The organism is Crystallibacter permensis (assembly GCF_025960875.1).
GTDB lineage: Bacteria > Actinomycetota > Actinomycetes > Actinomycetales > Micrococcaceae > Crystallibacter > Crystallibacter permensis.
In genome coordinates, this window is sequence record NZ_JAODLR010000028.1 from 1 (window position 1) to 54,917 (window position 54,917).

50 protein-coding genes and 3 riboswitches are annotated in these 54,917 nt (G+C 64.9%); of the genes, 31 read left to right on the forward strand and 19 right to left on the reverse strand.

The genetic code is table 11. The annotated features are described in order from the left end of the window. Positions 1-135: 135 nt before the first annotated feature. The 3 genes from B0G38_RS20930 to B0G38_RS20940 all read right to left on the reverse strand — a co-directional run bounded on the left by B0G38_RS20930 (position 136) and on the right by B0G38_RS20940 (position 3,878). Positions 136-1,470 carry an MFS transporter gene (locus tag B0G38_RS20930; RefSeq protein ID WP_264671240.1) on the reverse strand — a complete coding sequence of 445 codons (1,335 nt, stop codon included), beginning with the start codon at positions 1,468-1,470 and terminating at the stop codon, positions 136-138. Between the two features lie 229 nt (positions 1,471-1,699). Beyond that, the gene (locus tag B0G38_RS20935) at positions 1,700-2,173 is read right to left on the reverse strand and encodes a nucleoside deaminase (protein ID WP_264671241.1); all 474 of its coding nucleotides are present in this window, start codon (positions 2,171-2,173) and stop codon (positions 1,700-1,702) included. 157 nt (positions 2,174-2,330) lie between these two features. Beyond that, complete coding sequence (locus B0G38_RS20940) at positions 2,331-3,878, reverse strand: purine-cytosine permease family protein (protein ID WP_264671242.1); 1,548 nt, start codon at positions 3,876-3,878, stop codon at positions 2,331-2,333. 108 nt (positions 3,879-3,986) lie between these two features. Here B0G38_RS20940 and B0G38_RS20945 point away from each other — a divergent pair, with 108 nt between their 5' ends. After that, entirely contained in the window at positions 3,987-5,495 is a 1,509-nt protein-coding gene (locus tag B0G38_RS20945; protein ID WP_264671243.1) for a PucR family transcriptional regulator, read from the forward strand. Positions 5,496-5,536: 41 nt separating this feature from the next. Here the strand turns inward: B0G38_RS20945 and B0G38_RS20950 are convergent, their stop codons facing one another. Beyond that, entirely contained in the window at positions 5,537-6,208 is a 672-nt protein-coding gene (locus B0G38_RS20950) for a GntR family transcriptional regulator (protein ID WP_264671244.1), read from the reverse strand. A 136-nt stretch (positions 6,209-6,344) separates the two neighbouring features. Between B0G38_RS20950 and glyA the strand changes: the two genes are divergently transcribed. The 10 genes from glyA (at position 6,345) to B0G38_RS21000 (ending at position 18,621) form a co-directional block, all read left to right on the forward strand. Next, positions 6,345-7,643, forward strand: a complete 1,299-nt coding sequence (glyA, locus tag B0G38_RS20955) for a serine hydroxymethyltransferase (RefSeq protein WP_264671245.1) — start codon at positions 6,345-6,347, stop codon at positions 7,641-7,643. Then, a complete protein-coding gene (locus B0G38_RS20960) occupies positions 7,643-8,860 on the forward strand; it encodes a sarcosine oxidase subunit beta family protein (protein WP_169997161.1) in 1,218 nt (405 codons plus the stop codon). The genes glyA and B0G38_RS20960 overlap by 1 nt, the downstream gene beginning before the upstream one ends. Positions 8,861-8,874: 14 nt before the next feature. After that, entirely contained in the window at positions 8,875-9,204 is a 330-nt protein-coding gene (locus B0G38_RS20965) for a sarcosine oxidase subunit delta (RefSeq protein ID WP_264671246.1), read from the forward strand. Next, the gene (locus B0G38_RS20970; RefSeq protein WP_264671247.1) at positions 9,201-12,128 is read left to right on the forward strand and encodes a sarcosine oxidase subunit alpha family protein; all 2,928 of its coding nucleotides are present in this window, start codon (positions 9,201-9,203) and stop codon (positions 12,126-12,128) included. Before B0G38_RS20965 ends, B0G38_RS20970 begins: the two co-directional genes overlap by 4 nt. Further along, complete coding sequence (locus B0G38_RS20975; RefSeq protein ID WP_264671288.1) at positions 12,121-12,750, forward strand: sarcosine oxidase subunit gamma; 630 nt, start codon at positions 12,121-12,123, stop codon at positions 12,748-12,750. Before B0G38_RS20970 ends, B0G38_RS20975 begins: the two co-directional genes overlap by 8 nt. Continuing rightward, positions 12,750-14,150: an L-serine ammonia-lyase gene (locus B0G38_RS20980; protein WP_264671248.1), complete on the forward strand. Its 1,401-nt coding sequence runs from the start codon at positions 12,750-12,752 to the stop codon at positions 14,148-14,150. The genes B0G38_RS20975 and B0G38_RS20980 overlap by 1 nt, the downstream gene beginning before the upstream one ends. A 25-nt stretch (positions 14,151-14,175) precedes the next feature. Further along, on the forward strand, positions 14,176-15,033 hold the full coding sequence (purU, locus tag B0G38_RS20985) for a formyltetrahydrofolate deformylase (protein WP_264671249.1): 858 nt from the start codon (positions 14,176-14,178) through the stop codon (positions 15,031-15,033). Positions 15,034-15,194: 161 nt separating this feature from the next. Next, on the forward strand, positions 15,195-15,821 hold the full coding sequence (locus B0G38_RS20990; RefSeq protein ID WP_264671250.1) for a TetR/AcrR family transcriptional regulator: 627 nt from the start codon (positions 15,195-15,197) through the stop codon (positions 15,819-15,821). Then, positions 15,818-17,428: an MDR family MFS transporter gene (locus tag B0G38_RS20995; RefSeq protein WP_264671251.1), complete on the forward strand. Its 1,611-nt coding sequence runs from the start codon at positions 15,818-15,820 to the stop codon at positions 17,426-17,428. Before B0G38_RS20990 ends, B0G38_RS20995 begins: the two co-directional genes overlap by 4 nt. A 35-nt stretch (positions 17,429-17,463) precedes the next feature. Further along, entirely contained in the window at positions 17,464-18,621 is a 1,158-nt protein-coding gene (locus B0G38_RS21000; protein WP_264671252.1) for an LOG family protein, read from the forward strand. Positions 18,622-18,678: 57 nt separating this feature from the next. Here B0G38_RS21000 and B0G38_RS21005 read toward each other — a convergent pair whose 3' ends face one another. Next, positions 18,679-19,794: a VIT1/CCC1 transporter family protein gene (locus tag B0G38_RS21005; RefSeq protein WP_264671253.1), complete on the reverse strand. Its 1,116-nt coding sequence runs from the start codon at positions 19,792-19,794 to the stop codon at positions 18,679-18,681. A gap of 378 nt (positions 19,795-20,172) precedes the next feature. Here B0G38_RS21005 and B0G38_RS21010 point away from each other — a divergent pair, with 378 nt between their 5' ends. Beyond that, positions 20,173-20,580, forward strand: coding sequence for a YidH family protein (locus B0G38_RS21010; protein WP_264671254.1), 408 nt, complete (start codon positions 20,173-20,175; stop codon positions 20,578-20,580). A 2-nt stretch (positions 20,581-20,582) separates the two neighbouring features. After that, the gene (locus B0G38_RS21015) at positions 20,583-20,933 is read left to right on the forward strand and encodes a DUF202 domain-containing protein (RefSeq protein ID WP_264671255.1); all 351 of its coding nucleotides are present in this window, start codon (positions 20,583-20,585) and stop codon (positions 20,931-20,933) included. Between the two features lie 41 nt (positions 20,934-20,974). On the opposite strand, the gene B0G38_RS21020 is transcribed toward B0G38_RS21015, so the two are convergent. Then, a complete protein-coding gene (locus B0G38_RS21020; RefSeq protein ID WP_264671256.1) occupies positions 20,975-22,498 on the reverse strand; it encodes a sodium:solute symporter family protein in 1,524 nt (507 codons plus the stop codon). A gap of 152 nt (positions 22,499-22,650) precedes the next feature. On the opposite strand from B0G38_RS21020, the gene B0G38_RS21025 reads away from it, so the two are divergent. The 4 genes from B0G38_RS21025 (at position 22,651) to B0G38_RS21040 (ending at position 26,999) form a co-directional block, all read left to right on the forward strand. Then, positions 22,651-23,226: a helix-turn-helix domain-containing protein gene (locus B0G38_RS21025; RefSeq protein WP_264671257.1), complete on the forward strand. Its 576-nt coding sequence runs from the start codon at positions 22,651-22,653 to the stop codon at positions 23,224-23,226. 141 nt (positions 23,227-23,367) lie between these two features. Then, complete coding sequence (gene speB / locus B0G38_RS21030) at positions 23,368-24,489, forward strand: agmatinase (RefSeq protein ID WP_264671258.1); 1,122 nt, start codon at positions 23,368-23,370, stop codon at positions 24,487-24,489. A gap of 2 nt (positions 24,490-24,491) precedes the next feature. Then, the gene (locus B0G38_RS21035; protein ID WP_264671259.1) at positions 24,492-26,207 is read left to right on the forward strand and encodes a thiamine pyrophosphate-binding protein; all 1,716 of its coding nucleotides are present in this window, start codon (positions 24,492-24,494) and stop codon (positions 26,205-26,207) included. A 114-nt stretch (positions 26,208-26,321) separates the two neighbouring features. Next, complete coding sequence (locus B0G38_RS21040; RefSeq protein ID WP_264671260.1) at positions 26,322-26,999, forward strand: DUF4190 domain-containing protein; 678 nt, start codon at positions 26,322-26,324, stop codon at positions 26,997-26,999. Positions 27,000-27,100: 101 nt separating this feature from the next. Here B0G38_RS21040 and B0G38_RS21045 read toward each other — a convergent pair whose 3' ends face one another. Then, complete coding sequence (locus B0G38_RS21045; RefSeq protein WP_264671261.1) at positions 27,101-27,916, reverse strand: FadR/GntR family transcriptional regulator; 816 nt, start codon at positions 27,914-27,916, stop codon at positions 27,101-27,103. A gap of 160 nt (positions 27,917-28,076) precedes the next feature. Here B0G38_RS21045 and B0G38_RS21050 point away from each other — a divergent pair, with 160 nt between their 5' ends. The 6 genes from B0G38_RS21050 (at position 28,077) to B0G38_RS21075 (ending at position 34,095) form a co-directional block, all read left to right on the forward strand. Continuing rightward, entirely contained in the window at positions 28,077-29,366 is a 1,290-nt protein-coding gene (locus B0G38_RS21050; protein WP_264671262.1) for an ABC transporter substrate-binding protein, read from the forward strand. 78 nt (positions 29,367-29,444) lie between these two features. After that, the gene (locus B0G38_RS21055; protein ID WP_264671263.1) at positions 29,445-30,398 is read left to right on the forward strand and encodes a carbohydrate ABC transporter permease; all 954 of its coding nucleotides are present in this window, start codon (positions 29,445-29,447) and stop codon (positions 30,396-30,398) included. Next, complete coding sequence (locus tag B0G38_RS21060; protein WP_264671264.1) at positions 30,398-31,312, forward strand: carbohydrate ABC transporter permease; 915 nt, start codon at positions 30,398-30,400, stop codon at positions 31,310-31,312. The genes B0G38_RS21055 and B0G38_RS21060 overlap by 1 nt, the downstream gene beginning before the upstream one ends. Before the next feature lie 22 nt (positions 31,313-31,334). After that, on the forward strand, positions 31,335-32,480 hold the full coding sequence (gene dgoD / locus B0G38_RS21065) for a galactonate dehydratase (RefSeq protein ID WP_264671265.1): 1,146 nt from the start codon (positions 31,335-31,337) through the stop codon (positions 32,478-32,480). Between the two features lie 5 nt (positions 32,481-32,485). Beyond that, a complete protein-coding gene (locus B0G38_RS21070; RefSeq protein WP_264671266.1) occupies positions 32,486-33,139 on the forward strand; it encodes a bifunctional 4-hydroxy-2-oxoglutarate aldolase/2-dehydro-3-deoxy-phosphogluconate aldolase in 654 nt (217 codons plus the stop codon). Between the two features lie 2 nt (positions 33,140-33,141). After that, positions 33,142-34,095 carry a sugar kinase gene (locus tag B0G38_RS21075; RefSeq protein ID WP_264671267.1) on the forward strand — a complete coding sequence of 318 codons (954 nt, stop codon included), beginning with the start codon at positions 33,142-33,144 and terminating at the stop codon, positions 34,093-34,095. A gap of 33 nt (positions 34,096-34,128) precedes the next feature. On the opposite strand, the gene B0G38_RS21080 is transcribed toward B0G38_RS21075, so the two are convergent. Further along, complete coding sequence (locus tag B0G38_RS21080) at positions 34,129-34,557, reverse strand: very short patch repair endonuclease (RefSeq protein WP_264671268.1); 429 nt, start codon at positions 34,555-34,557, stop codon at positions 34,129-34,131. A gap of 139 nt (positions 34,558-34,696) precedes the next feature. Between B0G38_RS21080 and B0G38_RS21085 the strand changes: the two genes are divergently transcribed. Further along, positions 34,697-35,563, forward strand: coding sequence for a methylenetetrahydrofolate reductase (locus B0G38_RS21085; protein WP_264671269.1), 867 nt, complete (start codon positions 34,697-34,699; stop codon positions 35,561-35,563). A gap of 106 nt (positions 35,564-35,669) precedes the next feature. On the opposite strand, the gene ligM is transcribed toward B0G38_RS21085, so the two are convergent. From ligM to B0G38_RS21110, 5 genes are all read right to left on the reverse strand, one after another. Next, positions 35,670-37,076: a vanillate/3-O-methylgallate O-demethylase gene (gene ligM, locus B0G38_RS21090; protein WP_264671270.1), complete on the reverse strand. Its 1,407-nt coding sequence runs from the start codon at positions 37,074-37,076 to the stop codon at positions 35,670-35,672. A 21-nt stretch (positions 37,077-37,097) separates the two neighbouring features. Continuing rightward, positions 37,098-38,315, reverse strand: a complete 1,218-nt coding sequence (fdhA, locus tag B0G38_RS21095; protein WP_264671271.1) for a formaldehyde dehydrogenase, glutathione-independent — start codon at positions 38,313-38,315, stop codon at positions 37,098-37,100. 94 nt (positions 38,316-38,409) lie between these two features. Next, the gene (locus B0G38_RS21100; RefSeq protein WP_264671272.1) at positions 38,410-38,811 is read right to left on the reverse strand and encodes a GlcG/HbpS family heme-binding protein; all 402 of its coding nucleotides are present in this window, start codon (positions 38,809-38,811) and stop codon (positions 38,410-38,412) included. A gap of 227 nt (positions 38,812-39,038) precedes the next feature. Next, positions 39,039-39,845 (reverse strand): M23 family metallopeptidase, encoded by an 807-nt coding sequence (locus B0G38_RS21105; RefSeq protein WP_264671273.1) that lies wholly within the window; start codon positions 39,843-39,845, stop codon positions 39,039-39,041. Between the two features lie 5 nt (positions 39,846-39,850). After that, positions 39,851-40,029: riboswitch (cyclic di-AMP (ydaO/yuaA leader) on the reverse strand. Between the two features lie 179 nt (positions 40,030-40,208). Then, on the reverse strand, positions 40,209-41,585 hold the full coding sequence (locus B0G38_RS21110) for an MBL fold metallo-hydrolase (protein WP_264671274.1): 1,377 nt from the start codon (positions 41,583-41,585) through the stop codon (positions 40,209-40,211). A 182-nt stretch (positions 41,586-41,767) separates the two neighbouring features. Between B0G38_RS21110 and B0G38_RS21115 the strand changes: the two genes are divergently transcribed. After that, entirely contained in the window at positions 41,768-42,391 is a 624-nt protein-coding gene (locus tag B0G38_RS21115; RefSeq protein WP_264671275.1) for an FMN reductase, read from the forward strand. 84 nt (positions 42,392-42,475) lie between these two features. Here the strand turns inward: B0G38_RS21115 and B0G38_RS21120 are convergent, their stop codons facing one another. The 3 genes from B0G38_RS21120 to B0G38_RS21130 all read right to left on the reverse strand — a co-directional run bounded on the left by B0G38_RS21120 (position 42,476) and on the right by B0G38_RS21130 (position 47,018). Further along, positions 42,476-42,901: a pyridoxamine 5'-phosphate oxidase family protein gene (locus B0G38_RS21120; protein ID WP_264671276.1), complete on the reverse strand. Its 426-nt coding sequence runs from the start codon at positions 42,899-42,901 to the stop codon at positions 42,476-42,478. 69 nt (positions 42,902-42,970) lie between these two features. Further along, positions 42,971-46,546 carry a TM0106 family RecB-like putative nuclease gene (locus B0G38_RS21125; RefSeq protein ID WP_264671277.1) on the reverse strand — a complete coding sequence of 1,192 codons (3,576 nt, stop codon included), beginning with the start codon at positions 46,544-46,546 and terminating at the stop codon, positions 42,971-42,973. A gap of 145 nt (positions 46,547-46,691) precedes the next feature. Next, complete coding sequence (locus tag B0G38_RS21130; protein ID WP_264671278.1) at positions 46,692-47,018, reverse strand: hypothetical protein; 327 nt, start codon at positions 47,016-47,018, stop codon at positions 46,692-46,694. A 13-nt stretch (positions 47,019-47,031) separates the two neighbouring features. Beyond that, positions 47,032-47,198, reverse strand: a riboswitch (SAM riboswitch). 164 nt (positions 47,199-47,362) lie between these two features. Then, positions 47,363-47,485: riboswitch (SAM riboswitch) on the forward strand. A 67-nt stretch (positions 47,486-47,552) separates the two neighbouring features. Between B0G38_RS21130 and B0G38_RS21135 the strand changes: the two genes are divergently transcribed. From B0G38_RS21135 to B0G38_RS21145, 3 genes are read left to right on the forward strand one after another with little or no spacing between them, the layout of a single operon-like run. Further along, positions 47,553-47,678: a hypothetical protein gene (locus B0G38_RS21135; protein ID WP_264671279.1), complete on the forward strand. Its 126-nt coding sequence runs from the start codon at positions 47,553-47,555 to the stop codon at positions 47,676-47,678. Further along, positions 47,675-48,136 (forward strand): PIN domain-containing protein, encoded by a 462-nt coding sequence (locus tag B0G38_RS21140; RefSeq protein WP_264671280.1) that lies wholly within the window; start codon positions 47,675-47,677, stop codon positions 48,134-48,136. The genes B0G38_RS21135 and B0G38_RS21140 overlap by 4 nt, the downstream gene beginning before the upstream one ends. A gap of 52 nt (positions 48,137-48,188) precedes the next feature. Then, on the forward strand, positions 48,189-49,112 hold the full coding sequence (locus tag B0G38_RS21145) for a LysR substrate-binding domain-containing protein (RefSeq protein WP_264671281.1): 924 nt from the start codon (positions 48,189-48,191) through the stop codon (positions 49,110-49,112). 92 nt (positions 49,113-49,204) lie between these two features. Here B0G38_RS21145 and B0G38_RS21150 read toward each other — a convergent pair whose 3' ends face one another. From B0G38_RS21150 to B0G38_RS21160, 3 genes are all read right to left on the reverse strand, one after another. Then, the gene (locus B0G38_RS21150) at positions 49,205-50,545 is read right to left on the reverse strand and encodes an MFS transporter (protein ID WP_264671282.1); all 1,341 of its coding nucleotides are present in this window, start codon (positions 50,543-50,545) and stop codon (positions 49,205-49,207) included. Further along, positions 50,535-51,599, reverse strand: coding sequence for an MBL fold metallo-hydrolase (locus B0G38_RS21155; protein WP_264671283.1), 1,065 nt, complete (start codon positions 51,597-51,599; stop codon positions 50,535-50,537). Before B0G38_RS21155 ends, B0G38_RS21150 begins: the two co-directional genes overlap by 11 nt. A 155-nt stretch (positions 51,600-51,754) precedes the next feature. Then, positions 51,755-52,594 carry a DMT family transporter gene (locus tag B0G38_RS21160; protein WP_264671284.1) on the reverse strand — a complete coding sequence of 280 codons (840 nt, stop codon included), beginning with the start codon at positions 52,592-52,594 and terminating at the stop codon, positions 51,755-51,757. Between the two features lie 70 nt (positions 52,595-52,664). Between B0G38_RS21160 and B0G38_RS21165 the strand changes: the two genes are divergently transcribed. The 3 genes from B0G38_RS21165 to B0G38_RS21175 all read left to right on the forward strand — a co-directional run. Further along, complete coding sequence (locus tag B0G38_RS21165; RefSeq protein WP_264671285.1) at positions 52,665-52,793, forward strand: LPXTG cell wall anchor domain-containing protein; 129 nt, start codon at positions 52,665-52,667, stop codon at positions 52,791-52,793. Positions 52,794-52,862: 69 nt separating this feature from the next. Then, positions 52,863-54,074, forward strand: coding sequence for an amidohydrolase (locus tag B0G38_RS21170; RefSeq protein WP_264671286.1), 1,212 nt, complete (start codon positions 52,863-52,865; stop codon positions 54,072-54,074). Positions 54,075-54,189: 115 nt separating this feature from the next. Then, positions 54,190-54,917 (forward strand): hypothetical protein (locus B0G38_RS21175; protein WP_264671287.1); only part of this gene is annotated, 728 nt, incomplete at its 3' end.

The following is a 54,917-nucleotide window of genomic DNA, read 5'->3' on the forward strand; positions in this document are numbered from 1 at the left end:
CAGCTTCTGCTTGGTGCCGTTGTGCAGGACCTTCAGGCGCTCGAGCTCGGCGACGGAGTTGGCGGGAGCAGCTGCGATGGACATTGAATCTCCTAAAGAATCAGTTATTGATGTAGCGATGGGTGGGGGAAGCATTTATTCGTGCCGCAGCGGTTCGTTGCTGGTTTCGCGGGAGAGCGAGACAGCGACCAGGGAGATGATCGCGGCGGCCACGAGGTAGAACGCCGGCGCCAGGTTGCTCGCGGTCGCGGCGATCAGCAGTGTTGCCATCATCGGCGCGGTGCCGCCGAAGAGGGCGTTGGAGAGGTTGAAGCTCACCGCGAAGCCGCTGTAGCGTACGCGGGTCGGGAACATTTCGGCCAGGAAGCTGGGCAGCGTGCCGTCGTTGAGGGTCAGCATCGCGCCGAGCAGGATCTGGACCAGGACGATGACCAGGAAGTTGCCGGTGCCCAGCAGGCTGAACGCAGGAACGGTCAGCACGATGAACAGCACGGAGGCGGTGATGAGGACCTTCTTGCGGCCGAACCGGTCCGAGAGCATGCCGGTCAGGAAGATGAAGCCGATGTACGTCAGCAGGGCGATTGTCGTCGCGATGTAGGACTCGGTGGCGCCCAGGCCAAGTTCCTGTGACAGGTAGGTGGGCATGTAGCTGAGGATGACGTAGAAACCGACGGCGTTGAGCAGCACCGCGCCGACGGCCTGCAGCAGCTGGCGCCAATGGGTGCGGAACATGTCCTTGACCGGCGCCTTCACGGCGTGGTCTTCGGCGGCCAGCGCCCGGAAGGCCGGGGTGTCTTCCAGCCGGGTCCGGATGTAGCGGCCGATCAGGCCCATCGGGGCGGCCAGCAGGAACGGCAGCCGCCATCCCCAGTCCTGCATCTGGCTGTCATCGAGCAGCCCGGTCAGCAGCGCCGCGAGCAGCGAGCCGAGCAGCAGGCCGGTGGCGGTGCTGGCCGGCACGACGGCGGCATATAGACCGCGCCGGTTCGGCGGGGCGTACTCGACGAGGAAGGCCGACGCGCCGGCGTATTCACCCGAGGCGGAAAAGCCCTGCACGACCCGGATGATCAGCAACAGGATCGGGGCCCAGATGCCGATCGTCGCGTAGCCGGGGATCAGCGCGATGCAGAACGTGGCCGCGGACATGATCAGGATTGACCAGGACAGGGCGGTCCGCCGGCCGATCCGGTCGCCGATATGCCCCCAGACAAAGCCGCCCAGAGGCCGCACCAGGAAGGAGATGGCGAAGAGCGCGAAGGTCAGCAGGAGCCCGGTCTGCGGATCGGACTCCGGGAAGAACACGGCCGTGATGGTGACGGCGAGATAGCCGTAGACCGCGTAGTCGAACCACTCGACGAAGTTACCGATAAAGCTCGCGGCGATGACCTTGCGCCGGGTGTCCCGGCCAACGTTCGGCTCAAGCCGGCGCTGGCCGCTGAGGGAGGGATCACCGTCATTGGAAAAGGCCACAGCGGGTACATCTTTCGTTCCTGGAACGGGGGCGCCATTGCCTGCCCGAGTTTTGCTTAGTTTCATGGGGGAAAACCATCCAGATTTTGGTGGAGTTGCATTCACTGCAACAGTGTTGCGTCAACCATAAGATGTGCCCTGTGTCACTGTCAATCCTTTTGGGCAAAAGAAAGCGCCCTTCCCGGAGTTTCCGGGAAGGGGCGCGCAACAGCGTTGTTCTTACGGCAATTTACTTGAGCTGGTTCAACTGGTTCTCGGTGAGTTCGCCAATGTCTTCCGCCCACAGCTCCGGCTGGGCCTGCTGGAAGTCCTGCATGAGCTGTGTGCACCGCTCATCGTTGAGGACGATGACCTCAACACCCCGTGACCGCAGAAGGTCCAGTTCACCTGGAAAAGTGGTGGATTCGCCAACGACGACGGTCGGGATTTTGAACTGGATGATCGTTCCGGCGCACATCGCGCAGGGCGCCAGGGTGGTGTAGAGAACGGTGTCCGTATAGGTGTTCTGGCGGCCGGCTGCCCGAATGCAATCAATTTCTCCGTGGGCAGTAGGGTCCCCTTGCTGAAACCGTTGATTGTGTCCCGTGGCGATCAACTGGCCGTTTCGCTCGAGGGCGGCGCCTATGGGAACACCACCCGTTGACATGCTCTTTCGTGCAGCTTCCACGGCGGCTTCGAAACTGGGTCGTGACAAGGTAGGCATGCTGCTCCGGTTCGGTTGGTTGTGTCTTTAACTGGGAAACGTCTGTACGGCCGGAGCTGAGTGCCAGCTCCGGCCGTACAGGGGAGAGTGTCAAGTAACTGCAGGCATAAGGCTGCACTCCCAAGGATTACTCATTGACTTGCTGATGGGAAGGCCGTCAGGACACGCCGCCGTGGGTTGCATCCAGATGGCGGCCGCGCTCCTTCTCTTTAGGCACAGCTGCGGGCTCCGGCATGGAAAGGTTGGAGATGCTGGCGGCATAGCGGCGGTGGATGCGCGGGCCGAGAATTGCGTACACCGTGGCGCTGGTCAGTCCGCCGGCGAGCCAGGACAGGTCCAGTCCGCCCATGGCGACGGCGATGGGGCCCTGCGTGGCCGGGAGAATGCCATACATGAACAGCCACGTGGCGAAGATGCCGGCAAACAGGGCGGTCACTCCTGCCCAGTTCACGACGGGCAGCCTGTGGGTGCCGATGGGGTCGAAGAGGCGGGTCGGGTCCTGGGGCTGGCGGCGCTCAATGCCGTAGTAGTGGACCAGCATAATGCCTCCCCAGGATGCAACCCAGGCGACGAGCCCAATGAGCCACGAGTCGAGTATGGCCGCGAAGTTGGTTTGGTAGATGAAGAAGATGACTGCGATCAGGGCGAAGACGCCGACAATCAGGTTCAGGACGCGTCGCTTGACGCGTACATCGAGGGCCTGTGCTGCCACCGAGAACGTGTAAATGTTCAGGATGTTCGTGGCGATGGGGCCGTGCAGAACCATCAGCAGGACGGGGATGGCCAGAGCTCCGTAGTTTTCCACGATGAGCTGCCCGGGATCAATGCTTCCGCTCTTCGTTGCGAGACTGGCGCCGAGTACGCCGAGCCATACGACCGGGATGAACTGGCCCAGCACCGAAGCCAGGTACAGACGTTTCTTCGAGGTCTTGGTGCTCACGAAGCGTGAGTAGTCCGCCGCGTAAGTGAACCAGGTGATTCCCCAGCCGATTCCGATGGCGGTCATGACGGCGCTCATGGCTGCGATACGTTCGGTGCCCGTGAGGATTTCTCCTACCGGACCGGCATAGCTCCAGTCGATATCCATGCCGAACCACGCGACAGCGGACATGGCGATGAGGACCAGGATCGTGGGCGGAACGGTCCAGCGTTCGAAGGCAGCGATGGCTTTGTAGCCGAAGAAGGCGATCAGGACCTGCAGCCCCATGATGAGTGCGGCAACGCCGATCTTCCAGGCGTAATTTTCCTGGGTCGGGTCTACCCAGCCGATGCTCCCGAACAGGGCCATGACCAGGTCGAGGATGATCCAGGTGTTGACTGCGCACCAACCGATGCCCAGTGTTGCCTGGATGGTAGCCGGTATGTAGTTGCCTCGGCGGCCGAATGCTGCACGTGCAAGGACCATTCCGGTGGCGCCGGTTTTCTGGCCGAGCAGGACGAAGAAGCCGAACAGCACCATGCCGATCAAGTTGCCGAGGACGAGGACCGTTACGGTGTCGGCGAAACCGAGGCCGAGGTTGATGCCGAGAGCTCCGAGAACCCAGTTGATAGGCGCGAGGTTCGCGCCTGCCCAGATCCAGAATTGGCCTGACACTTTGCGCGTCCGGGAGGACTCGGGAATGCACTGCAGGTCTTGCTCCACGTCGTCGTGCGACGTAGAACCTGTGGTGGGGGAAGAAGGGGTGCCCTGTTGGTTCTGAATCATTAGATTCCTCCGGTGAGTTTTGGGACTGCGTCAATGCTATGTGGGATGAGTCACATGATCTATATTCGATATGTCGCATAGGCACTAAATGAACTGGACAAAACGTCAATGAACATTGAGCTCGATGAGGTACTCAACCACGAGGCGTTCCGAAGGGCTGGTCCTATTGTCCGTGCGGGCGCCGCGTTTGTGCCCGGACGCCAGGTGCGGTGGGTTCATTCAAGCGAAGTCATGGATATCGCTCCGCTGCTCAGCGGCGGAGAGCTGCTCCTGACCGGCGGTGTAGAACTCGCAGCTGCATCCGCGGAACAGCGGCAGCAGTACATCCGCGACCTCGCTGCCCGCAGTATTGCCGCCCTCGGCATCGAATCCGGCGGACCATTGAAGACAATTCCCGCTGATCTCATCCAGACAGCCGAGGCACATGAGTTGCCCCTGATTGAACTGCGGAAGGTTGCACCCTTTGTGCAGATAGCCCAGTCCATCAACAGTCTCCTGGTCACCCGATCGGTCGACCTTCTGCGCCAAGCGGATGTTCTGTCCCAAAATCTGGCAGCCGAGCTGGCGAACGGTGGAGGCTTGAAGGAGCTCCTGCAGCTCCTTGCCAGAGAGATCCCGGCCGATGTGACGGTCCTGGACGGGGCAGGAACGGTCATCGAGCAGGCAATGGCGCCGGCGGCTGCCGAAACCCAGTCCGAAGGCGATCTCCCTCCACTCGAATTCGATATCTCCCAGCGGGGTACGGTGACAGCTTCCTTGCGCCTCTGCCCCAAAACGGATGGCGACAGCTCATGGGCGCAGGTTGTCGGTGACCGGGCAGCGAGCATCCTGGCGCTGGCGTTGCATGGACGGCACACGCCGGATCTTGTGGACGTTGCGGGCAAGGAGTTGGTGCGATCTATTTTGGGCGGAGTCCAAGGCCAGCGGCTGAGGCAGCTTTGCCGAACAGCCGGAATGGATCCCGACGACCAGTTTGTGGTCGTTCTCGGTAGGCCGCTGGGAGCCGGCTGTCGTTGGGCCGGCGTCGAGCGGCTGGTCCGCAAATACCAGACAAAGGCCATTGTTTATGTCCAGCAGCAAGAAATGGTCGCTGTGGCAGCCCTTCCCGCAAAGAGGTCGCGTGCCCGCCGGGCAACGTTATTGTCTGAATTAAAAGCGGGTGTGGTCGACCAACCCCAGGTATTGGTGGTCGGTCCCGTGTCGGCGGGGATTGCCGATGCCGCGCGCTCCCTTGCGGAGACGAGGCTGACTTTCGATCTGGCCCCCGCGGGGACTGGGCCTGGTTCCGTTATCGACGCAGATGCTTTCGTGATAGAACGTTTGGCGTCCCAAGCTTCCGGCGACGAAGCAATACATCACGTGGTGGATGAGCTCCTCGGCGGGCTCATTGCACACGATGACGCCCGACGTTCGCGCTTGCTCGAAACGCTTGACGAATGGTTGGCCTCCGGCTGCAACACGGCGGAAACTGCGCGGGCGATGCACCTTGAGCGCCAGTCTTTGTACAACCGGTTGGAGAAGATTTTCGAGCTCATCGGCGGGGACCCCCGCGGTACCGACAGACTAGCGGGGCTTCATCTGGCCGCACGGCTTGGGCGCTATTTCCGTTCGTCCTGAGCCGGATTGGCGCCACCGGATGCCCGGTCTTCCGTCGAAAACTAGAGAACCTTCCGGATGGTCTCTTCGAAACTCGTGACGTGTTCCAACGCTAAAGTGCCGGCTTTGTCTGTATCGCCGGCAACAATCGCGTCCAGCAGTTCCACGTGTTCGGTGATGTGGCCGGCGATCGATGGTACGCGGTCCAGCACCAGGCACCAGATGCGCGTGGCGAGATTGTCCAGCCGGATGAGGGTTTCTTCCAGATGCTGGTTGCCCGCGGCTTTGTAGATTAGCCGGTGCACGCTCAGGTCGTAGCGCATCAGCGCATGCTTCTGGGGCTTCTGGCCGTCGAGGCGTTCAATGTCGCGGGCCAGATTGTGCAACTCTTCCTTGACCTCGGAACTGGCCATCCGGGCGGCCCGCCGGGCAGCCAGGGGCTCAAGCGCCTGCCTCAGTTCCGAAACATCGGCCAGGGCGGTGATGTCAACGATGGTGGCAAAGGTTCCTCTGCGCGGATAGGAGGTGACCATGTGGTCGATCTCCAAACGCTTGAGCGCCTCGCGGACAGGCGTACGGCCGATGCCCATCTCGGCGGCCAGTTGCCCGTCATTGATCGGTTCCCCGGGGCGGATGTCCAGCATGATGAGTTTGTCCCTGAGTTCACGGTAGGCGCGCTCGGCCAGCGAGAGGGACAGATCGGCACTGTGGGCCGATTCAGCAATGATGCTCATGGGCTCGCTCCTTGGCTGGGCGGGATTCTTGCCGACAAATTTTACGGCTGTTGACAGGCTGTGATCACCATCATACTATTACAACCAGTTCTGATATATCAGATACACATTAGTTGTTTTTCAAAGGAGAGAACGAATGGTGTCTACCCTGACCACCCCGCTGGCAAGCGCCGATCCAGAGGTCGCCGCAGCCATTGGCCAGGAGTTGGATCGCCAGCAGTCGACGCTGGAAATGATCGCTTCCGAGAACTTCGCCCCGACCGCAGTGATGGAAGCCCAGGGCTCTGTCCTGACCAACAAGTACGCCGAGGGCTACCCCGGACGGCGCTATTACGGCGGCTGCGAGCACGTCGACGTAATCGAGCAGTTGGCTATCGACCGGGTCAAGGAACTCTTCGGCGCTGAGGCCGCCAACGTCCAGCCGCACTCCGGTGCGCAGGCCAACGCCGCCGCTATGTTCGCGCTGCTGAACCCGGGCGACACGATCCTCGGCCTGGACCTGGCCCACGGTGGCCACCTGACGCACGGAATGAAGCTCAACTTCTCCGGCAAGCTCTACAACGTTGTTTCCTACGGAGTGTCCGAGGAAGACCACAAGATCGATATGGCCGAAGTTGAGCGCCTAGCGGTCGAGAGCAAGCCGAAACTCATCGTGGCCGGCTGGTCCGCTTACTCCCGTCAGCTGGACTTCCCCGAGTTCCGGCGCATCGCCGATCTTGTCGGCGCCTACCTCATGGTCGACATGGCGCACTTCGCCGGGCTGGTCGCTGCCGGACTGCATCCGAACCCGGTGCCGTACGCCGACGTCGTTACTACCACTACCCACAAGACCCTCGGCGGTCCCCGTGGCGGCGTGATCCTGTCCAAGCAGGAGCTGGCCAAGAAGATCAACTCGGCTGTTTTCCCCGGCCAGCAGGGTGGGCCGCTGGAGCACGTGATCGCGGGCAAGGCCGTTGCGTTCAAGATGGCCGCGTCACCCGAGTTCAAGGAACGTCAGCAGCGGACGCTGCAGGGCGCGCGCCTGCTGGCCGACCGACTGCTCCAGGACGATGTGGCCTCGGCCGGCATTAGCCTGGTCAACGGCGGAACCGACGTCCACCTGGTGCTGGTGGACCTGCGCAACTCGGAGCTGGATGGCCGGCAGGCCGAAGACCGGCTGCACCGCGTGGGCATCACCGTCAACCGCAACGCCGTCCCGTTCGACCCGCGCCCGCCGATGGTCTCCTCCGGCCTGCGGATTGGTACGCCGGCGCTGGCTACGCGTGGCTTCGGCGATGCCGAATTCGCCGAGGTCGCCGACATCATTGCCACGGCTTTGACCCATGAACTAACCGAGGAACTGACCTCGGAGCTCCAGGACCGGGTCACCGTCCTGGCCGATAAATTCCCCCTCTACCCGAACCTGAATGCTGATACTTCGAACGGAGCACTGTAATGGCTGATCTGCTGCCAGAGCACCCGGATTTCCTGTGGCGGAATCCTGAGCCCAAATCTTCGTACGACGCCGTTATTGTTGGCGGCGGCGGACATGGCCTGGCTACCGCGTACTACCTGGCCAAGAACTTCGGTATGACTAACATCGCCGTGCTGGAGCGCGGCTGGCTGGCCGGCGGGAACATGGCCCGCAACACCACCATCATCCGCTCCAACTACCTGTGGGACGAGAGCGCGGGCATCTACGAGCACTCGCTGAAGCTGTGGGAGCAGCTGCCCGAGGAACTGGAATACGACTTCCTCTTCAGCCAGCGCGGCGTCATGAACCTCGCGCACACCCTGCAGGACGTGCGCGAGAGCGTGCGCCGCGTCAACGCCAATGTGCTCAACGGTGTGGACGCGGAGTGGATCACCCCGGAACAGGTCAAGGAACTCTGCCCGATCATCAACACCGGGGATGACATCCGCTACCCGATCATGGGCGCGACCTACCAGCCGCGCGCCGGCATCGCCAAGCACGACCATGTGGCCTGGGCCTTCGCACGCAAGTGCGACGAGATGGGCGTGGACATCATCCAGAACTGCGAGGTCACCGGTTTCATCAAGGACGGCAACCGCGTGGTCGGCGTCGAAACCAACCGCGGCCGGATCAATGCCGGCAAGGTGGCCCTGGCCGGGGCCGGACACAGCTCCGTGCTGGCCGAACTGGCCGGTTTCGAACTGCCCATCCAGTCCCACCCGCTGCAGGCCCTGGTCTCCGAGCTGCATGAGCCGGTCCACCCGACGGTCGTCATGTCCAACCACGTGCACGTCTATGTCTCCCAGGCACACAAGGGCGAACTGGTCATGGGCGCGGGCATTGACAGCTACAACGGCTACGGCCAGCGCGGCGCTTTCCATGTGATCGAGGAGCAGATGGCTGCCGCCGTCGAGCTCTTCCCGATCTTCGCCCGTGCCCACGTGCTGCGCACCTGGGGCGGCATCGTGGACACCACCATGGACGCATCCCCGATCGTGTCCAAGACCCCCATCGACCAGCTCTATGTGAACTGCGGTTGGGGCACCGGCGGATTCAAGGGCACCCCGGGTGCCGGCTTCACCTTCGCCCACACCATCGCGATGGACGAGCCGCACCCGCTCAACGCCCCGTTTGCCTTGGACCGATTCGAAACCGGGCACCTGATCGACGAACACGGCGCCGCAGCCGTAGCCCACTAGGAAGGAAAACCACGATGCTTCTGATTGAATGCCCCTGGTGCGGGCCGCGTGACGAAACCGAATACCACTACGGCGGCGAGGCCCACGTGGCCTACCCCGCAGATCCGAACCAGCTCAGCGACGAGGAGTGGTCGAAGTTCCTCTTCTACCGCGCCAATCCCAAGGGCCTCTTCGCCGAACGCTGGGTGCACAGCACCGGCTGCCGGCGCTGGTTCAATGCGGTGCGTGACACCGTCAGCTATGACATCAAGGCCGTGTACAAACCCGGCGAGAAAAAACCACAGATCGACGCCGGTAACGTAGCCGGCGCCAAGGTCCAGTCAGTTAAAGGAGGAGCGAAGTGACCGCCCCCAGTGCCAACCAGTCCCAGCGGCTCGCCGTTGAAGCGACAGCCGCTGCGCGGATCGACCGCACCAAGCCCCTGGCCTTTACGCTCGACGGCGAGGCATTCAGCGGCTTCGCCGGTGACACGCTTGCCTCGGCCATGCTTGCTGCCGGCAAGGTCACGGTAGGGAATTCGCTCTACCTCGACCGTCCCCGCGGCATCCTCTCCGCCGGTGTGGAAGAAGCCAATGCCCTGGTCAAGATCAGCGCGCGCTTCGAAAGCCACGTGGACGAGTCCATGCTGCCGGCAACCACCGTGGAGCTGACGGACGGCATGGACGCCAAGCTGCTTCAGGGCCTGGGCCAGCTGGACCCGCGCACGGACAAGGCCGTGTACGACCGCAAGTACGTGCACACCGACGTCCTGGTTGTCGGCGCCGGCCCCGCCGGCTTGGCCGCAGCCCGCGAAGCTGCCAAGAGCGGTGCCCGCGTCATCCTGATGGATGAGCAGCCCGAAGCCGGCGGCTCGCTGCTGTCCGGCCGGGATGAAGTCATCGACGGCCTGCCCGCCCAGGACTGGATCGCCCGGACCACCGCCGAACTGGCTGCCGCCGAGGAAGTAACCTTCCTGTCGCGCACCACCGCGTTCGGCAGCTACGACAGCAACTTCATCGTCGCTGTGCAGCGCCGTACCGACCACCTGACCGGCGAACTCGGTTCCGGCGTTTCCCGCGAACGCATCTGGCATGTCCGCGCCAAGCAGGTGGTGCTCGCCACCGGTGCGCACGAGCGCCCGATCGTCTTCGCGAACAATGACCGCCCCGGCATCATGCTGGCCTCCGCCGTGCGCAGCTACCTGAACCGCTACGCCGTGGCGGCCGGACACAAGGTTGTCGTCGCCACCACCAATGACTCCGCCTACAAGCTGGTTGCGGATCTGCAGGCGGCCGGCGTCGGAATTGCGGCCGTGGTCGACTCCCGGGCTGAGGTCAGCGGCGACGCGGCCGACGCCTTGGCAGCGGCGGGCATCCGCCTCATCACCGGCAGCGCCGTGGTGGACACTGAAGGCAACAACGACGGCGGAAGGATCAGCGCCGTCGTCGTGAGCGGTCTGGACGCCGACGGGCAGCTGACCGGTGAGCCGGAAACGATCGAAACGGATCTGCTGGCAGTCTCCGGTGGCTGGACCCCGGTGGTCCATCTGCACAGCCAGCGTGAGCGCCAGCTGAAGTGGGATGAGGCGCTCGCCGCGTTCGTCCCCGGCCGCGAGGTCAAGGACCAGCAGACCGCAGGTGCCCTCAACGGCAACCTGGATCTGGCCGGCTGCCTTGAGGAGGGAGCCCAGGCCGGTGCTGAGGCCGCCACCCGGGCAGGCTTCCGCGCCAACGCGCTGGTTCCCGCCGCCGCACCCGAAACCCTCGCCCCGAGCCGCCCGCTGTGGCTGGTTCCGGGACTTGAGGGTGAGGTCGCAGACTGGAAGACCCACTTTGTGGACTTCCAGCGCGATCAGACCGTGGCCGACGTGCTGCGGTCCACCGGTGCCGGCATGCGCAGCGTGGAGCACGTGAAGCGCTACACCTCGATCAGCACCGCCAATGACCAGGGCAAGACCTCCGGCATCAACGCCATCGGTGTTATCGCGGCGGCGCTGAACAACACCGACGTCGGCAGCATCGGCACCACCGCCTACCGCGCCCCTTACACGCCGGTAGCCTTCACGGCACTGGCCGGGCGCCAGCGCGGGGAGCTCTTCGACCCGGCGCGGCTGACCTCGATCCACCCGTGGCATGTGGCCCACGGTGCCTTGTTCGAGGATGTCGGACAGTGGAAGCGCCCCTGGTACTTCCCGCTGCCGGGCGAGGACATGGACACGGCCGTGCTGCGCGAATGCGCCGCCGTGCGTGAGAGCGTCGGCTTCATGGACGCCACCACGCTTGGCAAGATCGAAATCCGCGGCAAGGACGCCGGTGAGTTCCTCAACCGGATGTACACCAACGCGTTCAAGAAGCTCAAGCCGGGGCTGGGCCGCTACGGCCTGATGTGCACTCCTGACGGCATGATTTTCGACGACGGCGTGACCCTGCGCCTCGACGAGGACCGCTACTTCATGACCACCACCACCGGCGGAGCCGCTAAGGTGCTGGACTGGCTGGAGGAATGGCTGCAGACCGAATGGCCGGAACTGGACGTGGTCTGCAACTCCGTCACGGAGCAGTACACCACCGTTGCCGTGGTTGGACCGAAGTCCCGCGCCGTGATCGCCAAGCTGGCGCCGGAGCTGGACCTGGACAACGACGCCTTCCCGTTCATGGCCTTCAAGGAAACCACGCTCGCGTCCGGTATTCCGGCACGCATCTGCCGGATCTCGTTCTCCGGCGAGCTGGCGTTCGAGATCAATGTGTCCTCCTGGTACGGACTCAAGGTCTGGGAAGACGTGGCCGAAGCCGGTGCGGAGTTCAACATCACCCCGTACGGCACCGAAACCATGCACGTGCTCCGCGCCGAAAAGGGCTTCATCATCGTCGGCCAGGACACGGACGGCACCGTCACCCCGCAGGACGCGGGGATGGAATGGGTGGTCTCCAAGGTCAAGGACTTCGTGGGCAAGCGCTCCTACTCGCGGGTGGACAACCTGCGCGAGGACCGCAAGCAGCTGGTCGGCGTCCTGCCGGTGGACAAGTCGTTCCGCCTGGAAGAGGGTGCGCAGCTGGTCAACCAGGGCACCCGCATCGCCCCGGCCGAAGCGCCGGTGCCGATGGAAGGCCACGTGACCTCCAGCTACCACAGCGCCGCGCTGGGCCGTAGCTTCGGCCTGGCCATGATCAAGAATGGCCGCAACCGCATCGGTGAGACGCTGCAGGCCCCGCTCGGCGGGCAGCTTGTGGACGTCGTCATCGCAGAACCCGTACTTTACGATCCCGAAGGGAGCCGTCGTGATGGCTGAACAGGTATTGACCGATATTGCAGCGCTGCGCCGCAGTCCACTGGCACATCTGGAAGAGGCAATCCGTGAAGGTGCCGTGTCCGGCGAACGGGGCGTGAGCCTGCGCGAAATCCCGTTCCTGAATATGGTTGGCCTGCGGGCCGAGCCGGGTTCGGCCGGCGCCAAGGCACTTGAGGCAGCCCTGGGCCTGCCGCTGCCGGCCGGCCATGGACAGGTGACGGGCTCCGTTGACGGAACCGCCCTGTTGTGGCTGGGCCCGGACGAGTTCCTGCTGGTCGGCCCGGAAGGCTCCAACGCCACCACGGCGCTGACCGAAGCCCTCGGGGCCGAGCCGGGCGCCGTCGTCGATCTCTCGGCGAACCGCACCACGGTGGAACTGACCGGACCCTCGGCACGCGCCGTGCTGGAGAAGGGCTGCCACGTGGACCTGCACCCGCGGGCCTTCACACCCGGCACCGCGGTCATGACCCAGCTCGGCCCGGTGCCGGTGCTGCTGTGGCAAACGGCTGAGGAAGGCGGGTCGCAGACCTACCGGATCCTGCCGCGCGCCTCCTTCGCGGACTACACCGCCCGCTGGCTGCTGGACGCCATGACGGAGTTCGCTTCGCCCGAGGTACCGTAATGGCGCTGAGCGCACTTGATCTGTTTTCCGTTGGCATCGGCCCCTCCTCATCGCACACGGTGGGGCCGATGCGGGCGGCCAAGCGGTTCACCGACGGCTTGGTCCGGGACGGGCAACTGACCGCAGTTGCCCGCGTCCGGGCCGAGCTGTTCGGCTCCCTGGGTGCCACCGGCTTCGGCCACGGCTCGGACAAGGCCGTGGTGCTGGGCCTGCAGGGCCAGGACCCGGAGACGGTGGACACGGATACGGCCGACGCCCAGGTCCGGGACGCCGTCGCGGCACGGAAGCTGGCGCTGGCAGGGGAGCACCCGGTGTCCTTCGACTGGGACGCCGACGTGATCCTGCACCGGCGCAAGGCCTTGCCGGCACACCCGAACGGCATGACCTTCTTCGCTTACGACGACGCCGGAGACCTGCTGCGCGAACGCACCTACTACTCGGTAGGTGGCGGCTTCGTGGTGGACGAGGATGCGGCCGGAGCGGACCGGATCGTCGAAGACACCACCGCCCTGCCCTACCCGTTCACCACCGGTGCCCAGTTGCTGGCGCACTGCCGGACCGAAGGCCTCTCCATCGCCCAGGTCATGCTCGCCAACGAGCTCACCTGGCGCAGCGAAACCGAGCTCCGCTCACAGCTGCTGCACATCTGGGCGGTCATGCAACAGTGCGTGGAAAACGGCTGTACCCGCACGGAGGAGAGGTTGCCCGGGGGACTGAAGGTCCGCCGTCGTGCTCCTGAATTGCGGCGCAAGCTGCGCCAGACCGAGGCAGCGGCCGCCACCAGCGGCAGCCCGCAGTCGGATCCGCTCTGGGCCATGGAATGGGTCAATCTTTACGCGCTGGCGGTCAATGAAGAAAACGCCTCCGGCGGCAGGATTGTCACCGCGCCGACCAACGGGGCGGCCGGCATCATCCCGGCCGTGCTGCACTTCTATACCCGGTTTGTCCCGGGTGCGGATGGCGACGGCGTGGTCGAGTTCCTGCTCACGGCGGCGGCAGTGGGTATCCTCTTTAAGGAGAACGCGTCCATCTCCGGTGCAGAAGTCGGTTGCCAGGGCGAAGTGGGTTCGGCCTGCTCCATGGCCGCCGGCGCGCTGTGTGCGGTGCTGGGCGGCACACCGGAACAGGTTGAAAACGCTGCCGAAGTCGGCATCGAGCACAACCTGGGGCTGACCTGTGATCCTGTAGGAGGGCTGGTGCAGATTCCCTGCATCGAGCGCAACGCGATCGCCAGCGTCAAGGCGATCAACGCCGCGCGGCTCTGCCTGCAGGGGGACGGTGAGCACAAGGTCTCTCTGGATCAGGCCATCAAAACGATGCGCGAGACCGGCAAGGATATGAAGATCAAGTACAAGGAGACCTCCCGTGGTGGCTTGGCCGTCAACGTCATTGAGTGCTGAACAACAACCCGCTCCGGGGGCCGAGGTGGCGAGTGAGCTGGTGCTGACCCTGGACTGCCGGGAGGCCCCGGGCATCGTGCACGCGGTCAGCGGAGTGCTGCTGGAACACGGCTGCAACATCGTCGAACTCAAGCAGTTCGACGACAGGCGCCTGGGCCACTTCTTCATGCGGGTCCATGTGGCCTCCTCGACCGGGGAGGCGCTGGACGAGGAAGCGCTGCGCAAGGACTTCGGGCCGGTGGCCGAACGTTTCGGGATGAGCTGGGAGCTCGACCGGCACGGGGCCAAGCGGCGCGTGATGATCATGGTTTCCAAGTTCGGGCACTGCCTGAACGACCTGCTGTTCCGTGCACGCACGGGGGAGCTGCCGGTGGAGATTGTCGCCGTGGTGTCCAACCACCGCGACCACCAGCGGCTGGTGGAGTGGCACGGCATCCCGTTCTTCCACATCCCGGTCACCCCGGACACCAAGCCCGAGGCCGAGGCGAAGCTGCTGGAACTGGTGGACCGTTTCGAGGTGGATCTGGTGGTCCTGGCCCGCTACATGCAGGTGCTCAGCGACTCGCTGGCCACCCGGATGGCCGGCCGCGTGATCAACATCCACCACTCCTTCCTGCCCAGCTTCAAGGGGGCCAAGCCGTACCACCAGGCGTACGAGCGCGGCGTGAAAACCGTGGGCGCCACCGCGCACTACGTCAACAGCGAGCTGGATGAGGGCCCGATCATCGCCCAGCAGCTGGTGGACGTGGACCACACCTTCGGCCCCGAGGACCTGGTTGCGGCCGGGCGGGATACCGAATGCAAGGCGCTCTCCAACGCCGTGAAGTGGCACTGCGAAGGCCGCGTCATCCTGCACGGAAACCGGACCGTAGTGCTGCGCTAATCTGACACGGCGCAGCCTGCGGCACCGCTGGCTAACAACGACGGCGGCTCTCACCTTTTCAGGTGAGGGTCGCCGTCGCTGTTTAACCGCCCCGGCGTGACCTTTTGCACTCCTGAAACTTTGCAGTTGTGTATTTTTGCAGTGACTGCAATAATGGTTCGGTGAGTCAACTACTTTCCCTGCGGGACCGCAAACGCGCCGAGACCTGGGCGGCACTGCACTTGTCCGCATCCGGCACCGCCCTGGACAAGGGGCTGGAATGCGTGACCGTGGACGCCGTGGCGGCCGACGCCGGCGTTTCCCCGCGTACCTTTTTCAACTACTTCGCCTCCAAGGAAGACGCCGTACTTGGACTGCAGGAACCTTTCGTCGACGAGTCCATGCTGGCGGAATTCGATGTTGACGGTGACCTGCTGGCAAGCGTGAGCCATCTGATGCACGCCGTGACCCGCACTATCCACGGCAGCGCAGACGAGGACGGCAACCGGTGCCGCGAGGTCATCTGCAGGTATCCGCAGCTGATGCACCGCCGGTTCCAGTACATCGTCAAGGTTGAGCAACTCGTCACCGATGCGGTGGCCGAACGGCTCGCCCAGTCGAGCAGGTGGGCCACCGCCCCGGCCGGCAACACCGTGGACGACGTCGCCAAAATGCTTGTCCTCGTCGCCGGTGCAAGCCTGCGCTTTGCCATCCAAAAAACCACATCCCATCCCACCCGCGAATCCCAGTCCGAGGCCCTCGATCAGGGCATGGAACTGATGCGCAACATTCTGAAGGAACTTCTGTGAGCAAACCCGCAAGTGTCGAAAGCGGCGCGCAGCACGGCAAACTGGCGCTGGTCTTTGTGGCCCTGGTGCTGGCCATGCTGCTTGCCGCGCTGAACCAGACCATCCTGGGCACGGCCCTGCCAACCATCGTCGGCGAACTCAACGGTGCCAACCTGATGCTGTGGGTGATTACCGGCTACATCCTGGCCTCCACCATCATGATGCCGATCTACGGCAAGATCGGCGATCTGATCGGCCGCAAATCCCTGCTCATTGGGGCGATCCTCGTCTTCCTGGTCGGTTCCATCATCGGTGCGCTGGCCCTCGACATGACCTGGCTCATTGCCGCCCGCATCGTCCAGGGCCTGGGCGGCGGCGGCCTCATGATCCTCTCGCAGGCCATCATTGCCGACGTGGTGCCCGCCCGCGAACGCGGCAAGTACATGGGCTGGATGGGCGGCGTCTTCGCCTTTTCCTCCGTGGTGGGCCCGCTGATCGGCGGCTGGCTGACGGAGGGCCCGGGCTGGCGCTGGACCTTCTGGTTCAACGTACCGGTTGCCGCGCTGGCCCTGCTGGGCGCGATCTTCTTCCTCAAGACACCGGCCAAGACCAGCCGGCCCAAACTCGACATCTGGGGCATCCTGCTGATGGCCACTGCCACCACCGGACTGGTGTTGGTCAGCAGTTGGGGCGGGAGCACTTACGACTGGTCCGACCCGGTCATCATCTCCCTGATCGCCGGCACCGTGCTGGCTGCGTTCCTCTTTGTTCTGGTGGAGCGCCGCACCGCGGAACCGATCATCCCCATGGAGCTGTTCCGGGACCTCAACTTCAACCTGACCACGATTTCCGGCCTGCTGGTTTCGGTGGCGATGTTCGGCGCCATTGGCTACATGCCTACCTATCTGCAGATGGCCACCGGGGCCACCGCTACGGAGGCCGGCCTGCTGATGATTCCGATGATGGGTGCGCTGCTGGCAGCCTCCGTGATCTCGGGCTCGCTGGTGTCCAAGACCGGCCGGTACAAGTGGATGCCCATTGCCGGTTCGGCCATCCTCGCGGTCGCGCTGGTGCTCATGGGGCTGGTCCACGCCGACACCGCGGTCTGGCATATCTGCCTGAACCTTGGCCTGCTGGGCCTGGGGTTGGGCCTGAACATGCAGATCCTCGTGCTCATTGTGCAGAACTCGTTCCCCGCGCGGCAGGTGGGGACGGCGACGGCGGCCAACAACTTCTTCCGCCAGATCGGCGCCACGTTGGGCTCCGCCGTCGTCGGCAGTCTCTTTGCCTCGCGGCTGGTGGGCTTCCTGAACGAACGGCTGCCTGCTGATGCCGTTGCCGCCACCGGTGGCGGCAACTCGCTGACCCCGGAAATGGTCCACGGCCTGCCCGAAGCCATCCAGACACCGATCGTCGAGTCCTATAACGAGGCACTCATGCCGCTGTTCGCCTTCATGTTCCCGCTGGCCCTGGCTGCCGCCGTGCTCTGCCTGTTCATCAAGGAGAAGCCGCTGGCAACCTCGCTGGAGCCGGAAGTGATGCCGGAGGCGCTCGCGGAGGGCAACGTGCTGATCACGGCCAACGACGACGGCGAAGCCGTCCGGCAGGCCGAGCCCAGCCGACACTGAACCACGGCTGGACAAGCGGTGGCTAAGCTTGCTCCATGGGCGCATCACCAGCACTGCATAAAGAGCCGCGGGTCCTCGAAATCGAGACGCTTGAGCAGTTCGACCGGCTCGTAGCGGAGGGCGCCAAGACGCTGCGGGCCGGGGCAGGGCAATCCTTGAGCGGCTGGCACTTCCAGTCCGTGGACCTGCGGGAACGGACCGGCGTGCTGCGGGACCTGGATCCCTCCGGCGCGATCTTCCTCGGCTGCGACTTCGAGCCCGGAATGGAGGAGTGGCTGCGCTCCCGCGGCGCGCTGCTGTTCCCCGTTCTTCCCGGTATCCCGTTCGATGCCTACCGTGCCGCGGTGTATACGCCCGCCGAACTCTTCGATGGCCTGTCCGAGGCGGAGTATGAGGCGACGCCGGACGCGCTCATCTACGCCTGGTCCACGCAGCCTGCTGCCCGGGTGAATCTCGATGCCACCCTCGCGGCCAGCCTGCATGACCACGCCGTCGGCGATGCCATGGACGCGTTGTTCGACGGCCCGGGCTTCAACGGCCGGAAAGTGGTCGGCGTGATGGGCGGGCATGCTGCGGAGCGGGGAAGCGCAACGTACGACGACGCGGCCCGCCTGGGCAGGCAGCTCGCGAATGCAGGGTGTGCAGTGGCGACCGGCGGTGGACCGGGTGCGATGGAGGCCGCGAATCTCGGGGCCTACCTGTCATCGGCGGAGGACAGCGCTTTCGCACAGGCGCTTGCCTCGCTGGCCGAAGTGCCTTCCTTCCGCCCCTCCGTAACGGCCTGGGCCAGGGCGGCGGCGCGGGTCCTCGAACAGCACCCCGCCGGCGTCGTTAATCTTGGCATTCCGACTTGGCACTACGGGCACGAACCGCCGAATCTCTTCGCCACGCACATAGCCAAGTACTTCGCCAATGCCATTCGTGAGGCCGTGCTGCTGGAGCGGTGCGACGGCGGCATCGTCTTCCTGCCCGGCGCGGGCGGAACAGTGCAGGAGATCTTCCAGGACGCGTGCGAAAACTATTATGCGACGCCGGAGAAGCTCTCGCCGATGATCCTGGTCGGCGCTTCGTACTGGACCGAGGAGCTTCCCGTGTGGCCGCTGCTGCAGTCGCTGGCCCGCGGACGGGCGATGGAGGAGGCTATCCATTTGGTCGACTCGGTGGAGGCGGCGGTGGAGCTCACGGCTCCATAGTTTCCGGGGCAAGCGCAGTTCCTCGGCCAGCTCAGTTCCTCGGCCAGCCCGGAAGTGTCAGGCGACCCCGGTCCCGAACAGCAGGCCCAAAAGATAGGTTGCCAAGGCTGCCCCGAAGCCGATCCCCAGCTGCCGCATCGCCCGATTGAACGGCGAAGCTCCGGAGAGCAAGCCGACGATTCCTCCGGTCACGAGCAGCGCCAGGCCAACAAGAACCAGCGAGACCAGTATGGCCGGCAGGCCCTGCAGACCGAAGATGTACGGCAGGATCGGAACGAGCGCACCGCTGGAGAAGAACAGGAAGCTGGAGATGGCTGCATTCCAGCCGGTACCGATCTCCTGGTACTCGACCTCCTCAAGCCCGGGGTGCAGGGATAGGCTGGGATCACAGTCGCAGTCCAGATATCCCATCCGTTCCGCTGCCCGGTGCTCGGCCGCTTCAGGGGTCATGCCGCGTGCCCGGTAAACCAGAACCAGTTCATTGGCTTTCAGATCCAGGTCCGGAGCCGCGGTCAGCGTGATCTGGGTTGGCTTTGTTGCACTGAGCAGTTCGCGCTGGGAACGCACGGAAACGTACTCGCCGGCGCCCATGGACAGCGCCCCGGCCAGCAGGCCGGCGATGCCGCTGAAGAGAATGAAGCCGCTGGAGACGCCGGTGGCGCCGATGCCCATGATCAGGGCCAGGTTCGAGACGAGTCCGTCATTGGCGCCGAAGACCGCGGCACGGAAGTTTCCGGACAGCCTTGCCCGGCCGCGGGTGGCGAGACCACGGATGACCTCTTCGTGGATCAGCTCATCGGCGGCCATCGCATTCGTGGCGGCCGGTTCGGAACTGTAGGGGGAGCGGCCCTCGGCGCGCTGCGCCAGCGCCATGACAAAGACCGAGCCGAACCACCGCGCCATGGTGCGCAGCAGACTGCGCCGGAAGGATGGCCGCGCAGGCTTGTCCGCGTGTTCGCCGAGCAAGTCGCGCCAGTGCTGTTCGTGCCGGCCTTCGGCTTCGGCCAGTTCGAGCAGGATGGCTCGTTCTTCGCCGTCGCGGCGCCGGGCCAGGTCCCGGTAGATGGCCGCTTCGGCGCGTTCGTCGGCCAGATAGCGGCGCCAGAGTCTGATATCCCGGCTCGACGGCGGGGCCTGGCTGGATTGGGCGGGTCCTTCGCGGGAAGGGCTCATGGTGGCGATGCTCCTGATCATGGACCGGAGACGGGATGGCTCCGGCCAGCTATACGGCAACTGACCGAAGGTCTCGCTCGCCCGAAGCCTGCCGGATTGATGCAGGATCAGGTGGACTGCCGGGCCACCATCGTGCTGGCCAGTATGTCGACAGGCCTCCACGCCGTTCCATGGCAGAACTTCCCGATAAACCGGAAATTCGCCGACAGGCGGTGGAGCTACTCCCCTTCGCAACCTTCATCATACCGTGGCAGGTCCCGAAGTTCCCTGAGGCAGGGCGTTAGCCGGCACACAGGCCAGGGTTCATGGGGGTGGACCCCGGGGTAATGGGCGACCCGCGATGCCGGGATGAAGACAGGCCGCCGTTAGGATGGAGCCGTGGCTACCTCGGCATCTCCTACCCCGGATCCCGCACCCGGACGCGGCAAGTTCTCCACCAGGCTTTTGCATGGCGGCGCTGAACCGGACCCGCGTTTCACCCTGGCCAACGAGCGCACCTTCCTGGCCTGGATCCGCACCTCGCTGGCGCTGCTGGCCGGCGGCATCGCCGTCGAGGCGTTCACCACCGAACTGTTCATCACCGAGGTCCGCAAGACGGTGGCCATCCTCCTGCTGGTCCTGGCCATGGTGATCGGTGCCGGCGCCTTCTTCCGGTGGCTGAACGTGGAGCGGGCCATGCGGCACAAAACCCCGCTGCCGTTGCCGCTGATCGCGCCCATCCTGGCCATCGGCGGGGCAGTGGTCGCGGCGATCCTGGTGGTCTTCGTCGTCCTGAGGCCCCTCTGACCATGGCCCCGCGCCAAGGTCCCGCACCCGAACACAACGACGCCGGACTCCAGCCCGAGCGCACGTCCCTCGCCTGGGGCCGGACCACCATGGCGATGGTTGTTGCCGCCGCGATCTTCCTACGCTGGATGCCGCACCACGGCTGGTTCGCCGGGATCCTGGTAGCCGTCACGCTCATGACGGCCCTGGCCATCAACCTCACCCAGAAAATCCGGTACCACCGCGCTGTCCGCGGCATTGCCTCCGAAACGGTACACGCCGACGTCGTTGGTGTCCTTTTTACCTCCGCCAGCGTCTTCGTCCTGGGGGCGCTGGGTATTTACACGGTGCTGTTCCTGCCCGTGGGTGGCTAGCCGGCGGGCAGGAACAACAGGCTCAGCAGGAACAGCGCAGGTCAGCGGTTGCGGACCTCTTCCGGGCCTTCCACCGGCACTTCCTCCGAAACGGCGCCGGCGACCCGCAGATCCCAGGCCTCTCGCACGGCCGGGTCGGTCGGCTTGGTTGCCAGGGACACCACTACGTAGGCGACCAGCGAGGCGATCAATCCATAGTAGATCGGCTCGTTGGCGTAAATGCCGTCGTACTGGTTTTCCGCGTTGACCTCAAGGATGATCATGGTGGTCAGGGTGACCACGCTGCCGGCGGCCATGGACGCCGCGGCGCCGAGACCGGTTCCGCGCTTCCACGCCAGGCCGCCGAGGATGGCAATGAGCAATCCGCCGACCAGGATGTCGTAGGCGATGGTCAGTGCGGCGACCACGTCCTGGACCAGGATGGCCAGCACAATCGCCACGACGCCGAGACCGAGGACGTACCAGCGGCTGCCCTGCACATCGTGCCCCGGGTTTTCGCCGTGCTCGTGGTGGGCCGGCCTACCGAACCAGGAGCGGACAAAGGGCACCACGTCGGCCTTGGCCACGGTGGCGGCGGCAATCAGCGTGCCGGAGGCAGTGGACATCATCGCCGCTACAGCGGCGGCCAGCACAATACCGCCGACGCCGATGGGCAGCAGGTTCATCGCGACGTCCGCATAGACATCGTCCTGGTTCTCCAGGCCCGGAATAACGACGGCGGCCGCCATTCCGATCAGGGCGCCGGCCGCACCGTAGAAGATGCAGTAAATGCCGGCGGTCGCGCCGCCCCAGCGGGCAACTTCCGGAGACCGGGCGGTGAAAACGCGCTGCCAGATGTCCTGCCCGATCAGCAGGCCCAGGGTGTAGACCACGAAGTACGTGATGATGGTTTGCGCGCCGATGCCGCCGAGGTCGAAGAAGGAGGCGTCAACGCGCTCGCGGATCCCGTCCAGTCCGCCGGCGGCGTTCCAGGTAAACGGCAGCATGAGCAGGAAGACGCCGATGGTCTTGATGACAAACTGTGCCATGTCCGCCAGCGTGATGGACCACATGCCGCCGATGGTGGAGTAGATCAGCACAATGGCGCCGCCTACGGTGATGGCCAGCCAGCGTTCCCAACCGAAGAGCACCACCAGGATGGTCGCGTAGGCGCCTGTCGACGTGGCGCACAGCATCAGGGTGTAGGCGAGCATGACGATGCCCGAAACCTTGGTGGCGCTGACGCCGTACCGCAGGGTCAGCATCTGTGCCACCGTGTAGATTTTCAATTTCTGCAAGGTGGGCGCGAAGAGCAGGCTCAGCAGCAGCACGCCGGTGCCGATGGCCACCACCAGCCACATGCCGGACAGTCCGAACGTGTAGCCAAGGCCAACGCCGCCAACGGTGGAGGCACCGCCAAGAACGACGGCGGCCATAGTGCCGGTGTAGAGCAGGCCGCCGAGTCGGCGGCCGGCCACGAGATAATCGCTATTGTTCTTGGTGCGGGACTTGCCCCACCAGCCGAATAGCAGCATTGCGGCCAAGTAGGCGACCACAATGATGACGTTGATGATTTGACCATCCATGGGAAGAAGACTCCTGGAGCAGGAAAAATGAAGAGTTTGCCTATTAGGCAACAAGTGTTGAGTGATAGGCTAATTGTGATGTGGCCGACACGTCAAGATATTTCGGAGATCCGGGGGAGTGCGCCTCTCCTGCCGCGAGAAAGAGTTGCTCAGTGAAAGCACTGCCTGTTGAGCCCAGCAATGCCCCGGTGGCGATCGGATCCCGGATCCGGGCGGCGCGGCAGGAACAGCGCATGACTATTGAGCAGGTTGCGGACTCCACGGGCTTGACCAAGGGCTTCCTGAGCCGGGTGGAGCGGGACCTCACGTCGCCGTCGGTAGCTTCACTGGTGACGTTGTGCCAGGTACTGGGCATCTCCATCGGCGACCTGTTCCTGATGCCGGATACGCATTTATCGCGCGCAGGGGAGGGGCCGCGGGTCAGCCTGGGCGGCCAGGGCATCAAGGAAGAGTTGCTGACCGCACGGCACGAGCGCCGGCTCCAGGTCATCCGGGCGGTCATCGAGCCGCGGGGGCGGGGCGAATCCGAGCTCTACTCGGTGGACTGCGAAGTGGACGTCCTGCATGTCATCGCCGGCCGCATCACGCTGATCTTTACCTCGGAACGCTACGAGCTCAATGCGGGCGATACCATCTCGTTCTCCGGCCGCGAGCCGCACACCTGGATCAATGAGACGGACGAGCGGGCCATCGTTACCTGGACCCTGGTTCCTGCCGCCGCACGGTAATTCTTCCGGATGGGGTCAGGCTATACACGCCCCCTTCCTGTTGGCCAGAGGCCGAGCGGTCTTGACTGAGACGATGACCACAATTAGCCTATTTCAAAACACTTGATGCTTATTGGGCAACTTTTTCTCAGGAGAGACCACATGGAAGAACTCCGCGTCGAGGCCAACGGCAAGCTCGGCCCCATCGATTCATCACGGATTCCGCGCTTTGCCGGCGCCGCCACCTACGCCCGCCTCCCACGGCTGGACCAAGTGGCCCACGCCGATGTCGCCGTCGTCGGTGTTCCCTTTGACTCCGGGGTTTCCTACCGTCCGGGTGCACGCTTCGGCGCCAACCACGTCCGTGAAGCTTCGCGGTTGCTGCGCCCGTACAACCCGGCCTGGGACGTGAGCCCGTTCGAGAGCCTGCAGGCCGCCGACGCCGGCGACATGGCGGTCAACCCGTTCAACATCAACGAGGCGATCGAGACCATCCAGCAGAACGCGCTGGATCTGACCGAAAACGGCACCAAGCTCATCACACTCGGCGGGGACCACACCATCGCCCTGCCGCTGCTGCGCGCCGCCGCGGAGCGCGCCGGCCAGCCGGTGGCCATGCTGCACTTCGACGCGCACCTGGACACCTGGGACACCTACTTCGGCGCCGAGTACACGCACGGCACGCCGTTCCGCCGCGCGGTAGAGGAGGGCATCCTGGATACGGAGGCCATCTCGCACGTGGGCACCCGCGGCCCGCTCTACGGCAAGAAGGACCTGGACGATGACCACCGCTTCGGCTTCGGCATCGTGACCAGTTCCGACGTCTACTACCAGGGCGTCCGCGAAGTGGTGGCCAAGCTGCGCGACCGGATCGGCGACCGCCCTCTCTACATTTCGGTCGATATCGACGTGCTGGATCCGGCCCACGCGCCCGGCACCGGAACACCGGAGGCCGGCGGCATGACCAGCCGCGAACTGCTGGAGATCATCCGCGGCTTCCGCGGCATGAACCTCATCGGCGCCGACGTCGTGGAAGTGTCGCCGGCTTACGACCATGCGGAAATCACCGGCGTCGCCGCCAGCCATGTGGCCTACGATCTGTTGACGCTGATGGCCGCGAACGCCGCGGACAGCCAGAACAACGACGGCGGTGCATCCGTCGGCCGCGGTGCTTCCGCTGCGCGCGGGGGAGCGGACCAGAGCGGCGCCGAGGCGCAGGGCGGGACGCCGCCGCACGGGGATCCGTTGGCCGCCAACGCCCTGCGCGGCGGGGAAGGCTCCTGATCATGACGGCACCCAGCACCGGCGGGACCAGCGCCGGTGAAACAATTGTCGCCGCCCGCAACGGCGGGGACCTCGTCGTCGAAACCCTGAGCGCCCTGGGTGCAACTACCGTGTTCGGCATACCCGGCCAACACGCGCTCGGGCTCTTCGATGCCCTGAGCCGGTCCAACCTGCACTTTGTTTCTTCCCGGGTGGAGAACAACTCGGCCTTCGCCGCGGACGGCTTCTCCCGCGCCACCGGCGATGTCGGCGTGCTCTTCCTCTCCACGGGACCGGGTGCGCTGACCTCGCTGGCCGGACTGCAGGAGGCCTATGCCACCGGTGTGCCGATGGTGGTGGTAGCCAGCCAGATTCCGCTCGAAGGGCTCGGCGCCCGGCGCAAGGGCATGCTGCACCAGCTCGATGACCAGAAGGCCTCCGCCGCCAATGTCACCAAGAGCCAGCGGCTGATCCAGCACGCCTCCGGCATTCCGTCCGCCATCCAGGACGCCTGGACGGAGGCCATTTCCTCGCCGCAGGGCCCGGTCTGGGTGGAAGTGCCGCAGAATGTCCTGCTCGATCCGATCATGGTCCCGCCCGTTGAGGATGCGCTCGCCGAAGCGTTCGATAATCCGCCGCGGACCGAGCTGGTGAAGGAAGCGGTGAAGTGGCTCGCTTCCGCCGAACGGCCGGCCATCATCGCCGGTGGCGGCGTGCGCCGGGGCAGGGCCGAGCCGTGGCTGCGCTCCATCGCGGAAAAGCTGCGCGCTCCCGTGGTCTGTTCGCCGGGCGGCAACGGGGCTTTCCCCTGGCAGCATGAACTGTCGCTGCAGTCCTGGGTGGAGGACCGATACGTCACCGACGTCCTGGAAGACGCCGACGTGCTGGTGGTGGTTGGTTCGTCGCTGGGCGAGGTCACCAGCAACTACTTCACCTTTGAACCCCGCGGCAGGATCATCCAGATCGACGCCGAACCCCGGGTGCTCGAATCCAACCGGCCGGCTTTGGGGATCCGGGCCGACGCGGGCCAGGCGCTGCAGGCGCTGGACGGAGCGCTGATCGCCTCGGCCCGGCCGGAAACGGAACCGGCGTTCTCGCCCGACTGGCACGGCAAGACACCGGAGCAGTTGGTAAAGGAAACTCTGGCCAATGTGCAGGCCCGCCTCGATGCCCAGGACCTGGCCAAGGAACGGGCGTTCATGGCCGACATCCGCGAGGCTGTTCCGGATGGCATGCAGACCTTCTGGGACATGACAATTTCCGCGTACTGGGCGTGGAGCTGCTGGGACTCGCGTGAGGGTCAGTTCCACTCGGCGCAGGGTGCGGGCGGGCTGGGCTTCGGCTTCCCCGGGGCGATCGGCGGCTCCGTTGGCCTCGCCGGCAAGGGGCTGCCGGCACGCGTGCTGGCCGTTTCGGGCGACGGCTCGGCGATGTACTCCATCAGCGAGTTGGCCACCGCCAAGCAGCACAACTTCCCGGTCACCTGGCTGATTGTCGACGACGGCGGTTACGGCATCCTGCGCGAATACATGGAGGACGCCTTCGGGCAGGCCACCGCCACCGAGCTCGCGCGGCCGGACTTCGTGAAGCTGGCCGAAGCCTTCGGGGTCCCGGCTCGCCGGGTGGAGCCCGGGAACGTCCGCCAGGCCCTCGAGGAGAGCTTTGCGGCGGAGGGTCCCAACGTCGTCGTTGTTGAGACGTTGCTCAAGATGTTCGCCCCGACGCACCTGGCAACCTGAGGGAAGCTGGATAGAACTGCCCATCGAGGACTTCCCTCGGTTCGGTTAGACTCGCCGGAGGGGGCAGCGGTCGATGCTGCTTCCGTCTCACCCGCACCTAACCCAGGGGAATCCTTGTCTAACCAGTCTCCCGAAAATCCGTCGAACCAGCCGCAGGAAGGCGCAAACCAGCCGGCCTCGAACTACCCGTCGAACCAGCCGTACGGCCAGGCGCCGCAGCAGAATTCGCCGTATGGCCAGTACCCGGACCAGGGCGGCTACGGTTACCAGGCGCCCGTGCAGGAGAAGAAGGGCCTGGCCATTACGGCGCTGGTGCTCGGCATTGTGGCCCTTGTGCTCGGTGTGATTCCAGGTATTGGCTTCCTCAGCTTCATCCTTGGTCCGCTGGCGATCATTTTCGGCATCATCGCGCTGGTCAAGAAGCAGAAGAAGGGCCTGTCCATCACGGGCATTGTCCTGGGGGCGCTCGGCGTGATCGCAGCCATCGTCATCACCGCGATCATCGCCATATTCTTCACTCAGGCGGTGGGTGAGCACACCGTGCAGTACAAGGTGACCTCGGAGGGGCCCGCGGCCGTGATGTACTTCGACGGCGTCCAGCCGGTGGAAGAGCAGATCGATGGGGACTGGGATGAGGAGGTTTCCTTCACCGGTCTCCCGTTTGGGGCTGTTACCGTCACGTCCGAAAACGGCACCGTGACCTGCGAAATCATCATGGACGGCGAGAGCGTCGCCACGAAGTCCGGCAGCGGCCAGGTGGAGTGCGCCTCGGGTGACGAGTTCGTCCAGTAGGCGTAAGCACCATCCGAATCAGCAGTCTTTCCCGTCTGGGAGGGGCTGCTTTTTTGGGCCTCAGCGAGAGGCTCGGGCAACCGACCGAGCCCGCGGTGCTCTTATTCGCTCGGCAGCGGCTCGCCGGGATGTTCCTGTGCCCACAGGCTGCTCATTTCCTCGATGGCCTGCTGCATGATGCGCAGCATGGCTGCGTGTGCCTCATCCGGCTTGCGGCGCTGGATGGCGCTGGCGACGTCGGCATGCAGTTGCAGGGCCTCGTCGCTGGGATGGTGCGGCATGAGCCCGTACTGGGTCCGGCCGGAGAGCACCTCAGCGACCAGTGAATCCAGCTTGGTGAACATCTCGTTGCCCGAACTCTGCAGCACCAGCCGGTGGAACTCGATGTCCAGGGCGAGGAATTCCTCGGAGTCGCCGGCCTGGCCCGCGGCCCACATCTTGGCCGCCAGGCCCACCAGATCCGATCCATCCGAGAGCGGGGCGCGTTGCGCGGCGAGCAGCGCGGCCTGGGGTTCGACGGCGCTGCGCAGCTCGGTGAGCGAGCGCAGCTGCTTCAGCCGCCCGTTGGTGGCCAGGCGCCAACGGATGACCAGCGGGTCGTAGAGGTTCCAGGCCGTGGCAGGCTGGATAGTCACGCCCACCCGGCGCCGTGATTCGACCAGCCCCATGGAGCCGAGGATGCTCAGCGCCTCCCGGATGACGGACCGGGAGACGTGGTAGCGCTCTTCCAGGGCGTCGCTGCGCAGGACCTCGCCCGGATGCAGGCTTCCCCCGCAGATTGCCATGCCGAGCTGTTCCAACACCCGCCCCTGCAGGCCGGGCGGGCTAGCCGCCGTCGTGGCCGGTGTCGATGCGGCTGGCGTCGAGGCCGCGGCCGGGCCCGCCGACGCGTCGGCCATCGCTGTCCGCTCGCTCATTTTGCCACCTGCCTCTCGCCACTCATCTTTTTAATTCAACCACGCCTCTTGAATAAATATGATCTTAGTCACTATTGTTCAAGTAATCGGCAGATGTAAAGAGGCATTTGCTGCGGGTCCGTGAGAGTCGATCAGGGCCCCATCCAGAAACGGAGTCAGCGTGAAACGACACAATGTAATGCGCGCTACGGCGGTGGCAGCCCTGCTCTCCCTCGGGCTCACGGCTTGCGGCAGCGGCGGCGGGGGCAGCGAAGAAGCCTCCAGCACCGTGCGGGTAACCCTGGCCAACCATGTGTGGACAGACATCATCAAGGAAGCCATTCCCGAATTCGAAGAGGAGACCGGCCTCACCGTCCAGCTCACCCAGTTAGGCGAAGACCAGCTGTCCGACCAGTACAACGTGAAGCTCAACGCCGGTACGGACGAGATCGACGTGATGATGTACCGGCCGCTGCAGGAGGGCAAGCTCTTCGCGCAGAACGGCTACCTGGCCGATCTCTCGGAGCGGGTCGAGGGCAACGCGGAGTGGGACTGGTCCGACTTCCAGTCCGGTCCGGTGGAGGCCACCACCTTCGAGGACAAGGTGGTGGGCGTGCCGCTGATCACCGAGCGCGAGGTGCTCTACTACCGCAAGGACCTGCTGGAAAAGGCCGGCCTTGAGGTGCCCAAGACCCTCGAAGAGCTGGAGGCCGCGGCCAAGCAGATCAAGGAAGAGAACCCGGACACGGCGGGCTTCGTTGCGCGCACCGGCCGTTCGGCCGCGGTCACGCAGTTCTCCTCGTACCTGTACTCCTTCGGCGGGGACTTTATTGACGATTCCGGCAAGTCGGCCATCGGCACTCCCGAGGCCAAGGAGGCTTACGACTATTACGGCCGGATGATCCGCGAGTACGGGCCGGAGAACGTCAGCACGGACATGAGCTGGCCCGAAGCCATGGCCATCTTCACTCAGGGCGGGGCCGCGTTCTATACCGAGGCGGACAGCCTCTACAAGAACGCCACCGATCCTGCAGATTCGAAGGTTGCGGAAACGGTCGGCTTCGCGCCGATGCCCGAGGGCCCGGCAGGCTCCAAGCCGTACAACGTCCCCTCCTGGGGCCTGGCGATCAACGAGGCCTCGGCCAACCAGGACAACGCGTGGAAGTTCATTGAGTGGGCCACCAGCAAGGAAAAGACGCTCGAGGTCCAGAAGGCCGGCGTGCCCGGACCGCGTTCATCCGTCTGGGAGGACCCGGAAGGCATTTCCACCTACCCGAAGGATCTCGCGGAGGCCATTGCGGTCAGCGCCGAGAACGGGGTTGGCTATGACCGCCCGCTGGTGGTCTCGGTAGCCGAGGCCCGCGAAATTGTCGGCGATCCGATCGTTGCCGCCATTACCGGCAAGGATGCGGCCAAGGCCGCGGAAGCCGCCAACACGTCGTTCGAGGCCTTCCTCGAAGACGAAAAGTAGCCGAACCAAAGGCTGACGGAGAACGACGGCGGCAACGCACCGCCGTCGTTCTCCCACCACTCCGACCCAGGGTGAGAGATGACTGCACTATCCACTGACACCACGCAGCGCGGGCCCGCCCCCAAGGGACCGAAAAAGACCGGTTGGCAGGTCTACTCGGACTGGGCCAACGACCACCGCAAATGGCTTTTCGCCGCTCCGGCGATGGTCTTCGTGGGCATCCTGATTGTCTTCCCGCTGGCCTGGACCCTCTACCTGAGCCTGACGGATGCCTCCGGTTCCGTCCGGGCCGAATCCGACTTCATCGGACTAGAGAACTACGCGGAAGTCCTGACCGACACCCAGCGGTTCTGGCCCGCCGTCGGGCGCACCTTCTACTTCACCATCGGCGCCCTGGCCATCCAGATGGTGCTGGGCATGTGCATCGCGCTGCTGCTCTGGCGGCCGTTCAAGGGCGAAAAGTTTGTCCGCGTGGTGATCCTGCTGCCGCTGGTGGCAACTCCCGTGGCGGTCGGCATGATGTGGCGGCTGATCCTGGATCCGAACATCGGGTTCGCCAACCAGTTGCTGAACTTCTTCGGGATCCCCGGCCAGCCGTGGCTTTCCAGCCCGGAGACGGCGCTGACCACGCTGCTCTTCGTGGACGTGTGGCAGTGGACGCCTATGGTGGTGCTGATCCTGCTGGCCGGGCTGACGTCCCTGTCCGATGAGCCTGACGAGGCGGCGCGGATCGACGGCGCCACCGCCTGGCAGCGGTTCTGGTACGTGACGCTGCCGCTGATGATGCCCACGGTGATCGTGGCCGTGCTGCTGCGCGGCATCGATGCGCTGAAGACCTTCGACATTCTCTATGCCACCAAGGGCAAGGGCGGCGGTTCCTTCAACGAGGTGGAAACGCTGAACATCTACGCCTACGGCCTCAGCTTCGACTACATGGACTACGGCGTGGCCTCGGCCGTGCTGATCCTGTTCTTCATGATCATCGTGGCCTGCATGTGGCTCGTGACCTTCCGCCGGAAGGGGAGCAAGTAATGAACGCCCTGACAGATACCCAACGCAATGCCACCACGGCAACGGGCGGTTCCGGCAACGGAACCGGCGCCGCGAAGCCGGCCGCCCGCCGTCGTAAGCCGATCCGCACCCGTGCCTACAAGTGGTTCCGGGTGGTGGCGCTGGTGGCGATTGTGCTGACCTTCCTGGCGCCGCTGGTGTGGATGCTGCTGGCCTCGCTGAAGACCAACGTGGACATCTACGATGCGTCCAAGGCGGTCATCTTCAGCCCCACCTGGGAAAACTACGACAACGTCCTGGGCCGGAACAACTACTTCACCTTCATCTTCAACAGCTTCTGGGTGGCCTTCGTGTCCACCGCGCTGTCCCTGATCATCGGGATCCCGGCCGCCTATTCAATGAGCCGGTTCGCCATGCGCCGCTCCGCGCTGGTGGTGCTAATGGCGCGCATCATTCCCGGTGTCTCGCTGCTGGTGCCCTGGTACTACGTGTTCTCGAACCTACGGATGGTCGGCGGGTACGAGGTGCTGATCCTCTCGCACATGTTCGTGGCCCTGCCGCTGATCGTCTACATCATGATGAGCTACTTCGACTCGATGCCGCTGGAGCTGGAGGAGGCGGCGCAGGTGGACGGGCTGACGCCGATCGGCGCGTTCACCCGGATCACGCTGCCGCTGTCCGTGGCGGGCATCGCCACCGCCGGCATCCTGTCCTTCATCTTCTCGTGGAACAACTTCATGTTCGCCCTGGTGCTGTCCGGGGCCAACACCAAGACACTTCCCGTGGCCATCTTCAACTTCGTTTCCTACGCCTCCATCGACTGGGGCGGCCTGATGGCCGCGGCCACGGTGGTCACGATTCCGATCATGATCATCGCCCTGTTCACGCAGAAGTACATCGTCTCCGGCCTGACCGCCGGCGCCACCAAGGGATAGGCAAGGGGAGGGATCGTGCCAGATGCGCATCGTCAAGGTTGAGACTTTCCTGGTGCCGCCGCGATGGCTCTTTGTCCGGATCGAGACGGACACCGGCATTGTGGGCTGGGGTGAGGCCACCTGCGAGGGCCACTCCGAAACAGTGCGGACGGCGGTCGCCCAGTTCGCGGAAGTGCTGCTGCAGTCGGATCCGCTGCGGATCGAAGACCACTGGCAGGTGATGACCAAGGCCGGCTTCTACCGTGGGGGCCCCATCCTGGCGAGCGCCGTCTCCGGGATCGACCAGGCGCTGTGGGACATTGCCGGCAAGCACCTCAATGTGCCGGTGCACCAGTTGCTGGGCGGCCACGTGCGGGACCGCATCCGCGTCTATGGCTGGGTGGGCGGCGACGACCCCAACGAGGTCAAGGACCACATCCTCGAGCAACTCGACGCCGGGCTGACCGCCGTCAAAATGAATGCCTCGGGCAAAATGGGACGGCTGGGAACCGTGGCGGAGATCGACGGCGTGGTCGCGCGCGTGGCGGCGGCCCGGGAAGTTTTGGGGGAGCACCGGGACGTGGCGGTGGATTTCCACGGCCGCTTCACGCTGGCCAATACCCGCCGCGTGGCGCCGTTGCTGGAACCGCTGCGCCCGTTCTTCCTGGAAGAACCCGTGGTGCCGGAAAACTCGCATCTGATCGGCGAGCTGGCCCGCTCCACCTCCATCCCGGTCTCCACGGGCGAGCGGTTGTACTCCCGGCAGGAATTTTTGCCCGTGCTGCAGGCCGGCATCGCCGTCGCCCAGCCGGACCTCAGCCACGCCGGCGGCATTTCCGAAGTCCGCCGCATTGCCTCCCTGGCCGAGGTTTTCGATGTCCAGCTCGCCCCGCACTGCCCGCTGGGCCCGCTGGCGCTGACCGCCTGCCTGCAGGTCGGCTTCGCCACGCCCAACTTCCTGATCCAGGAACAGAGCATCGGCATCCACTACAACCAGGGCGCCGAGGTGCTGGACTACGTGCTCGACAAGACGCCGCTGAAGTTTGTGGACGGGCATATAGAACGGCTGACCGGGCCCGGCCTGGGCATCGAGATCGACGAAAACGCGGTGCGGGTGGCCGACAAACTGGAGCACCAGTGGCGCTCGCCGCTCTGGCGCCACCCCGACGGCTCCCACGCGGAATGGTGAAGATGATGCAAACGACTCCTTTGAAACCTGACGAGCTGGTCGCCGGACTGCGCGACGCCCGGCTGCTGGCCGTGATCCGCGGGAACGACGCCGATGCCTCCATTGCTTCGGCCCTCGCCTTGGTGGAGGAGGGCGTCAAGTACCTGGAAATCGCTATCACCACACCGGATGCCCAGCGGGTGATCGAGACCGTGTGCGAGCATGCCGGCCCGGATGCCGTCATCGGTGCGGGGACGGTCCTGACCGTTGACGACGTCGCGGCGGTCCTGGGCGCCGGCGCACAGTTCATCCTGACGCCGTCGCTGGCACCGTCCGTTGGGGAAGCGGCCGCGCGTGGCGTCCCGGTCATCGCCGGTGCCTTCACGCCGAGCGAGTGCTACCGAGGCATGGAACTCGGCGCTTCCGCCATCAAACTCTTCCCCGCCTCGGCCGGCGGCCCGGAGTACCTCAAGGCGGTTCGCGACCCGTTCCCGGACATCCCTTTCATCGCCATCGGCGGCGTGGGGCAAGCCGAAGCCGTCGAGTTCTGGCGGCGCGGCGCACTCGCCGTCGGCGTGGGCGGCCCGCTGGTCGGCGACGCCGCATCCGGCGGAGACCTGGCGGAACTGCGCAGCCGGGCGCGCGCCTACCTGCAGTTGGCCACGGACTCCCGGGGCTGACGGTGGAGCCTGTTGATGTCCTGACCTTCGGCGAGTCCATGGGCTCGTTCCGCCACGCCGGCCTGCTGCGGATGGGCGGCAGTGCGCAGCTGTGCCTGGCCGGCGCGGAATCCAATGTGGCCATCGGGCTGTCCCGGCTGGGCCACACCACCCGCTGGGCCGGGCGGTTGGGGCGGGACGAGATCGGCGCCTTCGCGCTGCGGCAGCTGCGGGCCGAGGGCGTGCTGACGGATGCCGTCAGCCACGACGACCACCGTCCTACGGGATTGATGCTGCTGGAGCAGCGGACCGCGGATCTGGCCCGGGTGCAGTACTACCGGGCGGGCTCTGCCGGTTCCGCCTTGACCATTGACCTGGTCCGTCCCGCCGTGGCGGCCGGCGCCCGGGTCCTCCATCTGACCGGCATTACCCCTGCATTGTCGGCCTCTGCCGCTGAGGCAGTGCTGTGGGCGGCCCGGGCCGCGCGCGATGCCGGCATCCTGGTCTCCTTCGACGTCAACTTCCGCGCCAAACTCTGGACGGCAGAGCAAGCAGCCGCAACGCTGCCCGCCATCGCCGCGTGCGCCGACGTCGTTATTGCCTCGGAGGACGAGCTGGCGCTCGCGGTCCCCGAAGCCCACGACGGCGAGGCCGCGGCTGCCGCCGCACTGGCCACTCTGGGCGTGGGCCAAGTGGTCATCAAACGCGGGGCCGACGGGGCCACGGGCTGGATCGATGGGAAGCCGCATCACGTGGCGGCCCACCAGGTCGTCGTGCGCGACACCGTGGGCGCGGGTGATGCCTTCACCGCTGGGTACCTGTCCGGTCTGTTGGATGGGCTCGACATCCAGGCGCGGCTGGAGCGCGGAGCCATTCTGGGCGCGTTCGCCGTCGGCTATCCGGGGGACTGGGAGGCGCTGCCCACGCGCGGGGAACTGCGGCTGTGGGAACAGCAGACCGGCACTACGGTGAGGTAGACGCTGCCGGACCGGCCGGCAGGAGTACCGCATCTAGCCCAGGAATCCGATGAGCCGTTCTTCCAGGCTGCCCAGATCGCTGGACTTCTTGAACTCGCACTCCCACACCGTCAGCACATCCCAGCCTGCCGCGTGCAGTTCCTGCCGTTGCGCTTCGTCCCGGGCCGCGGTCCGGGACCGCTTGGCCTGCCAGAACTCGGTATTGGACTTAGGCTCGTGCTGGCCGACCTTGCAGCTATGCGCATGCCAGAAACAGCCATTGACGAAAATGACCTTGCGCCGGCCGGGAAAGACCAGATCCGGCCGGCCGGGAAGCTTGGCCCCAGCGGCCGATCCGTGCAGCCGGTACCGGTAGCCCCTGGCATGCAGCAGCCGGCGGACAATAAGCTCAGGTTTGGTGTTTTTGCCGCGGATCCTGGACATGTTGGCGCTGCGCTGCTCGGGGGTGAGCGAATCGGCCATGATCCCATTTTAAGCTGCGGCTCAGCGCTGTCCCAACGGTATGCCCAAACCCCTATGCAGATAGTTATTGAGCGATAGAATCGAAGCATTGTCGCCGGCGCCCGCGTCCTCGGCGAGATCCGACGGAAGAAGGAACGCTATGGCTAACCACAGTCCAACAAATCCCGACGCCGTGCGCTCGCTGCTCGAGGACTTCTCCCTGGAAATGACGGGCAAGGACGTGCCGGCGCTGGAAGAGGCTGCCGCTTTCATCCCGCCGGGCACCAGGATCTCGGTGACGTTCCTAGGCAACGAAGACCTGCCGATGCGGGTCGGCGCGGCGGCTGCCGTCAAGCGGTTGGGGTTCGTCCCGGTTCCCCACATCTCCGCGCGCAGACTTGCCTCGCAGGCCGAGCTGGAAGGATTCCTCAGCGCGTTGGCAACGGAGGCAGCCCCCGAGGACGTGTTTGTGGTCGGCGGTGACCCCGCCCAGCCCGAAGGCCCCTATGAGGACTCCCTCGCCCTTATCCGCACCGGGCTGCTGGGCCAGTACGGTTTCAAACGCGTGAGCATCAGCGGATATCCGGAAGGGCATCCCGACATCAGCGACGAGGTGCTGTGGCAGGCACTCACGGACAAGTACGCGGCGCTGCAGGAACTCGGTCTGGAATGCTCGATCATCACGCAGTTCGGTTTCGACGCCGACCCGGTTTTCGCCTGGCTGTCGGAACTTCGGCGTCGCGGTGTGCAGGCACCGGTGGAGATCGGCGTGCCCGGACCTGCCGGCGTCAAGCGGCTGCTCAACTATGCGCGCCGTTTCGGTGTCGCTTCCTCCGCAGGGATTGTGCACAAGTACGGGTTCTCGCTGACGAACCTGCTCGGTACCGCGGGCCCGGACAAGTTCATCAGGGAGTTCGCGCAGCGTCACAACGAGGCGGAGCATGGCCGGATCCTGCTGCACTTCTATACTTTCGGCGGGCTGAAGACTACGGCGGAGTGGGTCCGCGAGTTCCGCGCCAGCGGATGACCGCAACGGCTGGCGGGCACCTGGCCCGCCACCCGTCGTGCTTTGGCGATTATTTTGGCTGTTTCCGTCGGAGCCCGGATGTTTTTGCAGGCCCCGCCGGTTCCGCTTAGCTCTTCTGGCCGGAGCGCCAGCCGCCCTGGTAGTCCTTCCGGACCGTCTCGGAGTATGGCACCGGGCTGACCACGGCGCGCACCTCGAGCTGCTGGTGCGGCTCCACCGTGGTCTTGCGGGTGCCGCCGTCCGGCTCGCCCCAGACGACCTTCAGCTCCGTGCCCTCGGGCACGGACGGGTCCACGGTGGCCAGCGAGAGTGCACGCCGCTCGTTGGCGCTGTAGCCGGTGAACATGGACAGCCCCACGTTGGTGCCGTCCGCGTCGATCACGGCGTCGTAGTTCGAGGAGCCGTAGTTGGCCAGCGGCAGGTCGAAGTACTTGTACGGCGTGCCCTCGGTGTCGAACAGGGAGGCGAAGATCTTCGCCATGTCCTCCGGGTTCCACGCCAGCGTGACCTTCTTGCGCTGGGTGGCCGGGTCGATCTTCTCCAGCGCCTCGCGACCGATGAAGTCATGGTCGAATTTCACGAACGAGCCGTAGCCCAGCTCCCAGGGCGTCAGGTAGTAGTCCTCGATCTTGTCCGCGACGAAGCTGCCGGCCACCGCGTTGGTCGCCTCGTAGCTGTCGGCGCCCAGCCATTCGCGGTAGGGCCGCATTTCTTCGCCGGTGTAGATTGCCGGCAGCGGGGATGGGATCCAGCCCGACTCCAGTGTGTTGGACGGGTAGGCGCGGGAGCCGACGGCCAGCATGCCGAACTCCTGGCCGATCTGCAGGATCGTGTCGCGGGCCTTGTCGTAGGTTTCGTACGGCCCCCACAGCTCCAGCCCGGGAGCGCCTGCCATCCCGTGGCGCAGCGTGCGGACCTGCGCGCCGGCCACGTTCATGTGGTCCATGTTGAAGAACTTCAGCTGCTCCACCGGGCCGCCGTTGATCTTCTCGATGATCTGCCAGGCGTTGGGCCCCTGGATCTGGAAGCGCCAGTACTTGCGCTTGACCGGCTGGCCCATCGGGCGTGACGGTGAGCGGCGGTCGACGACGATTTCGGCGTCATAGCCGCCGGTCTCGCCGTGGTAGAGCAGCCAGTTGGCCGCCGGCGCACGGCCCACGTAGATGTACTCGTCCTCGGCCTCGTGGAAGAGGATGCCATCGCCGATCACGTGCCCGGCCGGCGTCGTCGGCACATACTGCTTGGCCTTGTTGACCGGGAAGTTGGCCACGCTGTTGATGGCCGTGTCGGAAATCAGCTTCAGCGCGTCCGGGCCCTTGATGAACAGATTGTCCATGTGGTGGGACTGGTCATAGAGCACGGCCGTCTCTCGCCACGCGCGCTGTTCGCTGCGCCAGTTGGTGAATTCCGGCGCGACCACCGGGTAGATGTAGGCGCCGAGCTGGGAATTGCGCAGCAGTTCAACGGTGTTGCCGGAGGCGTCCAGGACTTCCTGCAGATTCTTCGCATTCATCGTTGCTGTTCCTCTCCTCGATCAGTTCTTGACGTAGCCGTTCGGGTTCAGGACGTACTTGGTGGCGGCGCCGGCGTCGAACTCGGCGTAGCCCTTGGGCGCGTCTTCGAGGGGGATGGCCTTGGCGTTGACGGCCTTGGCGATCTGGACCTTGTCGTGCAGGATCGCCATCATCAGCTGCCGGTTGTACTTCATGACCGGGCACTGGCCGGTGGTGAAGGACAGCGACTTGGCCCAGCCGGTGCCGAGACTGATGGAGAGCGAACCGTGCTGCGCGGCTTCATCCGCCGCCCCGGGATCGCCGGTGACATAGAGCCCGGGGATGCCCAGCGCGCCGCCGGCGGCGGTGATGTCCATCAACGAGTTCAACACGGTGGCCGGCGCCTCGTGCGAGGAGTCCTTGCCATGGCCGCGGGCTTCGAAACCAACGGCATCGATGCCGCAGTCCACTTCGGGCACGCCCAGGAGCTGCTCGATCTGGTCCTTCGGATCGCCCTTGGACACGTCCACGGTTTCACAGCCGAAGCTGCGTGCCTGCGCGAGCCTTTGTTCGTTGAGGTCCCCCACAATAACGACGGCGGCGCCGAGTAATTGCGCGCCGACCGCGGCAGCAAGGCCAACCGGCCCGGCACCGGCCACATACACGGTGGAGCCGACCCCGACGCCGGCGGTGACGGCGCCGTGGAATCCGGTGGGCAGGATGTCGGAGAGCATGGTCAGGTCCATGATCTTCTCCAAGGCCTGGTCGCGGTCCGGGAACTTCAGCAGGTTCCAGTCCGCGTAGGGGACCATGACGTACTCGGCCTGGCCGCCGACCCAGCCGCCCATATCGACGTAGCCGTAGGCGCTGCCGGGACGATCCGGGTTCACGTTCAGGCAGATGCCGGTCTTGCGTTCCTTGCAGTTGCGGCAGCGGCCGCAGGAAATGTTGAACGGGACTGAGACGATGTCGCCGGTCTTGATGAATTCGACGTCGGGTCCGCATTCGATGACCTCGCCGGTGATTTCGTGTCCCAGCACCAGATCGGTCGGGGCAGTGGTGCGGCCGCGGACCATGTGCTGGTCCGAGCCGCAGATGTTGGTGGTAACTGTTCGCAGAATGACGCCGTGGGGAACCTTGCGGCCAATGTTGGCCGGATTGATCCCCGGGGCGTCCCTGAGGTCGAAGGTGGGGTAGTCGGTGTCGATGACTTCGACTTTCCCTGGTCCTTTGTAGGCAACGGCTCTGTTTCCTGACACGGGGCATGACTCCTTATTTCTGGACCGCACGGTGATAGCCATCACGCTAGCGGACTTCACTCACTATGGCTATAGGTACTTAGGAACGCAGCTGTCAGAGCGCGCCGGCGCCGGCCTCCGCAACGGTCTGGTCCTGCTCACCGCTGCCGCCGCTGACACCAATCGCGCCGACAACCTGGCCTTCCCGGCTGAGCGGCACGCCGCCGGCGAAAATCATGATCCGGCCCTGGTTGCTGGCGTGGATGCCGTAGAACTGGTTGCCCGGCTGCGAGTTGTCGCCCAGGTCCTTGGTCTGGATGTCGAAGGCACGGGAGGTGAAGGCCTTGTTGATTGAGATGTCGATGCTGCCCAGCCAGGCGCCATCCATCCGCACGTGCGAGATGAGGTTGCCACCGGCATCGACGACGGCGATGTTCATCGGCTGGCCGATTTCTTCTGCGCGGGCTTCGGCGGCCGCGATGATGCTGCGGGCATCGGCAAGGGTAAGGGCGTTCATTCTTGTCTCCTAGCGCTGGTTCCGCCGGCATGGCTCGGCTCGACTCGATTCGATTCGATTCGACACGGCGCCGGTGCGGCTCTGCGCCAGTGCTCGGATGCGGCGGGTATGCCCCACGCTAGTCCTCTTGTCCAGTGGTGACTAGGGACAAAAAACGGGGCCGCGCGGCTTGTGCCGCGCAGGCCCGTTCGGGTCTGGCCGTCGATCCGCCGAGGCGGATGTTGTGGCTAGAGGTACTTTGCCGGGTCTACTTCCGCGCCGTCGACGACGACCTCGAAGTGCAGGTGGCAACCGGTGGAATTGCCGGTGGTGCCCAGATCGGCGATGGAAGCGCCGGCCGAGACCCGTTCGCCCTGGCTGACGTCGATGCTCTGCAGGTGGTTGTAGGTGGTCTTCATGCCATTGCTGTGCTCAATGACAATGCGGTTGCCGTAGCCGGCGGCGCTGGAGGAAGCCTCGACGATCTTGCCGGCAGCAGCAGCCTTGACATCGGTACCGCAGGCGAGGGCGTAATCGGAGCCGTTGTGGAACTCGCCGGCTGCCCCGGTGACCGGGTTGATCCGGTAGCCGAAGCCCGAGGACTGGTTCAGGTCAGCGACCGGGGAAGCCAGCCCGCTGGCTGCAGTCTTCTTCGGAGCAGGCTTGGACTCCTTCTTCGGTTCGGCCTTCTCGACGGAGGCGGCCTTGACCTCGGTCTTCGGCTCACCCTTCTGCTCCGGGGCAGCCTTGCTGGTCACTTCGATGCGCTCGAACTTCATCTCGCTGTCCTGAGCCGCAGTCACCGGGGCCGAAGAGATGCTGGCGGCGCTGGCGGCGTTCAGGTCTTCGTTCCCGGAGACCGCCTGGGCGGTAGGAACGGCGGCCAGGGCAATGATGCCGGTGGCAGCCAGGGCCAGGCCGGCCTTCTGGGAGGCGGTAGCGGAAAAGCGGCGCTTCGACGCTCGGCGGCCTTCGCTGTCATGGTTCCGCACGGCGGTCGGCAAGGAAGTGTCGGTGGCGCGACGGCGTCCGCGCGCAGGCTTATTAGTGTGCAAAGGGGAGGTCCTCTCGTATGCGCCTGCGAAGTTAGCTGTCGGATTCGAGAGAGAGTTCACTCGGTTCGGTCAGCGGCAGCAATGTGCCTTCGATGTTGCTGACAGAACTTCACCCCAAGGCGCCCCCAAGCGCCGTGTGTGGTTCCTCCGCCCCTGTCTGGAAAGAATTGAACGGGCTGATCCGCTGACAGGGCTAGGCGTACGGATCAGGCTCTTACCACTTGTTGCGTAAGAATGCCTTTCAAAAGTATCGTGTCGGCGTGTCTTGTTACAAATTCGTTATGCGTGTTTGTGGACACACGAAGCACTGCCGATGTAAAAGCTCGGCCGGTCACACGGCGCCGGCTGGGGCGTTTCAGCGATTTATGCCGCCTGGTGCTGCCGGGCCCAGGCGTTGTAGCCGCCCGCAACATCGGCGACGTCGGCATAGCCGAGCGCCTTCAGCGCGCTCGCGGCCACACTGGAGCGCCAGCCGCTGGCGCAGTGCACTACGATGCGTTTGTCCGCCGGGAGCTCGTCGTGGCGTTGCGGCAGTTCGGCCAGCGGAATGTGCACGGTTCCGGGAATGGCGCCGTCCTCCCGCTCTCCGGCATTGCGGACATCGAGCACCACGGTTTCAGGATCGGCCAGGGTGCTGTCCAGCGCATCCGCCGGGACCCGGTCCGTGCGGCCGGCCAGCTGAGGCTGCGCCGCGAGGAGGTCGGGAAGGTTCGGGACGAAGCCGACCACTCTGTCGCAACCAATGCGGGCAAGACCTAGTTGGACTTCGGCTTCCCTGCCCGGCTCGGCCGCAATGACGATCACGTCGCGGTGGTCGAAGAACATGCCCGCCGTTTCCTCAAAGCGCCCGTCAATGCCCACGTTGATGGAGCCGGCCAGATGGCCTGCGGCGAACAGTTTCGGCGGCCGCGCATCAAGAATCCGCGCCCCTGAAGACAGCGCGCGTTCCAGCGCATCCTCCGGGAGTGCCGCGGGGTGCAGTTTGCTTGCCATCACCGGATGCCGGCTGCGGTTCAGTCGGGCGTCGGTGGCAAAGTACGTCGGAGCGGACGGTTGGCCGCTGGTGATCAGGTCCACGAATTCGTCCTCGCTCATCGGCTGGACGGAAGGGTTCGCGGCCTGCTGCTGCCCGATCGTCGATTCCCGCTCGGCCGAGAGGTTCTTCCCGCATGCGCTTCCTGCGGTGTGCGCGGGAAGCAGGCGCACGCTGCCATCAAGCTTCATCAGATCATCGTGCACCGAGTGATAGAGCGCGCGGGCCAGTTCCACGGGATCAGCGCCGACGGATGCGGCAAGGTCAGGCCGGCCCACATCGCCGATGAAGAGGGTGTCTCCGGTCAGGGCCGCATGCGGTGTTTTGTCCGTTGCGTGCTCGCGGACCAGCACGGTGATGGACTCCCAAGTGTGGCCGGGGGTCTCATGGATCTCCAGTTCGACCTCACCCAGCGAAATCCTTTCACCGTGATGCAGTTTGCGGAAATCGTAGACAGCTTCCGCTTGGGCGCCGAGCCCTATCCACGCCCTGGTGGCAGCCGCCAGCTCGAGATGTCCGGCCACAAAATCCGCATGGAAGTGGGTGTCGATCACGCCCACGATCGTGAGGTTGTTCCGGGAGGCGTCGTCCAGGTACTGATCGATGTCCCGCTGCGGGTCCACGACAACGGCATTTCCGGTGGTCTCGTCTCCGATCAAATAGGAACTCAACGACAAGGAACTGAGGTGGTATTGATTCAGGATCACCGGTCCTCCTTGCGGGAGAAGGCCCTTGCCGGGGGTCTTGTCGGATGATGGTTATCCCAGTGTGGCACCGTTTGTATGCGCGCAACAGGAACACCATCCCTCCGGCAGGAATAATCCGCCAGCACTCCCGGTTGTGAAGATAGATGCAATCGCATGAACAATGAAGGCATAAGGAGAAACCGGTGTCAGAGCGCAAAATCGTGGTGTTGTCCGCAGGGCTGGGCGTACCGTCTTCCAGCCGCCTGCTGGCGGATCAGCTGGCAAAATCCACCGCGGGCCGGTTCCGTCAAGAAGGGGCCGATACTTCCGTGAAGACCTTCGAACTGCGTGAGTACGCCGTGGATATCGCCAACAACATGGTGGCGGGCTATGCCGCGCCAAGGCTCCAGGAATTGATCGATGCTGTCACCGCGGCAGATGCGCTCATTGCTGTCACACCGGTCTTCAGCGCCTCCTACAGCGGACTCTTCAAGTCCTTCTTCGACGTCATAGACAAGGATGCCCTGGCTGGTAAGCCCGTACTCGTCGGCGCGACCGGCGGCACCGCGCGCCATTCGCTGGCCCTGGACTACGCAATCCGCCCGCTCTTCAGCTACCTGCGCGCGCGCACAACCCAAACAGTGGTGTTCGCTGCGCCGGAAGACTGGGGTGGCGCGGATGAGGCCGGCGGCGGCATCGTGCGCCGGGCAGGCCGTGCAGCAGCGGAACTGGTGGCGCTGGTCCAGGATGTACCCGCCGAAGAGCAGGGACGCGGCGGCATCGAGTCAATGAGTTTCGAAGAAATCCTGGCCAACGTCGGCCACTGACTGCGGCTGGAAAAATGCGTCGGCATACGGCTGCTCATTGAGGAATCGGAGCCCCGTGTGCTACTGCCCGGGGTTCGGTGTTGATTAGTCGCGCTCCGGTTGCTCGCCCAAGATGAAGTGCCTTCCGCTGACGTGTACCGGTTTGAGTTCGATGTAGAAATCCTTGAGGGTTGGAATCCACGTCTTGAGGCCGAGCTTTTCGGCGGCGGCGATTTCATCGCCGGACTGCAGCACCCTGGCCGTTCCTTTGACGACGACGCTCCACGCCTCATCGCTGGTGATCCCGTCCGTTTCGAATACAACGTTCTCGTTGATCGTGACTTCAGCCAGCTTGGTGCCTGGTGCGCTGCGCATCAGCAGCTTGCCATCGTGGGCGAGGTAGTTGATGGGGAAGATATCCGTCTCGCCGGCGACGGTCAGGACAATGCGGCCGTGTTGGGTCTTTTCCAGCAGTTTCCAAGATTGCTCGTCGGTGAGTTCTAGGACCGGTTCATCGTGTTGGAACATCATGCACCCATTCTTCTACACTGCGTAGAAAAAAGAAATGGTTATCGTCCGCAATGCGAGCAGATCAGGGATTCAGTCCGGCAGGCATAGTCCAATGAAAGCACCCAGCTCTTCAAGTCCCTCCGGCTTGCTGGGGAGATAGCTGGTCAGCTCGCGGGAGCGGACGATGACGGCCCGCCACTGCCCGCGGGAAACAGCTACGTTGGTCCGATTGCGGTTGAGTACGAATTCCATTCCTCGCGGCGCTTCTGACGGCGCCGATACTGCCGTCGATACGATCACCACCGGAGCTTCCTGGCCCTGGAACTTATCCACGGTTCCCACCCGGACACCGTCCAGCCCGGCTGATTCAAGCTGGTGCCGGATCCACTGGACCTGGGCGTTGTAGGGCGCCACCACCAGAATGTCCGCGGGGGCCAGCGGTCGGGTTGTGCCGCCGTCCGTCCATTGCAGGCCGAGGTGCCGCTGGACCTGCCGGAGAACTTCAGCGGCCTCCTCGGCAGACGACGTCGAATTTCCCTGATGGTCCAGCAGGACGCATTCCACGCCTGCAGGCGCACCCTGAAGTCGGCGCCCGTCGGCCGCTGGCGCGCTATGCAGGCGGCCCTCGTAGGCGAGCCGGGAAACTGCGGCGCACAAATCCGGGTGCATCCGCCAGGTCAGGGCGAGGAAGTATCCCAGTTCCGGCGGCAGCGTGGCATGCCCTGCCGACAGCCAGCCCAGGGCGGAGGTATCCACCGGTTCCGGATGGGTGGCCTGGGTGACTTGCGGCAACTGCTGCGGATCTCCCAGCAGGAGCAGGCGGCGGGTGGCACGGGAGACAGCCAGGGTGTTGGCCAAGGAAAACTGTCCCGCCTCGTCAATGACCAGCAGATCCAGCGAACCCGGGGGGACTTTGCTGCCGGTCATCGTCCAAGCCGTGCCGCCTACCAGCGCCCCGCCCGGTTCCGTGAGCAGCCGTTCCACCTCGGCGTCCGTGCGGTTCCGCCACGGAACGTTCTCCCCATTGAGTTTCTTGGCCACCCGCTCCAGCGGAACGCGGCCCTTATCTACGGCCGCCTTCATCATGTTTTCCACGACCGCGTGGGACTGTCCGACCACGCCAACCTTCCAGCCCTGCGCCACTAAGCAGCCGATGACATGAGCGCCAATGTGCGTCTTGCCGGAGCCGGGCGGACCTTGGACAGCCAGGTAGGAACGGTCCAATGCCTCGACAGCTGCGGTGATCGCGTCGATGTAGCCGTCCGGCTCTTGTGCAGCGACCGGTAGTGACGCGTGGCTGCGCAATCGTGGCGGAACACGGCGAAGCAGATCGAGTGCCGGATGCGGCGGCAGTTGAGGCAATCCGCTGCTCACCAGCCCGGCAAGCTCCGCCAGCGCTTGCTTCAGCGACGTGGTTGCCGGCGGCTGGTTCGGAGACAACGCCATCGGCAACTGGTCATACGGATCCGCCTTGGAAGGCAGGCGCTCCTGGACCAGCAGGACATCCATGTCGCCGGCCGCGTCCAACTCGATGACCTGCGTTTCAAAGCAGTAGCTGCGCTGGTCAACGCCGGTGTCCCTGGCCTGTAGGAAGTCCGGAAACGGCCGGTCGTAGAGCCGGCACAGCGAGGTGCCTTCCTTGATGGTCGAGCCGGGGGCCAGCGTGCCGGTCAGCCGGAGCAGGCGGACGGGATTCCGCTTGCCCGGCGGCACGGCCCACTCCTCAACAATCTCCGCGTCTTGCACGATGAACACGTCCCTGGTGTCGGCCCAGTCCGGCGCCGGCGCGTTCAGCCGGTCGAAGTGGGTCCACCAGAACTGCTTGTCTTCGCGCCGGTGGTAGCCGACCGCCGCGGCAACCATGGCGATGGCTTGGTCATCAGCGGACAATGGTTCGCCCGTATGTGCGGCCCTGGCCGCAGCCGCCGCCACATGGTCCAGCAACCGCCGCTCGTCCTGGGACGGCTCGTCCGGAACTTCAGCTGCCTTTCCTCCGTCGATCGCGGCAGCGTTTGCGGCTGCGCCATCGGCGGTCGAGCCGGGCTGGATGCCCCGTTCGGCCGCCAGCTTGAGCAGCCAGTTGCGCAACTCGAGGGTGGAGACGCAGTCGTATTCGTTATAGTCGCTGATGCCCGCGAGGATCTTCGCCGCGTCATCGGTCCGGCCGGCGTCGCGTGCCTCGCAGTAGTGGGCGTAGGCCACCACCGATGCGCCGGCGTCTGTCACATCGCCGCTGCGCAGATTGTCTCCCATGTACAGCGGCTCGAGTTTCTTGATGCTGTAGGAGTTCTCCGAGATCCGCAGGCTGTTGCGCACCGTGTCGTAGAGGTCAACCAGTACGCCTTCGCGCAGCAGTCCGTCCACGGCGTCCTCGCCCAGGACGTGCTGCAGCGACAGCCGGCGCAGGGCCGCCTTTTCGTAATTGGCGTAGTGGTAAATGTGCAGGTCAGGATACCGTTCGCGCCGCTGCGCCACGTAGTCGAGGAAGTCAGCCAGCGCCTGGCCTTCCTCGGCACGGCTGTGCGCCCAGAACGGCAGGAACGGCGGTTTGTCCCGCGGGGAGACCGGGTTCTCCACCACGCCGAAAAGGTACTCGAGGCCCCAGACACCGGCACCATCCTGCCACAGCGGATCCCCCTCGAAATCGAAGAAAATGTCACCCTCGCTGGGGCGGGGGAGCGCGGCCAGCGCGTTTTGCTCCAGCACCCGGTAGGAGACCTTGTGCGGCTCGCCGTCTTTGTCTGCGAACATGACCGATCCGTCCGGCTCCTGGACCCCGGTCTGCATGCGCGCCTGATCCCGCAGCCGGGCCAATGTTCCGCCGGAGCTTTCGCCCGCCGGCAGTGGCATGGCGGCGAGGTCATCGATGGTGCGGATGCCGTCTGCCATCAGCTGGCGCCGGCGCGTGGTGCTCATATGCGAAACCAGCAGCAGGTCCCGGTGCAGCTTGACCTGCTCGGAGCAGTATTCGCAGCGGCCGCAGGCCGTGTAGCGTTCGTCATTCCAGACGACCGGATCCGGCTGCGCGCGGTGTTGGTCGGTGATGGCCAGGAAACGGGTCCGGCGCTCCTTGAAAGCGGGCAGGATGTCCGTGAGGCTGTGGTTGCTGTGCACGCCGTTCCCCAGCACCAGCGTGACCGTGGGGGAGGGCGTGATTCCGGCTTTGGCGAGTTGGTCGCCGTAGGCGGCGAGCTGCAGCAGGGCAGTTACCTTGGCGTGGCGGGCCAGTTTGGTGTCATACACCGCGTAACGCGACGTTCCGCCGTCGCTCTCCCTGACCAGGAAATCCGAGCGGCCGTGGAAGCTGCCGTCAAAAAACGAGGCCTGGAACACGACATCCGCCCCGGACTCCAGGGCGGCAATGGATTCGGCATGCTTGGCGGTGAGCTCCGGGCGGGTATACCCGGTGGTCTCGGCAATCTCCACGACGCCGGAGCCGAACCGGTCCTTGAACTCCTGCAGCACCCGGTGCTCATGCACATCGCCGAGCACGGCCGTTCGCTCCAGCATCTCGTCCGGAGCGAAGACGGCCTTCGGCGTGCGGCCCAGTTTTTCATCCAGCTTCCGCAGCAGTTGGTACTCGCAGCCGGCAGCGACCACCAGATCACTGGCGGTGAAGACCAGTTCCGGTTCGGCGCCGGCTGATTCTGATTCAAGCAGGAACACTAGGCCTCCCGGGCTGACGGTACCGCCGGCGTCGGAATCCCTGAGCTGATTTCCGGCGTCCGCGATATTGATAGACGTAATTAACTTCTACCAGCCCGGTCTGACATTTAATGACGGTGCCGAAGCAATGACGATGCTGCGGTGGCTACCTGTTTGCGGGGTCCATTTCCATCCGGACCAGCGAAAAGAAGCGGTTGCCGGCGCCGCTGCGGGTGCTGGGAATGAGCAGTTTTGCGTACTTTTCGCACCAGACGGCGGTGCCGTCGGAGTCCAAGGCGGCCTTTTGTACAGCGTCGATGTCCTCTGAGTAGAACATCTTCTGTACGCCCTGCTGGCAGAACTGCACCAGGCTGAGCTCGGCTTCAATGTGGATCCGGACATCCACCCATTCGTCAAAGATGCTTTCGTCCGGAAGGCTCGCGGCCTCGTGGTCGGTGTGGTTGCGGTCGTGTTCTGTTGAGTATGTATTCATCATTTCGTTCCCTCGCTAGTTCTTGCCCGCACGGGTCCCCCTTAGAACCTCGTCGTTCTGCGATATGCAGGCCGCTTCGTCATCCGAACCACCCGCGAACATGGGGTTGGTGCGTGACCGGTCGGAGCCTTTGCAACACCATCGACTAGCCGACTGTGTTGCTCGTCACATCTCGTGAAGCACTCCTACTATATGGTCACGGACGCAGATAGCCAAACGATTGCCCACAGGTAAACATTGAGATGGGCATAAATGTCGCTCTGGGTCGCTGGTTATCGTCCTGTTACCCATCATGAACAACAGTGCGTGACGCGACGCCCAAACCCGTGGCATACTCTCAACAGCTTCAGGAACTGCGGCCGCTAAGCTCCGACTTGGCCGCATACCAACCCCACGCTCTCTGGGTGGTTCGGATGACGAAGCGGCCTGCATTCGCCGTTGGCAGATGGTGCGGGCAAGAGCACGCGAAAGGACCGGTGCCCGGCACCGTTTTTCATGACCAATATTTCCACTGCGCGCCAGGATCTGCGTGTAATGAGCCTCCAGGACTACGAGCAGGTAGCAGCCGCCCGGGAGGACTTTGTCGATTTCCTCCTCCGCACCGGCCGCGCTGCCGCCGCCCGGTCTGCCGCCGCCAGCCCGATCAGCACCGGCTCGTGAGGGAGCAACCCGGTCTGCTGCTTGATACGGATGTGGTGACGGAGGTGCGTAGCGCCGAGCCGCACGCCGCCGTCGTCGATTTCCTGCAGCAGCGCAAACACCTGCGCATCTTCATCTCCGCGCTGACCGTTGGGGAACTGCGTGCCGCGCATGCCCAAACGGGAACTGAGTCAAACAACGACGACGGTCGCTGGCTTGCGGAGCTCACCAAGCGTTTTGAAGGCTTCATCCTGCCGGTGGATCTGAAGGTCGCGACGGTCTGGGGACCGATGTCCAGCCGCCCGGATGTTCCGGCCGTGGAGTCGCTCATTGCGGCCACGGCCGTCCGGTACTGCCTGACGGTGGTGTCCCGCAACGTCGCCGGCTACAGCAAACTCGCTGTGCCAGCCATCGATCCATGGCAAGTGGGCCGGTATGCCGTGGCGCAGGAGCCGGCACCGGATCATCGGCCCGGGTAGCGCGCGCGCCAGGGGAACTGTGGAAGATGGCGGAACTGGATAGGCTTTCCTTATGTTCCGGTACACCTTGCGTCAGATCCAGTACTACGTGGCCGTCGCGGAGTCCGGCTCCATCAGCGGCGCTGCGCTGGCCTGCCATGTGTCACAGGCGGGCATGTCGCTGGCCATCAACGAGCTGGAAAAGGCCGTCGGTACGCAGCTCATAGTCCGGCGGAAGGCGAAGGGCATCACCCTGACCACCGCGGGGCGGGGTTTCCTCAAGGACGCCCAGGTGCTCCTGCGTGAAGCCGAGGAGATCCAGGCGCGGATCGAAGAGCGGCACGGGGAACTGGCCGGGCCGCTGGCGATCGGCTGCTACACCACTCTCTCGGCGTTCTGGGTCCCGTTGATGACGGCGGGATTCGCGGCGCCGAATCCCAAGCTGGAGCTCACCATCACCGAAGGTGCGGCCGACGAGCTGCAATTGCAGATGCTGGAGGGCCGGCTCGACGCCGTGCTGACCCACACGCGGCATGTCACCGGCGGCGCGGAAATGCGGGTGATCAAGGAGGGACGGCCGTATATCCTGCTGGGCGCGGAGCATCGGTTGGCCGGCCGCAAGAAAATTGCCCTGCCCGAGCTCGCCGAGGACGACATGGTGCTGCTGGACATCCCCTCGGTGCGGGACAACCAGCTGCCGAACCTGCGCGACGCCGGGCTGGACCCGAAGATCGCCTGGCGGTCCACCAGCTTCGAAGCGGTGCGCGGGATGGTGGCCCGCGGGCTGGGCTACACGGTCCTGGTGCAGCGGCCTCCGCTGGATGTCAGCTACGAAGGCCTGCCGCTGGTCTGCGTTCCCATCGACGGGCACATTGGCCACAGCGATATCTGTTTCGCCTACCCCGGGCGGCAGCGGTTAAGTCGGCGCTTGACCGCGCTGATGGATTACTGCGCCCAGAGCGTCGACGTCGACGGGGCAGCGGGGAGGCAGGGCTGATCGGGCGGCCGAACCGAAGCACCGCTTAACCAAGTGGTGCCGGCTCCCGCAGGAACCGGCACCGCCGTCGTCGTACCTTTGCCATCGTACTTTTATTTCATTTCACTGCTCAGGTCCATGTTCTTGCCTTCCTTCGTGGCCAGCACGCAGGCGGCCGCCACGACGAAGGACAACATCCAGACCAGGCCGACCAGCCACAGTTCCCCGCCGGCGAGGAGCACCAGTCCGGAGGCGATCATCGGGGTGAAGCCGGCGCCGAGGGTCGAGGAAGACTGGTAGGTCAGTGAGGCACCCGTGTAGCGCATCCGGGTGGGGAAGAGCTCGGCCACGAAGGCACCGAACGGCCCGAAGATCACACCCTGGATGATGCCGTTGGCCAGGAACAGGCCGATGGCGAAGCCCCACAGCGTGTCGGTCTGCAGTAGCCACAGGATGGGGTAGGCCAGGACGGCTCCGGCGATCATGCCGGCCAGCATGACCGGCTTGCGGCCGTACTTATCGCTCAGGCGGGCCGCGAACCAGATCGCCACAATGGTCAGGGTGGCGCCGACGGCCTTGATGTTGAGGACGGAGGTGGTGTCCACGCCGGCCTCGATGATGTAGGAGACCGCCCAGACCGTCATCAGGCCCTGCACCGTGTAGGAGCTCATGCCGGCCAGCACACCCAGAACCAGGTTCTTCGGGTACTTGGTGACGACCTCGACAAACGGGATCTTCTTCTTTTCCGCGGTGGCTTCAAGTTCCAGGAACAGCGGCGTTTCAGCGACCTTGAGCCGGATGACCAGGCCCACGGCGATCAGCACGAGGCTCAGCAGGAACGGGATCCGCCAGCCCCAGCTCATGAACGCTTCCTCGGGCAGGGTGGAGAAGGCCGAAACGGTCAGCGTGGCCAGCACGGCACCTGCGGGACCGCCCATGTTGGCGAAGCTGGCGGCAAAGCCGCGGCGCTTGGCCGGGGCATGCTCGAGGGCAACCAGCATGGCGCCGCCCCATTCACCGCCGACGGCGAGTCCCTGGACAAGCCGCAGCACGACCAGCAGGATGGGCGCCGCCATGCCGATCTGCGCCGTGGTGGGCAGCAGGCCGATCAGCGTAGTGCCCGCACCCATCAGTGTCATCGACACGATGAGTACGGTCTTGCGGCCGATCCGGTCGCCGAAGTGGCCGAAGATCGCCCCGCCCAGCGGACGCGCAACGTACCCGACGGCGAGGGTGCCGAAGGACATGAACAGCCCGACGGCGGGGGAGACGTTGGCGAAGAACACGTGGTTGAAGACGATGGACGCTGCCATCGCGTACAAAATGAAGTCGTAGAACTCGATGGCGCTGCCGATGAAGCTGGAGGCCAGAATGCGGCGCATCTGCTTCGTGTTCAGGCTCTCCGAGATGGAGGATGCCTGGGGCTGCGGGGGAGTCATGGTGTTAGCACTCATTGGACAGTAGCCATTTCTTCCAGAATACGGTCAGTGGAGTCAGTACGAAGGGGATAACGTCCAGATCGTTCGGGACGTAGAAGCGGCCGTCGAAGTCGGCGCCGGCGCTTTCCCATACGGACATGGGAGTGGTGCCTGGTACTAAATGGTGCAGGGCCAGAGCTTTGGCCCCTGCACGGTTGGCCAGTGCGACTGCTTCAGCGGCACTGGTGTGCGATTTCCTGTGGTGGTCGATAGAGGCCTGGCCGGTGGAATTCGCCGCCGAGCCATACGCGCGCTGCACCCAGTCGAAATCGATCGCCTCATGGAGCAGCAGATCGGTGTCCGCTGCGAGTCGGACAAGGTTCTCGCACGGTGCGGTGTCGCCGGAAATGGTGACGGAGCCGTGCTCGGTGTCGAACCGGAAAGCGAAGGCGGGGGCGACCGGCGGATGCTTCACCAACGTGGCCGTCACGGTCACGTTTTCGTCCCGGTAGATCTCGAAGCCCTCCATGGCGGGAGTGGGATTCTGGTTCGGGTGGTAACCACTCGCCGTCGGAATTTGGATGTCTTCGGGCACGAAGTAGTCGAAGGGCGAAGGCCGCAGCGCGTCCAGAATGCGGTCGTTCAGGTCCGTGGCGTAGGCGGCCATCAGGTGGGTGAACATCGACTTGGTGCCGGGCGTCGGGTTCTCCGGGAAGACCGGCGAAGGCGCGACGGCGGCACGGGACGAAACCGGGGGAAGCTCGCCGCGGTCGCCGGGGCCCATGATCTTGATCTGGTGCTGGTTCTCCTTCAGCGTGAACATGCCGAAGATGGCCAGGCTGCCCAGATCGATCGTGTGGTCCGAATGCAGGTGCGTGATGAAGATGCCGCGCAGCGAGTTGACCGGAAGCCCGGCCAGCATGAGCTGGCGTCCCACGCCGTGCCCGGCGTCCACCAGGTAAGTGCTGTCGCCAACAACGACGGCGGTGGCGATCCCCGAGCGCTTCCCGGCATTCTCGCCGGTCCACCAGCGTGGACCGCCGGCAGTGCCTAGAGTGACGACGCGTGGCGTCAGATCGGTACCGGTCATGTTGCAGAACTCCTTGTGTTGCCTATCACTTCCTATCGATACTCCGGTATCTCCGAAGACCTGTAAAACTGTTTAAACCGGAGATCTAAAACAGTTTTGCTTATGTGGTGCGGGTTGGCCGGTGATGCAGCTGGCGAGCGTGCCGTGCAGGCGGACTAGCCCATGGTGATGAGGCCGACGGCAGCGCCGGCGCTGACCAGCCCGACGAGCTGCCGTCCGGTCAGCCGCTCCCTCAACACGGTGATGCCCAGGACCACGGGGAGCACCGGATAGAGGGAGGACAACACCACCGCGATGCTCATCAACTGCAGCTGGGCAGCGAGCATGTAAAGCGTGAGGGCCAGCGCCGCCATGCCTCCAATCAGTGCGGCAGCCAGGACCGTCCGCGCCCCGACGCCGCGCAGCTTGGCGGCCGACGGCCGGGCGAGCGGCAGGATGGCCAGCGCGGCGGCGACGCGGCCGGCAACAATGGGCCAGAGCCCTGCTTCCGCCCCCGCCTGGGCCAGGGCGATGTACTGCACGGCGATGCCAATGCTCGAGAACAGGGCGTCGAGCGTTCCGGCGGCTCGCGGGCCCTGTGCACCGTTCCTGGTGACGGAGATCAGCCACAGTGCCGGGATGGCCAAAGCGATTCCCAGCCAGGCCGGAACAGTGGGGCGGTCACCCAGGACCGTTACGCCGATGAGGACGGGAAGAGCGGTGCCGCCAACTGCTACGAACGGAACGACGACGCTCATGCTGCCGTGGCTGAGGCCGCGGTAAAGGAACACCATGCCCATACCCGTCCCGATGCCGGACACCGCGCCCCAGGCAAGGTCCGCCGGCTCAACGGACGGAGCCGGGAAGAACGGCGCGGCAGCCAGACTGAGCAGCAGGGCGCCCAGCTGGCCGATGAGGGCGATGGTTGTCGGATCGGCACGTCGCGACAACAAACCGCCGACGAAGTCCGCGACGCCATAAAAGAACGCCGAACCAAGAGCGAACAGAATTGCCACGGCTCAGGCTGCCCATGCCGAATACTGCATGCCTCATGCAACCATCAGCGGCGGCCCGTGGCAACGGCCCGTGGCTGACGCCAACTTGTTGCTGCTGACGGGATGGGACCAGCTAGGCCTGACCCTGACGGTTCTGGGCCTGCTGCTGCTGACCTTCTGGTCCGGGTACTGGACCGGACGGCGCCGTCGTCGTTCTTGAAAAGTCCTTGGAAACTGGGCCGGGTTCTGTTCCTCTACCGCGGATCATCCTTTATTCCTACACTGCAGTATGAGCATAGATGTTGAGCAGCTGTACCGGGACCTGCACGCCCACCCCGAGCTCTCCTTCCAGGAGCACCGGACCGCCGGGATCGTGGCTGAGCATCTTCACGCCCTGGGATTTACCGTGCACCCCGGGATAGGAGTAACCGGTGTGGTCGGCATCCTCAGCAACGGTCCGGGCGGGACTGTCCTGCTGCGCGCGGACATGGACGGCCTGCCCGTAGAAGAGGCAACGGGACTGGACTATGCCAGCACCGCCCGTGGTGTTGACCAGGACGGCAAGGACGTACCGGTCATGCATGCCTGCGGCCACGACGTCCACGTCGCCTGTCTGATCGGGGCGCTGGAAAGGCTCGTGGACGAGCGGGCAAACTGGCAAGGAACGGTCGTCGCGGTATTCCAACCCGCGGAAGAGTCGGGCGGCGGAGCTCAGGCCATGGTCGACGCTGGCCTATTCGACCTTGTTCCTCACCCCGATGTGGTCCTCGGGCAGCACGTCGCACCGTTTCCGGCGGGTTGGATCGGCATCAGACCCGGCGTCGCCATGGCATCAGCGGATTCGATCAACATTACGATGTTCGGTGCGGGCGGCCACGGTTCCAGGCCGGAAACAACCGTCGATCCGGTGGTCATGGCAGCTGCCACAACCATGCGGCTCCAAGGGATCGTCTCGCGGGAGCTTGCCGCTGGCGATTCGGCCGTTCTGACCGTCGGGCAGCTTCACGCCGGAACCAAGAACAACATCATTCCCGCGGAAGCCACCTTGGGGATCAGCCTGCGCACCTTTGATGAGCCGGTGCGGACGAAGATGGTGAACTCCATCGAGCGGATCGTCCGAGGTGAAGCATCGGTATCGGGTGCCGTCAAGGAACCGCTGTTCAGCTACGACGAACACTTCCCGCTGACCCGCAACGACGAACAGGCAACCATACGAACGACGGCGGCACTGGGCAACGTCTTCGGCGAGCAGATTATTGATCCCGGCCCGATATCCGGAAGCGAAGACGTCGGAGTGCTTGCGACTGCTGCCGGGGTGCCGCTTGTCTTCTGGTTCCTTGGCGGTGCCGACCCATCCCTGGCCGAGGCCTTGGCGTCTACCGGCAGGCTGCCTGAAGACATTCCCTCGAACCACTCGCCACATTTCGCGCCTCTCATCCGGCCGACTCTCGGCCTGGGGATTGACGCGCTGGCTGCAGCGGCACGCGAATGGCTGGATTAGCGAGAAATCCTAGCGGGGGCAGCTGGCCGGAAAATTTTTGAAGAAATTTCGCGGAACCCGTCAGACGGTGTGAATAAGTCTCTGTATTGTCATGGCCGGATGATGGACTGGACTCATGGCAACGGAAGAGCAACCGGCAGCGGTTCCCGGTTCCCCGGCCCCCGGACAGGGGCCCGGGGAGCAGGGGTTTTCGCTGCGGTGTCTTCAGCCGGGCCGTCCCACGACCGCCGCGCAGCGGCAGGAAGCCCTGCGCAAGGCCCTGGAGCGCCTGGACCACGATTGCGCCCGGGACCGCAAACGCGGCCTGGAACAGGCACGCGAATATATCGCGGCCGGGAAACCGCCGAAGCACGCGACGATGGCCGGCTATATGGAGGAGATCTACGCCGAGGCGCGCGGCCCGGTCCTGGACCCGCCGAAGCTGGAATCCTACGGCGAGGATCCGCTGGCCGGGCAGGAGGTTCCGGGCCGGGTCGGGGAGCCGGAGCATCTGGGTGCCAGCGCAGGCCTCGCTGACTTCGCGGCCTGGGAGCGTGAGGAAGCCTGGGCCAGTTGGCCGCCGTCGGGCCCGTTCCCCGCGAACTGGGGTCCCGCCGAAGACCTGGAGGGGCTGCCGGCGGAGGTGTTCTCCGAAACGCACGGGGAGTATTACGCCGAGCGCCTGCGCCGGATCACCGACGGCACCCCCGCCGACTGGTTCCGCCTCTTCGAAGCCACCGCCACCGCCAGCAACACCAGCAGTAACGCACTGAACCCTGCCAGTGCTGCCGGCAACGCCGAGGCCGCGACCAGCGCTGCGGGTACCGTTCTGGTTGCCGATGCCGATGCCGATGCCGATGCCGG

Excerpts from the sequence above, each read along its gene's own strand:
- B0G38_RS21055 (WP_264671263.1), top strand. The coding sequence starts at position 29,445 with ATGACTGCACTATCCACTGACACCACGCAGCGCGGGCCCGCCCCCAAG.
- B0G38_RS21150 (WP_264671282.1), bottom strand. The coding sequence starts at position 50,545 with ATGAGTGCTAACACCATGACTCCCCCGCAGCCCCAGGCATCCTCCATC.
- B0G38_RS21015 (WP_264671255.1), top strand. The coding sequence starts at position 20,583 with ATGGCCCCGCGCCAAGGTCCCGCACCCGAACACAACGACGCCGGACTC.
- B0G38_RS21135 (WP_264671279.1), top strand. The coding sequence starts at position 47,553 with ATGAGCCTCCAGGACTACGAGCAGGTAGCAGCCGCCCGGGAGGACTTT.
- B0G38_RS21035 (WP_264671259.1), top strand. The coding sequence starts at position 24,492 with ATGACGGCACCCAGCACCGGCGGGACCAGCGCCGGTGAAACAATTGTC.
- B0G38_RS21080 (WP_264671268.1), bottom strand. The coding sequence starts at position 34,557 with ATGGCCGATTCGCTCACCCCCGAGCAGCGCAGCGCCAACATGTCCAGG.
- B0G38_RS21085 (WP_264671269.1), top strand. The coding sequence starts at position 34,697 with ATGGCTAACCACAGTCCAACAAATCCCGACGCCGTGCGCTCGCTGCTC.
- B0G38_RS21060 (WP_264671264.1), top strand. The coding sequence starts at position 30,398 with ATGAACGCCCTGACAGATACCCAACGCAATGCCACCACGGCAACGGGC.
- B0G38_RS20960 (WP_169997161.1), top strand. The coding sequence starts at position 7,643 with ATGGCTGATCTGCTGCCAGAGCACCCGGATTTCCTGTGGCGGAATCCT.
- B0G38_RS21005 (WP_264671253.1), bottom strand. The coding sequence starts at position 19,794 with ATGAGCCCTTCCCGCGAAGGACCCGCCCAATCCAGCCAGGCCCCGCCG.
- B0G38_RS21020 (WP_264671256.1), bottom strand. The coding sequence starts at position 22,498 with ATGGATGGTCAAATCATCAACGTCATCATTGTGGTCGCCTACTTGGCC.
- ligM (WP_264671270.1), bottom strand. The coding sequence starts at position 37,076 with ATGAATGCGAAGAATCTGCAGGAAGTCCTGGACGCCTCCGGCAACACC.
- B0G38_RS20975 (WP_264671288.1), top strand. The coding sequence starts at position 12,121 with ATGGCTGAACAGGTATTGACCGATATTGCAGCGCTGCGCCGCAGTCCA.
- B0G38_RS21155 (WP_264671283.1), bottom strand. The coding sequence starts at position 51,599 with ATGACCGGTACCGATCTGACGCCACGCGTCGTCACTCTAGGCACTGCC.
- B0G38_RS21070 (WP_264671266.1), top strand. The coding sequence starts at position 32,486 with ATGCAAACGACTCCTTTGAAACCTGACGAGCTGGTCGCCGGACTGCGC.
- speB (WP_264671258.1), top strand. The coding sequence starts at position 23,368 with ATGGAAGAACTCCGCGTCGAGGCCAACGGCAAGCTCGGCCCCATCGAT.
- B0G38_RS21100 (WP_264671272.1), bottom strand. The coding sequence starts at position 38,811 with ATGAACGCCCTTACCCTTGCCGATGCCCGCAGCATCATCGCGGCCGCC.
- B0G38_RS20940 (WP_264671242.1), bottom strand. The coding sequence starts at position 3,878 with ATGATTCAGAACCAACAGGGCACCCCTTCTTCCCCCACCACAGGTTCT.
- B0G38_RS21120 (WP_264671276.1), bottom strand. The coding sequence starts at position 42,901 with ATGATGTTCCAACACGATGAACCGGTCCTAGAACTCACCGACGAGCAA.
- B0G38_RS21145 (WP_264671281.1), top strand. The coding sequence starts at position 48,189 with ATGTTCCGGTACACCTTGCGTCAGATCCAGTACTACGTGGCCGTCGCG.
- glyA (WP_264671245.1), top strand. The coding sequence starts at position 6,345 with ATGGTGTCTACCCTGACCACCCCGCTGGCAAGCGCCGATCCAGAGGTC.
- B0G38_RS21130 (WP_264671278.1), bottom strand. The coding sequence starts at position 47,018 with ATGAATACATACTCAACAGAACACGACCGCAACCACACCGACCACGAG.
- B0G38_RS20965 (WP_264671246.1), top strand. The coding sequence starts at position 8,875 with ATGCTTCTGATTGAATGCCCCTGGTGCGGGCCGCGTGACGAAACCGAA.
- B0G38_RS21000 (WP_264671252.1), top strand. The coding sequence starts at position 17,464 with ATGGGCGCATCACCAGCACTGCATAAAGAGCCGCGGGTCCTCGAAATC.
- B0G38_RS20945 (WP_264671243.1), top strand. The coding sequence starts at position 3,987 with ATGAACATTGAGCTCGATGAGGTACTCAACCACGAGGCGTTCCGAAGG.
- B0G38_RS20980 (WP_264671248.1), top strand. The coding sequence starts at position 12,750 with ATGGCGCTGAGCGCACTTGATCTGTTTTCCGTTGGCATCGGCCCCTCC.
- dgoD (WP_264671265.1), top strand. The coding sequence starts at position 31,335 with ATGCGCATCGTCAAGGTTGAGACTTTCCTGGTGCCGCCGCGATGGCTC.
- B0G38_RS20935 (WP_264671241.1), bottom strand. The coding sequence starts at position 2,173 with ATGCCTACCTTGTCACGACCCAGTTTCGAAGCCGCCGTGGAAGCTGCA.
- B0G38_RS21170 (WP_264671286.1), top strand. The coding sequence starts at position 52,863 with ATGAGCATAGATGTTGAGCAGCTGTACCGGGACCTGCACGCCCACCCC.
- B0G38_RS21045 (WP_264671261.1), bottom strand. The coding sequence starts at position 27,916 with ATGAGCGAGCGGACAGCGATGGCCGACGCGTCGGCGGGCCCGGCCGCG.
- B0G38_RS20950 (WP_264671244.1), bottom strand. The coding sequence starts at position 6,208 with ATGAGCATCATTGCTGAATCGGCCCACAGTGCCGATCTGTCCCTCTCG.